Origin of the sequence: Frischella perrara (genome assembly GCF_000807275.1) — a bacterium.
Lineage (GTDB): Bacteria > Pseudomonadota > Gammaproteobacteria > Enterobacterales > Orbaceae > Frischella > Frischella perrara.
Window position 1 is genome coordinate 2306861 of sequence record NZ_CP009056.1, and the last position, 57671, is coordinate 2364531.

A 57671-nucleotide genomic window follows, 5' to 3' on the forward strand; every position below is an offset into this window, starting at 1 on the left:
TGCGATACCAGCAGATAGTCGAATATCTGTTGCCGAACCATAATCAGGTATATTTCGATTTTTCAAATCCCATTCTGTATCCCACACAGTACCGGCGTCCAGAAATACAGATGTTCGTATGCTATTAGCATATTTTTCACTAGCAAACGGTGTTGGTACAATTAGTTCTATACTAGCAAAAGCAAGCGCATTGCCACCCACTGCATCAGAGGATGCTTCACAGCCTGACGTATCTCCCAAATTACATGAAGATGATGGTGATAAATTATATTTAACTGCTTTAGGTCCAACTGTATTTGATTTAAAACCTCTTAGTACGGTTGAACCACCAGCAAAGAAGTTTTCATAAAATGGTAATTCTTTACCACCAAAACCTTTACCAATACCGAACCGCCCACGTATTAGGGTAACCCAATTATGATCGTAATCAATTGGATAGTAATAAGAACCATCTGCTATGAATTTAACATAACGATTATCAAATATTGGTGCTGTTACTTTTGCATTTGCTGTTAATTTTAAACCTTCTGTTGGGAAAAATCCTCTATCCAAAGAATTATATCCCCAATAGGCATTCAATAATAAATCATTAGTACTGAAGGTTATGTTTGATTTATTGATATTTTTTCCCATTGATTTAAAATAACGCCACATCCCATACTGAGCATTCATATCATCAAGTCGATGATTAGCATATTCTGCACCGATGCGGACAAAATTTTTCTCACTAATAGGAAAACCTAAATTCGCTGTTGTGCCCCATGTTTTACTGGAATATTCTGAAACATCACCGCTATCTTTGTCTGCCTCATAAGTATTGTAATAAACACTTCCACCAAGACTAACGCCATCAATAGTAAAATATGGATTTGTTACTGAAATTGAAGCCGTCTTGTCAGAATCAGTTGTATTTACATCAAATGAGACACTATTTCCTGTTCCTAACCAGTTTTCCTGAGAAATACCAGCATTAAAGCTCAATCCACTATCTGTACCCACACCAATACCAAATTTGATACTACCCGTATTACGTTCGGTAACTTTATAAGTAACATCAACTTGATCATCATAACCCGGTACTTTTTCTGTTTCTGTTTCGACACTATCGAAAAAACCGAGTCGATTAAGTCGTGTTTTGCCCAATTCAATTAGGTCATTACTTAACCAAGCTCCTTCCATTTGTCGAAGTTCTCGGCGGACAACTTTTTCACTAGTAATAGTATTACCAATTATATTAATATTACGCACATAATAACGAGAGCCGACATCAACAAAAATAATCAACTTGGCCGTATGGTTAGTGTCATTCAAATCTGGATGTGTCATCACACGAGGGTAAGCATAACCATAATTCGCTAACATCTTTTTAATTTTATCTTCAATTTGAGTGATTTTCTTGCCGTTATAAAGCTCCCCAGGTTTAAGCACTTCTGAAGTTATTTCTTCTATTTTAGATTTGTAACCGGCTAAATTACCTTTTAACTCAATATCTGAAAAATTATATTGTTCCCCTTCTGTAAGATTTATCGTGACATAGATACCTTTTTTATCAGGGGTTAAGCTTACTTGGGTAGAGTTGATACTAAAACGAGCATAACCATGATCGAGATAAAAACTCTGCAATTCATCTAAATCAGCTGCTAATTTTTGTTTTTGATATTTTCGATCACCTAACATATTCCACCATGGCACTTCATCACGAAGTGAAAAACGAGAAATTAGCTCATCAGATGAATATGCCTTAGCGCCAACTACATTAATTTGTTCAATAAGTGCCGATACACCTTCGGATATTTCCAGTTTTAAATCGACACGATTACGCGATAATGGAGTAACAACAGCTTTTACTTTTGCGTTATATTTACCAATACTATAATAGAAATCTTCTAACCCTTTTTCGATGGCTGATATCGTTGTACGATCTAACGCTTCGCCGACTCGAACACCAGAACCATCAAGATTGGTTTTTAACATATCATCTTTTACTGATTTATTACCAGTAAAAGTAATATTTGCTATTGTTGGTCTTTCTTTAACATTAATAATCAAAACATCACCATTACGCATGACATTAATGTTTTCAAAGTTACCTGTGGAATAGAGTGATCTAACAATATCACCAAGTTCTGACTCGTTTACGTAGTCACCTACCTGTACTGGCATTTTTAATAATGCTGCACCAACAGTTACACGTTGTAAACCTTCAAACTGAATATCTTTAACTACAAAATCACTAGCACCTAATGCTAATGGCATATAAACAGTAGAACTGAACAACAAAGATGCTATGAGCAATTTCTTAATTTTCATTTGCGTGGCTCACCTATAATTATATAACTCCATTTCATCTCTACAATAACCTTATAAAATCATTAAATAAAGCAATACCCAATAATATAATTAAAAATAAAAAACCAATTCGATAAAATACATTTTGTTGAGCATCAGTTAAAGGACTACCTTTTAATTTTTCAATTAACAAAAATAATAAATGTCCGCCATCTAATATTGGTAATGGTAAAAGGTTCATTATACCTAAACTAATACTAATAAATGCTAAAAAGTATAGATAGGATATTATTCCATTATGCGCCGACTGCCCAGCACTTTGGGCAATGCCAACGGGACCAGATAAGCTTTTTATACTTAATGCACCACTCATTAACTGATAAAAGGAACGCATTACAATTCTCATCATTGATATTGTTTGTTCGCATCCTTTCCAAAATGCTCTTACTATATCATACTGTTTAACAGTTGTGTTATTACTTGGATAAATTCCTGCAATTCCAATCAATTGTCCATTATGATCTAATTCTTGTTTTGGTTCTAAATCAATAAATAAAAGTTGATTATCGCGCTTGATACCTAAATTTATCGGCTTAGCTGTTCTAATCTGCGCAGAAAAATTATCCCAATTATCAAATTGGATATTATTATAAGTTACGATTTCGTCACCGACTTTTAGTCCTGCTAATTCAGCAGCTGAATCAGATATTATTTTGCTAATAGTTGGATAAAATATTACCTTAGCTGGGTGAAAACCAAATGAGATAATAGCTGATTCCTTTTCTATATCAAAATGCCAATCAACAATATTGATTGATTGCTGATAGATATCCTTATTTTGGGTTTGATATTCAATATTAACAATATCATTCCCTAGTGCGGCTATTAATGCCGAATTAACGTCACTCCAACTCTCTATTTTAAAATCATTTATGGCTTTTAATTCTGATTGAGGAGGAATATTTATCGTTGCGGCAGGAGTATTTGGCAATATCTTGTCAATAACTACAGGATAACGAACAACTCCAATTTGAAAAATAATCCAATATATAATTAAAGCTAATAAAAAGTTTGCAATAGGCCCAGCTAAGATTATTGCAGCACGTTTTGCTATAGATTTATGATTAAATGCAAAGTTTATATCTGTGTCAGACAAGGGATGAGCACTGTTGCGTCCATCCAACATTTTGACATATCCACCTAATGGAATGAGTGAGATTGAAAATTTAGTACCACTTTTTTTTGAAATATACGACCATAAATTTCTACCGAAACCAATAGAAAATTGCTCAACGCGAACCCCACATAAACGGGCAATTATAAAATGCCCATATTCATGAAAAGTGACTAAAATAGTAATTGTAATTAAAAATATAATTGTTGACCAAATCACATATTAGCCCCAAATATATATAGTATAAACGCTGCAAAAATTGGCATTGCTGCAGTTAAACTATCGATGCGATCTAATATTCCACCATGACCGGGGATTAAATGCCCACTATCTTTTATATTAGCCTCACGTTTAAACATACTTTCGGTCAAATCCCCTAACACTGAGGCAAATATTGCCACAACTGAACTGATCATAAATGGGTAAAAAGGTGCATTAAAGAAATGACTATAATAAACCAAAAGCCCAATAATGATTGATGAAGCAACTCCACCCATTAAGCCTTCTATTGTTTTACCTGGTGAAACAGAAGGTGCTAATTTATGTTTTCCCCATAAACGACCAGCAAAATATGCACCAGAGTCCGTAGCCCATACTAAAACTAGAATATATAACAGCCAGTAAGCACCTTCATAGGAATTAAGTCCATAATTAATTTGACGTAACTGAATCATGGCAATAAAAAATGGCATCAGAGTAAAAAATGCAAATAATAATTTATTAAAGAAACTTGTTCCCCATAATTTTACTGACTTTGGATAGCTTAAAACCAGAACTAATGCAACACTCCACCAAGCTATAGATGATAGCAATATGATTTCAAATATATTAATAGGTAAATATACATAACTAGGCAGGTAGTAAATTATTGCAGCTAATGTAGTCAATAAGATAGTGAAAATTGATTTAGATCTTTTTGTTGTAAAATGTAAAAATTGTGCCCATTCCCATGATGATAGAGCAAAAATAACTAGCATTACAATCGCGAAATTTGATATCGATAAGAAAAACAACCCCGCAATAACGATTGGAATTAATACCAAAGCTGCCAACAAACGTTGAATTAACATTCTCTTTCCTTAATATTATTTAAGAGTCCAATACTTGACCAAAACGCCTTTCTCTTTTACTAAATTCAGATATAGCATCATCTAAAGTATGTTTATTAAAGTCTGGCCATAAAACATCTGTAAAATATAATTCAGAATACGCTATTTGCCATAATAGAAAATTACTTATCCTATATTCACCACCAGTTCTAATAACTAAATCAATCGGTGGTAATTCACATAATGAAATTTCTTGATTAATCACATCTTCATTAATATCGTCTAATTTAATGTTATTTTCTTCAAATTTATGGATAACTTTTTTAACTGCATTAACAATATCCCATCTGCCACCGTAATTGGCAGCGATGTTTAAGACTAAACCTGTATTATTCTTCGTTCTTTCTTGTGCTTGAAGAATCATTTTCTGTAGCTGAAATGAAAAACGAGAAATATCACCGATTATATTTATGCGCATATTATTTTCATGAAGTTGTTTCACTTCTTTATTCAATGCATACACAAATAATGCCATTAATCCAGACACTTCTTGCTCAGGTCGCTTCCAATTTTCACTACTGAAAGCATAAAGAGTTAATACTTTAACTCCTAACTCATGCGCATATTTTACTGTCCTTCTAACAGCTTTTAAACCTTCTCGGTGACCAACAATTCTTAATTGTTTGCGATTTTTAGCCCATCTCCCATTTCCATCCATAATAATAGCAATATGTTTCGGAATGAGTGTTTGCTGAATCATGCCAATCCTAAGTTATTCAATTTATTATCTTAATATGTTAACATAACCTATATAGCTGTGATATTAATTTTCCTAAATTTTTATTGAATAAGTGCTCTATTTATAATTTGTTTTATAAAATCTATTTAACAAATATAAAAAATAAATCAACAATGTTTATCGAGTCCCATATACTACAATTGTTTTACCATGAGCAGAAATAAGATGTTGTTCCTCTAACATTTTTAATATTCTTCCCACAGTTTCTCGCGAACAACCAACAATTTGTCCGATTTCTTGTCGTGTAATCTTGATTTGCATGCCATCAGGATGAGTCATTGCATCAGGTTGTTTCGCTAAATTAAGTAGAGTTTGCGCAATTCTTCCCGCTACATCTAAAAAAGCTAAATTACTTACTTTTTCGGAGGTAATCTGTAATCGATTAGCCATTTGTGCAGCTAGTTTCATTAAAATATCGGGATTAACTTGAATTAATTGTTTAAATTTTTTATAAGATATTTCAGCAATTTCGCAATTCTTTCTCGCTTTGACCCAAGCACTGCGCTCAATACCCTCCTCAAAAAGTCCTAATTCGCCAATAAATTCTCCTTGACTTAGGTATGAAAGTATCATTTCTTTACCTTCATCATCTTTTATTAACACGGCAACAGCACCTTTTACAATATAATACAAGGTCTCCGCTTTTTCACCTTGATGAATTAAAATACTTTTTGCTGGGTATTTATGAATATGACAATGTGATAAAAACCAATCTAAAGTTGTATCGGACTGTTGTTTACTAATAATCATTAGGCTCTTCCTCGTTTATTCAATATCTAGAAGATGTCTAGTTATTTTTGCTAGCAACTATACCAAAGTTACCTAATGAATAACATAGGTTAAAAAAGATTTTCCCTTATATTAAAATGCTTGTCGCAAAATTACTTTAAATCTCTAATATGTTTTAGATTAATTGTCTCATGTAATTCAGACCAAACAATAACAATTTCACCTTGTTGAAGTTGCATTTTCACATCAGCAACTTTTTCAGAAAGTGTCTTTTCTACTAAACCATAATCGGTACCTTCACGTAAAACAAATGATTCAATAATATTTGTTAATGTATCTTCTTCAAGTTCTTGCCATGGAATAATCATATGTAATTATCATCCTTTAGAGTTCTAACACTTTATTTTAGTCTAGTATAATAAAACTTCAATTTTTGACTTAATTATTCATTCTATTTAATTAACGATAGTATTAGTTTCCCCTGATATAAAAAAACCACTCATTAAGAGTGGTTTTGTATATTAAATAAGAAAACGATTATATTTCATCGGTTGAATTTAATAATTCCGCCAGATTTGCCGTCGCTTCTTCCGCTGTGATAGTTGATTCAACTTCACTAGAATCAATGACCAGAGAACGTTTACGTAAACGCTCTTTATGGTAAGCATAACCTGTTCCCGCAGGAATAAGTCGACCAACAATAACGTTCTCTTTAAGTCCACGCAATTCATCATTTTTACCGGCTACTGCTGCTTCCGTTAACACACGGGTTGTTTCTTGGAATGATGCAGCCGAGATAAATGACTCAGTTGTTAACGACGCTTTAGTGATACCTAATAGATCATGTAAGTAAGTCGCTGGCTCTTTACCTTGTGCCTCAAGCTCACGATTAATAATTTTAATGCGTGACACCTCAAGTTGTTCGCCTTCAAGTAAAGTTGAATTACCTGGGTTGATAATAGTCGCTTTACGTAACATTTGACGAACGATAACTTCAATATGCTTATCGTTAATCTTAACGCCTTGTAAACGGTAAACTTCCTGAACCTCATTGACAATATAACGTGTTACGGCATTAACACCACGTAAACGTAAAATATCATGCGGTGATTCAGGTCCATCAGAAATAACATCACCTCGTTGAACATGTTCACCTTCAAACACATTAAGTTGACGCCATTTAGGAATCATCTCTTCATATGGCTCACTACCATCAGCAGGTGAAATCACCAGACGACGTTTACCTTTGGTTTCTTTACCAAATGAAATCACACCATCAACTTCTGCTAAAATAGCAGGTTCTTTAGGTTTACGTGCTTCAAATAGATCAGCAACTCGTGGTAAACCACCGGTAATATCTTTAGTACCAACAGATGCTTGAGGAATACGCGCTAATACATCACCAATATTAATTTCAGCACCATCTTCTAATTGAACTAACGCCTTACCTGGTAAGAAGTATTGTGCAGGCATTTCTGAACCAGAAACAAATACTTCGTTATCTTGTTTATCAACAATCTTAATTGCTGGGCGTAAGTCTTTACCAAGTGATGTTCTTTCCGCAACATCAAGCACTACAATTGAAGATAGACCCGTTAATTCATCGGTCTGACGTGTGATAGATTGTCCATCAATCATGTCAACGAATTTCACGAAGCCTTGTACTTCAGAAACAACAGGCATGGTATGTGGATCCCAGTTAGCTACTGTTTCACCCGCTTTTACTGTACTACCATTACCTTTAGTTAAAATCGCACCATAAGGAACTTTATAAGTTTCCTTCATACGACCTAATTCGTCTACAACCGTCAATTCCGCATTACGTGAAGTAATAACCAATTTCTTTTCTGGGTTAATAACGAATTTAGCATTACTTAATTTAACGTTACCGTTATTTTTCACCTGTACGCTAGATTCAGCTGCCGCACGAGATGCTGCACCACCGATATGGAACGTACGCATTGTTAACTGTGTTCCTGGCTCACCGATTGATTGTGCTGCAATAACACCAATAGCTTCACCTTTATTAACAATATGACCTCGTGCAAGATCACGACCATAACATTTTGCACAAACACCGAAATCAGTATTACAAGATACAACTGAGCGTACTTTCACGCTATCAATTGATTCTGCTTCAAGTAAATCACAGAAGCTTTCATCTAATAATGTATTACGAGGGATAAGAATATCCGCAGAACCTGGTTTTAATACATCTTCTGCTGTTACACGACCAAGTACACGTTCCCGTAATGGTTCTTTAACATCACCACCTTCAATAACTGGTGTCATTACTACGCCTTCGTGTGTACCACAATCATCTTCAATAACAACCAGATCTTGGGCTACATCAACTAAACGACGAGTTAAATAACCAGAGTTCGCTGTTTTTAATGCGGTATCGGCAAGACCTTTACGCGCACCATGCGTAGAAATAAAGTATTGAAGAACGTTTAATCCTTCACGGAAGTTTGCAGTAATTGGTGTTTCGATGATTGAACCATCTGGTTTTGCCATCAAACCACGCATACCTGCTAACTGACGTATCTGTGCTGCCGAACCACGAGCACCTGAGTCAGCCATCATATAGATACTATTGAATGAAGATTGTGTTTCTTCTTGACCTTCTCTATTAATGACTTTCTCAGTTGATAAGTTATCGATCATCGCTTTCGCAACTCGCTCATTAGCAGCTGCCCAAATATCGATAACTTTATTGTAACGTTCACCAGCCGTAACTAGACCAGATTGGAACTGCTCTTGAATTTCAGCCACTTCAATTTCCGCCTCGCGGATAATCTCAGCTTTTTTGGTTGGGATTTCCATATCGTCTATACCGACAGATACCCCAGAACGCGCTGCATACGCGAAACCTGTATACATCACCTGATCGGCTAATATAACAGTCTCTTTCATGCCTAACTGACGATAGCAAATATTCAATATCTTAGAAATTGCTTTTTTACCTAACGGTTGATTTACAACAGAGAATGGTAAACCTTTTGGCATAATTAACCATAAAATCGCTCGTCCAATCGTTGTATCAACTAATGATGTGGTTGCTTCCCATTCACCAGCACTATTACGTTGATGTTCAACTATGCGAACTTTAACACGTGCATGAAGTTCTGCTTCCCCCAAACGATAAAGTTTTTCTGCTTCTTTTGGTCCGGTTAATAACATACCTTCACCTTTAGCATTTACTTTATCACGCGTCATATAGTAAAGACCCAATACAACGTCTTGAGATGGAACAATAATCGGCTCACCACTCGCAGGTGATAAGATATTATTAGTTGACATCATTAACGCACGTGCTTCAATTTGGGCTTCAAGTGTTAATGGCACGTGTACAGCCATTTGGTCACCATCGAAGTCAGCATTGAATGCCGCACAAACTAATGGATGCAACTGAATAGCTTTACCTTCGATCAGGATCGGTTCAAAGGCTTGGATACCTAAACGGTGAAGAGTAGGTGCACGGTTTAATAATACCGGATGTTCGCGGATTACTTCATCTAAAATATCCCAAACAATAGCATCTTCACGTTCTACCATTTTCTTCGCAGCTTTAATGGTCGTTGCATAACCACGTCGCTCTAATTTACCATAAATGAATGGTTTGAATAATTCAAGAGCCATCTTCTTAGGTAAACCACATTGATGTAATCGTAGGTAAGGACCCACAGTAATAACAGAACGACCAGAGTAGTCAACACGTTTACCAAGTAAGTTTTGACGGAAACGACCTTGCTTACCTTTAATCATATCAGCAAGTGATTTTAATGGACGTTTGTTTGAACCGGTAATCGCACGACCACGACGACCATTATCTAATAATGCATCAACAGATTCTTGTAACATACGTTTTTCGTTACGTACGATAATATCTGGTGCAGCTAGATCTAGTAAACGTTTTAAACGATTATTACGGTTAATAACTCGACGATATAAATCATTTAAATCTGAAGTCGCAAATCGACCACCATCTAACGGTACTAATGGACGTAAATCAGGTGGTAAAACAGGTAATACATTTAGAATCATCCACTCTGGTTTATTTTCCGATTGGATAAATGCTTCTAAAATTTTAATACGCTTCGTTAATTTCTTGCGTTTAGTTTCAGAATTGGTAGTCGATAACTCATCACGTAATAATTCACATTCAGCATTCAAATCTAAATTACGTAATAGCTCTTGAATTGCCTCTGCCCCCATACGTGCATCAAATTCATCACCGAATTCTTCAAGCGCATCAAGGTACTGCTCTTCAGTTAATATTTGACCTCTTTCAAGATTGGTCATACCACCATCTAATATCATAAATGATTCGAAATAAAGTACACGTTCGATGTCGCGTAATGGCATATCTAACAATAAACCAATACGAGATGGTAGTGATTTCAGAAACCAAATATGTGCAGTTGGTGAAGCTAATTCAATATGCCCCATACGTTCACGACGTACTTTAGCTTGAGTAACTTCAACACCACATTTTTCACAGATTACACCGCGGTGTTTTAAACGTTTGTATTTACCACACAAACATTCATAATCTTTTACTGGACCAAAAATTCTGGCACAGAATAAACCATCACGCTCCGGTTTAAAGGTACGATAATTAATGGTTTCTGGTTTTTTAACTTCACCAAATGACCATGAACGAATCATATCTGGTGAGGCTAATCCAATTTTAATAGCATCAAACTCTTCAGTTTTTGTCTGCGCTTTTAGAAACTTTAATAAGTCTTTCACGAATTGGCTCCTATGGAGTTAAACCAACTGGGTGATAGCTTTATTGCGTATCACCCGTATAAATAGCAATCTTTAAATTAGATATAATTACTCTTCATCTAATTCAATGTTGATACCAAGCGAACGAATTTCTTTTAACAATACGTTAAATGATTCTGGAATCGCTGGTTCCATACGATGATCACCATCTACAATATTTTTATACATCTTAGTACGACCGTTCACATCATCCGATTTAACAGTCAGCATTTCCTGTAATGTGTAAGCGGCACCATAAGCTTCTAGTGCCCATACTTCCATCTCACCGAAACGTTGACCACCGAATTGCGCTTTACCACCTAACGGTTGCTGTGTCACCAGACTATATGAACCTGTTGAACGAGCATGCATCTTATCATCAACAAGGTGATTCAATTTCAACATGTACATGTAACCTACAGTTACAGGTCGTTCAAATTTCTCACCTGTACGTCCATCAAATAATGTAATTTGACCCGACGTTGGTAAATCACCTAATTGTAATAATGATTTAATTTCTGCCTCTTTAGCTCCATCAAATACAGGTGTAGCTAATGGCATACCATTACGTAGATTTTGTGCTAATGTCATTACTTCTTGGTCCGTAAATTCAGCTACATTAACTTCTTGTGCAGCACCTAAACCAAGATCATAAGCTTTTTGGATAAATTCACGTAATTTAGCCAATTCTTGTTGTTCTTTCAGCATTGCATCGATCTTTTGACCAATACCTTTTGCTGCCATACCTAAATGGGTTTCAAGAATCTGACCAATGTTCATACGTGATGGTACCCCAAGTGGGTTCAACACGATATCAACTGGACGACCTTGATCATCATATGGCATATCTTCAATTGGGTTGATTTTAGAAATTACCCCTTTGTTACCATGACGACCTGCCATCTTATCACCCGGTTGAATTTGACGTTTAACAGCTAGGTATACTTTAACAATTTTTAGTACACCTGGTTGTAGATCGTCACCTTGAGTGATCTTCATGCGTTTAGCTTCAAGTTTCTTATCAAAATCAGCTTTGATTTCATCATACTGTGCAGCTAATTGTTCTAGTTGCTCTTGTTTATCTTCATCTGCTAAACCAATTGTTAACCATTTATCATGTGATAACATTTCTAGCTTAGCTGATTCAATACCACCAGCAATTAATACATCTTTGATACGCGCAAACAATGCAGCTTCAAGGATCTTAAATTCTTCGGTTAAGTCCTTTCTTGCTTGCTTCAATTGCATATCTTCAATTTGTAATGCACGCTTATCTTTTTGTACACCATCACGAGTGAAGACCTGCACATCAATAACTGTACCTGAAACCCCATTAGGTACACGTAATGAAGTATCTTTAACATCAGATGCTTTTTCACCAAAAATTGCACGAAGTAATTTTTCTTCTGGTGTTAATTGTGTTTCACCTTTAGGTGTTACTTTACCAACCAGAATGTCGCCACCCTTCACTTCTGCACCGATATATACAATACCGGATTCATCAAGTTTAGATAGCGCAGCCTCACCTACATTTGGAATATCAGCAGTAATTTCTTCCGCACCTAATTTGGTATCGCGAGATACACAAGATAGTTCCTGAATATGAATTGATGTGAAACGATCATCTTGAACTACTTTTTCAGAAACTAAGATGGAATCCTCAAAGTTATAACCATTCCATGGCATAAATGCCACGCGCATATTTTGACCAAGTGCTAATTCACCTAAGTCAGTAGATGGACCATCAGCAAGAACATCTCCACGTTCTACTTTTTCACCAAGTTCGACGCATGGAATTTGATTAATACACGTATTTTGGTTAGAACGGGTATATTTAGTTAAATTGTAAATATCAATCCCCGCTTCGCCTGCGTACATCTCATCAGAATTTACATTCACAACAATACGCGACGCATCGACGTATTGGATAGTACCACCGCGTTTAGCAACAACAGTTACCCCTGAATCAACAGCTACAGCGCGTTCCATACCTGTACCTACAAAAGGTTTTTCCGCTTTTAAGGTAGGTACTGCTTGACGTTGCATGTTCGCACCCATCAAAGCACGGTTAGCATCGTCATGTTCCAAGAATGGAATTAAAGATGCACCAACAGAAACGATCTGCTGAGTCGAAACGTCCATATAATTAATCTGTTCTGGGCTATATAAACCTGACTCACCATTTAAACGACAAGTTACAAGCTCTTCTTTAAAACGACCTGCGTCATCTAGGTTTGAGTTAGCCTGTGCAATAACATAACTGCTTTCATCTATAGCAGATAAATAATCAATATCATCTGTTACTACACCATCAACTACTTTACGATAAGGTGTTTCTAAGAAACCATATTCGTTAGTACGAGCATAAACCGCTAAAGAGTTGATCAAACCGATATTTGGACCTTCTGGTGTTTCAATTGGACATACCCGACCATAGTGTGTTGGATGTACGTCACGAACCTCAAACCCAGCACGTTCACGAGTTAAACCACCCGGACCTAATGCAGAAATTCGGCGCTTATGCGTAATTTCTGATAATGGGTTATTTTGATCCATAAACTGAGATAGCTGACTTGATCCGAAGAATTCACGTATCGCAGCTGAAATTGGTTTAGCGTTAATCATATCTTGAGGCATTAGAGCATCAAGATCACCAAGAGACAATCGCTCTTTTACTGCTCTTTCTACACGAACTAAACCAATACGGAATTGGTTTTCTGCCATTTCACCAACACTACGGATTCGACGATTACCAAGGTGATCGATATCATCGACATCACCATGACCATTACGGATAGCGATAAGTTTTTTCATCACTTCAATAATGTCTTCTTTGGTTAATACACTACTACCTTCAATATCATCTCGATTTAATGATCGATTGAATTTCATACGACCAACAGCAGATAGATCATAACGCTCTTCAGTGAAGAATAGGTTTTCGAATAGTGATTCTGCCGCTTCTTTTGTTGGTGGTTCACCAGGTCGCATCATGCGATAAATTTCAACTAAAGCACTTAATTGATCATTGGTTGGATCGACGTTTAGCGTTTCAGAAATAAATGCACCATGATCTAAATCATTCGTAAATAATGTTTCAACTTTCTTATAACCGGCAATACTCAACTCAGCTAATAGTTCTAATGAAATTGGTGTATTAGCTAGAGCAATAACTTTTCCAGTTGTTTCATTTACATAATCTTTTGCCAGAACTTTACCAATAATATATTCGACAGGTACATCAATTTTAGTTACATTGTCTTTTTCTAACTGACGAATATGTCTTGCGGTAATACGACGACCTTTTTCAACGTAAACTTGACCTTTTGATTCAATATCAAATACTGCAGTATCACCACGTAAACGTTCTGGAACAAGTTCCATTTTTAATTTTGATTTTGCGATTTCAAATACTGTTTTATCGAAGAAAATATCTAAAATTTCTTGAGTAGTAAAACCTAACGCTCTTAAAATAATCGTTGCAGGAAGTTTACGACGACGGTCAATACGGGCAAATAAATTATCTTTAGGATCGAATTCAAAATCTAACCATGAACCACGATAAGGAATAATTCGTGCATTATATAACACTTTACCTGATGAATGAGTTTTACCTTTATCGCTATCGAAGAACACACCTGGACTACGATGTAACTGAGAAACAATTACTCGTTCAGTTCCATTAATAACAAAAGTCCCATTATCAGTCATCAATGGGATTTCACCCATGTAAACATCTTGTTCTTTAATATCTTTAACCGTGCCTTCAGGTGCATCTTTGTCAAAAATAACTAAACGTAATTTAACGCGTAATGGTGCAGAATAGGTAATTCCCCTAATTTGACACTCTTTTACATCAAAAACAGGTTCACCCATTTTAAAAGAGACGTATTGAAGTTCTGCATTACCACTATAACTCTTTATAGGAAAGATTGAACGAAAAGCGGCTTCTAAACCATATTGACCTTCTGGATCTTGGTCAATAAACTTCTGGAACGAATCAAGTTGAATAGAAAGAAGATAGGGTATATCCAACACTTGTGGACGTTTACCAAAATTCTTACGAATTCGTTTTTTCTCGGTATAGGAGTAAACCATTAGTTCCTCAACTTGCTGATCGGCCGTTGATAACAATTTGCTATACAAAATGTTGCTATGTAAAAACGGCTTTATTAAATATTCATCAGACCCTAATTATCTATTAATTAAATCTGACACCTGCTCGAAATATTTATAAATATCAATTGATTAGGTTCTTAACTATACATTATCAAATCTATAGCTATATAAAATTTCTTTTTTTATGCCTTTACAGCGCAAAAAGGCTGGAGGTATAAAACCACCAGCCATCAGCCTTTTTAGGCTGCGTACTTAATATCAAACTTATTTAAGTTCGACAACTGCACCAGATTCTTCAAGTGCTTTCTTAAGAGCTTCAGCATCATCTTTGCTAGCCGCTTCTTTAACAGTTGCAGGAGCTGATTCAACAAGATCTTTAGCTTCTTTTAAGCCTAAGCCAGTTGCACCACGAACTGCTTTGATTACTGCTACTTTGTTACCGCCAACATCTTTTAAGATAACGTCGAATTCAGTTTTTTCTTCAGCTGCTTCTGCTGGACCAGTTGCAGCAACTGCTACTGCTGCTGCTGCAGAAACGCCGAATTTTTCTTCCATCATTGATACAAGTTCAACAACGTCCATTACAGACATTTCAGCAACTGCATCTAAAATTTGTTCTTTAGTGATAGACATAATATAGTTCCTAAATTTAGAATTTTTAAATTAGTGATTGTTCCCAACTAAAACTAGCCGTAATTTTATCAATAAAATTATGCAGCTTGTTTTTGATCGCGAACTGCTGCAAGTGTACGAGCCAATTTGCCTGCTGCGGCTTCTTTCATGGTCGACATCAAGCGAGCTAATGCTTCTTCGTAAGTTGGTAAAGTTGCTAAGCGGTCGATATTAGCCGCAGTAATTAACTCACCTTCAAAGGCTGCTGCTTTAATCTCAAATTTATCATTTTCTTTTGCAAACGCTTTGAAAAGACGTGCTGCAGCACCTGGGTGCTCATTTGAAAATGCAATAAGAGTAGGACCAACAAACGTATCTTTTAAGCACTCATAAGGAGTACCTTCAACTACGCGACGTAATAAGGTGTTACGAACAACACGCATATAAACGCCAGCTTCACGAGCTGATTTACGTAATGCAGTCATTTTTTCTACAGTTACGCCACGAGAATCCGCAACGACTGCAGAAAGCGCACCTTTGGCAATTTCGTTAACTTCAGCAACAATTGCTTGCTTATCTTGAAGATTTAATGCCATTAGTTTTGCTCCTGAATTAAACTAGGTTTACACCTAGACTCACTGTACTAACTATTAATATCATATTAAACAGCTAGCGTTGTTACGGTGAGCAGAGTCCTGTTAATTCAACTATATTTATCTAATCAAAATAACGTTTAGGTTCTGTCACCGTCTACGTAGGATATTAAGCAATTATTGCTAATTACACCTACGGTCTTGGACGGGGTCTGGATTAGGCCAGACACCAACCGATTCTTATAATATTAAGAAATATTAAACTGATGCACTTAAGCTAGTTTGATCGATAGCCACACCTGCACCCATAGTAGTAGATAGGCTAACTTTCTTAATAAATACACCTTTAGATGATGCTGGTTTAGCTTTTTTCAATGCTACAATCAATGCTTCAAGATTGCCTTTTAGTTGTTCAGCATTAAAGTCAACTTTACCAATAGTAGTATGAATAATACCATTTTTATCGTTACGGTAACGTACTTGACCTGCTTTAGCATTTTTCACTGCTTCAGCAACGTTTGGTGTTACAGTACCAACTTTTGGATTTGGCATTAAACCACGAGGACCTAAGATTTGACCTAATTGACCAACGATACGCATTGCATCAGGTGAAGCGATAACAACATCAAAGTTCATTTCACCTTTTTTGATTTGCTCAGCAAGATCTTCCATACCAACAAGTTCAGCGCCTGCTGCTTTAGCAGCTTCAGCGTTTGCACCTTGAGTAAATACCGCTACGCGAACACTACGACCAGTACCATTAGGTAACACAATTGCACCACGTACATTTTGATCTGATTTACGAGCATCAATACCAAGATTAACTGACACATCAACGCTTTCGGTGAATTTAGCAGTTGCTAACTCTTTTAATAAAGCGATTGCTTCATTAATTTCATATTGTTTGGTTGCATTAACTTTTTCGCGGATAAGTTTAGCCTTTTTAGATAATTTAGCCATTGATTAACCCTCCACTTCCAGACCCATTGAGCGAGCAGTTCCTTCGATAGAACGCATCATAGACTCAATTGTTGCACCATTCATATCCGCAGCTTTCATTTCAGCGATCTCACGAATCTGCGCACTTGTTACTTTACCTACTTTTTTCTTGTTAGGCTCGCCTGAACCAGATTTGATTTTGGCTGCTTTCTTTAATAATACAGCGGCTGGTGGCGTTTTAGTAACAAAAGTAAAAGAACGGTCAGAATATACTGTGATAACAACTGGAGTAGGAAGACCTTTCTCTAAACTCTCAGTTTTTGCATTGAATGCTTTACAGAATTCCATGATGTTAACACCATGTTGACCAAGCGCTGGACCAACTGGCGGACTAGGATTTGCTGCACCAGCTGCAACTTGCAGTTTGATGTAGGCTTGAACTTTCTTTGCCATTTTCTGTTCCTTTTACGGGTACAATCGCCTCTGTTAAACCGATAACAGATAGCTCCCCTAAGTTAAATAAGTGCAGTATTCTGCTACAAATAGCAGAAAAATGCAACAATTATTTTAACTTTATATAAGTAACATAGCAAACATGGAAATTTTAAAATTCAATATTTAACACATGATATGTAAGCTTCATTAGGTTCCATAATCACATTACCTTCTACCATACCAACACTGTAATATTTGTTTGGGTTCGGAGAAATTTCACTAGTAAAATAGTAATCATAATTAAATATTTGTTTCATATCACTATCAGGCACATCTTTCATCATATCGAATTTGTCACCACTATTTTTCGGAGCATAAAAGTATACTTTGCCCCATTCGCCTGTTAAACCACCACCAATAGCTCTTTTAGCAGAATCGGTAGCTGGCCACAAATTACCTTCATCACTAAAACTAAGATCTTTTGTCGCATAAGGAGAGTTAGTCAGTTCGGCTCGCACGGGGAAACGATCACCATTTGCCGAACACATTTGCTTAGCCACGTCAAAACTCACCCCCCAAGAGTTTACTGGAATAAAATAAATCCACTTATTAAGCGAAAAGCGGTAAATAAATTTAGCTTTGGTATTTATATTGGTAACCAAAATAACAAAATCTTGACCTTTTGGTGGTACATTACCGTTAAATTTAAATTCACTTTTTGAATCAGGATTAATGCTTCTAACTGTACTTACAAGTGCTGAATTCGGGTTTTTAACCAGTTCATAAGTATATTGAGATATTGGGTTTTTAGGAACGATTCTAAACCGCCCCTCTGGAAAACCAAATGTTGGAAAAGGTTGACCATTTTGATCCGTTGCCCATGCATAATAACCTGCACGTGGCTTAAATTGGTTAGGGTCATAGGGGTCCGGTCTTGCTGTCATTTCACTACCCCACGGAGCAGGATCACTAGGAGCATCAGGCCATCCACCTTTGGTGTTTAATGCTAATACACCTGGTCTAATATAACAAATACCGTCATCCGCTATTAATTTAAATGTTGTAGATGCTTCTCGTATTTCTGAAGTTCTCGGATCACCGTATTCTGTATTAATATGGTAACTAAGTGTTACTTTTACAGAAGAATCTCCTCTATAGGATTCCGCATTACATACATTACTACCTAACCAAGTTTTTGAATTTGGATCAATGACGTTATCACTAGCATCACGCCACTCAGACGTAATATTATCAATAACTAAATTATTTGTATTAGCTAAATAATCACCATCATTATCCAAAATATCATCATTCGATAATGTTGGCAGATTAACACCAAAAGAATAATCACTTGGTGAGGTATTATAGGCAATATTTAATATTCTATTTTGGTTTGGAGTGATCGCTAAATTTTTATCATCTGATAATTTTAAATTGAAATAAATACCTTGCAAAACTTTTGCATCGGTTGTATCAAGAATTTGTGGTGCTTCACCTTGAATTGTATTGATAGTCGCTATTGATAAACTTGCACGACTATAAGAACATAAGAAAGCGCCGGTAGAAAAAATTAATGCTAAAATTAATAATAATTTCCGACATGAAGAAGTATATTCTAGATGATGCTGCATATTACTCATAACCAACCTGTTACCTGTGCGCTTAATATTCACCGCACCTCTTCTTTTCATAATTTTCCCCGCTAAACCAATCAAGACTAATGCCTAATAGATTAAGTAACCAAAAAACATAACTAACATACTGAAATGAAAAGAATTCTTATTAGAATAGAGCATCAATACTGCTAATTTTTGATATAGATCACATTATAAATGATTAATAAAAAATATCAATAAAAATAACAACTTAGGTTGTTTTATGATTTGTGTAACATAAAATGCTATTTATTAATTTTGAAATTAATATAACAACACATAAAAAAGATCAAAGTCATCACTTTGATCCTTTGTTTATAGTATTATTTAATATTAATTATTGGATTGAAATTAAAGACCTAACTCATGCCAAATGGTATCAATGTGCTCAACAACTTTTGCATCTTTTTTGATTACATTTCCCCATTCTCTTGTAGTTTCACCTGCCCATTTATTTGTCGCATCTAATCCCATTTTTGACCCTAATCCAGAAATAGGCGAGGCAAAGTCGAGGTAATCTATCGGTGTATTTTCAATAAAGGTAACATCTCGTTTCGGATCCATACGAGTAGAAATTGCCCACATCACATCTTTCCAATCGCGTGCATTAATATCATCATCACAGACAATTACAAACTTCGTATACATAAATTGCCGTAAATAAGACCACACTCCCATCATAATTCGTTTAGCATGTCCAGCATATTGTTTCTTGATAGTGACGACCGCAATACGGTAAGAGCATCCTTCTGGTGGTAAATAAAAATCAATGATTTCAGGAAATTGCTTTTGTAAAATCGGAATAAACACTTCATTAAGTGCTAAACCCATTACGGCTGGTTCATCAGGTGGACGACCAGTATAAGTTGAGTGATAAATAGCATCTTTGCGACGTGTGATGTGAGTAACGGTAAAAACGGGGAAACGCTCAACTTCATTATAATATCCGGTATGATCACCGTATGGACCTTCTAATGCTGTCTCTTGCGGATCAATATAACCTTCTAATACAATTTCTGCACTAGCGGGGACAAGTAAATCACATGATAAAGCGCTAACCACTTCACTTCGATGCCCCCGTAGTAATCCGGCAAACGCAAATTCTGACAAGGTATCGGGTACAGGTGTGACTGCGGCTAAAATAGTGGCCGGGTCTGCCCCTAATGCAATAGCAACCGGGAACTTTTCACCCGGTTTTGCAGTCTTCCATTCTTGAAAATCCAATGCACCACCACGATGAGCCAACCAGCGCATAATTAACTTATTTTTAGCCAGTCGTTGCAAACGATATACCCCTAGATTTTGCCGATCTTTATTAGGACCTTTTGTAATTGTTAATCCCCATGTTATTAATGGTGCAACATCATCTGGCCAGCAGTGCATGATAGGAATTTGTGTTAAATCAACGTCATCATTTTGTATAATGATTTCCTGACACGGTGCTGAAGAACGCTGCTTAACCGGCATATTTAAAACTTGTTTATATTTTGGCAATTCAGAGAAAAAACCTCGAATTCCTTTTGGCGGCTCTGGTTCACGTAAAAAAGCCAATAAATGACCGACTTCACGCAAAGCTGAAATATCATCTCTCCCCATCCCCATTGCGACTCGTTTGGGCGTTCCAAATAAGTTACACAATACAGGCATATTATAACCAATTGGATTTTCAAATAACAAAGCTGGACCGCCTTGCCGTAGAACACGATCAGCAATTTCCGTCATTTCTAAATGCGGATTGATTGGATAGCTTATACGTTTTAATTCACCCTGTTTTTCGAGTTGGGCAATATAATCTCTTAAATCTGTATATTTCATGAGCATCTCAAACATTGACATCTAGGGATGATTATAACGTGATTATTATAATTCACCATCAGGTATTTAAGACCAGACAATATAGCGTATATCCAGTGTTTACGGATAACGCTTTCTTAATTAGCACTTTACTGTTTAATTTAATATGTTTTAATACAGACAATTGCAAAATATTACCACCAACGGTAGAAATGATGAGTAGGTCCAATACCTTTACCTATGTGCAAAGTATCTGCTTGTTTAATTGCGCCATTTAAATAATCTTTTGCTTGTCTAATCGCATCAACTAACGACATTTTAGGTAACAATGCTGATATCGCTGCTGATAGTGTACAGCCTGTACCATGTGTATTTTTTGTATTCACTCTTATACTTGAAAAACGAACTATTTCATCATGAGTAATTAAATAGTCCGTGCTCTCTCTGCCATGTAAATGCCCACCTTTAATCAGTACTGCTTGACAACCAAATTGTAATAACGCCTGTCCTTGATGTTGCATTTGTTCTTCATTCGTTGCTTCCGGGCAATTTAATAATGCTGCTGCTTCCGGTAAATTAGGTGTAATTAAGGTGGCATAAGGTAGGAGTTTCTCACGAATCGCCTTAATTGCTTTTTGATTTAATAAAGCGTGTCCACTTTTTGCTACCATCACGGTATCTAATACAATGTAAGGAATAGGTTTTTGAGCTAATATTTCAGCTACCGCGGTAACGATTGCATTGTTCATCAACATACCAATTTTTAGGCTGTCAATCTGGCTATCTTCTATAAGTACATTGAATTGTTGTTTAACAAAATTTGCAGGTATAGCAAAAACGTCTGCAACACCTTGAGTACTTTGAGCCGTAAGAGCCGTTATCACTGACATACCGTATGCGCCTAATGCCGAAAACGTTTTTAAATCAGCCTGTATTCCTGCGCCACCACTAGGATCAGAACCGGCAATTGTTAATGCGATCGTCATCTGTTTATTCCTTGTTGAATTTGATTAATCTTATGAGCAAGTTGTTTTGTTGATCGAGCTATATCCGGCTGACCACAGATTGCCGACACGACAGCAACTCCCTCAATTCCCATTTCTAAAATTGGTGTGAGGTTTTGTAAGTTAATACCACCAATAGCAACAGCGGGACAACGCTTTAGGTGATTTAGTTTAGCTAATTCTGCTAATTCTATGGCTGGGGCAGCATCTTGCTTAGTTGTGGTAGGGAAAACCGGACCTATACCTAAATAATCGACGTATTGCCAATTTACCCTTTCAAGTTGTTGTTGATTTGAAATAGATAATCCCAGAAATTTATCGACACCAATAAGTTTACGGGCAACATCGACGGGTAAATCCCGTTGTCCAACATGTACACCATCAGCATCAACCGCTAAAGCAATATCGACATGATCATTAATTATTAATGGAACCGGCGTATCTTGAAGAACTGTTTTTAAGGCTAATGCAGCACGATACCAATCTAATCGATCGAATTCATGCTCTGATCTTAATTGCACAACGGTCACCCCATTATCCACTGCAATCTTGACTGTATTAACCATCCCATCGATTCCGCCACATAAATCTGGGTCTAAAACTAAATACAAAGATAAATCGAGTTTCTTTTGCATATTATTTCTCTTTTACAACGATATTTTCCATCAAAGATAATTGATCTAAAAGTGAAACGGCAAAACTGCCTAAACCTTGTTGTTTATCAGCTAATTCGGCAGCCTTCTTCATCATATAACACGCTGAGGCTGCGGCACATAAACGATCGGATGAATTAGCAATGAAAGCTGCAACCATCGCTGACAGCGAGCAACCCGTTCCGGTTACTTTTGTTAACGCTACATCTCCTCCTGCGATAGAATATACCTGCTTTCCATCAGTAACATAATCTGTAGCACCAGTAACGGCGACAATGGTTTGATATTGATCTGCTAGTGTCTTAGCTGCTGTCAATGCTGATTCAGTAGATTCTTGACTATCAACACCTTTTGATTGAGCTTTGTGCCCAATTAGTGCCATAATCTCGGCAGCATTACCTCGAATGACCGTGGGATGATAAGATAATAATGAGTGCACAACCTGCGTACGAAATTTTAATACCGAACCTACAGCAACCGGATCCAATACCCAAGGTTTATCAACTAACATAGCTGTACGAGCTGCAAGAAGCATGCTCTGGGCTGAAGACTTTTCAATAGTTCCAACATTAATTAATAAACTATCCGTAACTTTAACAAAGTCTGCCACCTCCTCCTGAGCAACGACCATAGCAGGTGAAGCTCCAATAGCTAATAAAATATTTGCAGTGAAATTTTGCACAACATCATTAGTTATACAATGAACCAACGGGTTACTTGAACGAACATGTTTTATAAATGGGCTAACTTGTTCAGCTAGTAATAATGTAGTAGTTAAAGACATCCCTTCTCCTTACTTAAAATGGTAGAGAAGGTGCTATCTAACTAGAAAGCGGAGACTTCCCTACGCTGGTATGAGCCCAGATCAGGTTCAACGGGTAAATTCTCAGCCATTAGCAAAACCAAATTGCAAATGACACCCCGAGTCAAATCAGTGAATGGTTATTATGCATGCAATTTACATAACAAGCAAATAGACCATAAAATCACTTATAACTTATACTTACAATCTTTTTTATTAATAAAATAAAATAACTACAAATACCAGTTTAATCGTTTATTTACTTTTAAATGATTATTGATAGACTAATTACATTTCAATAGTTAAATATCAATAAACATATGAATTCATCTAGGCAAGCGCAATTATTACAATATGGACGTGAACTAATTGAATCTGAACTGAGTGAAGCTCAAAAACTATTACATCGACTTGATCATAATTTTATTCAAGCCTGTGAACTTATTTTGGCAACAAAAGGCAAAGTGGTGGTATCTGGTGTTGGCAAATCAGGTCATATAGGAAAAAAAATTGCCGCATCCTTAGCAAGTACTGGCACACCATCATTTTTCATGCATTTATCAGAAGCATTGCATGGCGATTTAGGTATGGTCAACAGCACTGATACAATCATTCTCATATCTTATTCAGGTAGAGCAAATGAATTTAATTTTATTTTACCTATATTAAAAGATCTGAACGTACCGATAATTGCCATAACTGGTGGTAAAACATCGCCATTAGCTAAAGCAGCCAATACAGTTTTAGACGTTAGCATTGAGAAAGAAGCTTGCCCTATGGGATTAGCCCCAACTTCCAGTTCAACTAACACTTTATTAATAGGCGATGCACTTGCTATTGCTGTCATGAGAGCGAGAGGATTTAATGAAGAAGATTTTGCCCGTTCTCACCCTGCCGGTAGCTTAGGTGCAAAATTACTTAACCGAGTTAAAGACGTTATGCGTACCGGAGAGCGAATACCTAAAATCGCTGAAAGTGCAACGGTATTTGATGCAATGCTTGAACTAAGTCGCACAGGATTAGGTTTAATTGCAGTGTGTGATGCAAATAATCATATTAAGGGAGTCTTTACCGATGGCGATTTGCGTCGTTTATTATTAAATAATGGTACATTACATGATCCGATAAACCAAGTAATGACATCACCGGGTTATCGTCTTCCTGAAAACAAGAAAGCCATTGAAGCGTTAAAAGTATTTAACGATTATAATATTACCGCTGCACCCGTCGTCGATCAGAATGATTGCTTAGTCGGCGCAATTAATATACATGATTTACATCAAGCTGGTATTTCCTAGGATGAAAACTGTATTCATTTGGAGAAAGCTGATATTATTTATAACTGAAATAAATAATCAGAAATTTTTTATTGCAAAATAGCTATATCTCCTGCGATAATTGTCGCCCTAAATTTTGTCTTTAGACGGAGACTAAGAGTATTGCGGTTTGTTTTATAATCACAGACAATGTCTATAAAACGAATCGTCAGCATGTTTAACCAAACACAGATGATGAAATTATAATGGCAGAGAAGCGGAATATCTTTTTGATTGGCCCAATGGGGGCAGGTAAAAGTACTATTGGTAGGCAGATCGCACAACAGTTAGGTATGGATTTTTTTGATTCCGATCAAGAAATTGAAAGACGTACCGGAGCTGATATTGCATGGATCTTTGATTTAGAAGGTGAAGACGGTTTTCGTGCTAGAGAAGAGAAGGTGATCAATGAATTGACTGAGAAGCAAGGCGTTGTATTAGCCACAGGTGGTGGTTCAATCTTATCTAAAGAAACACGCAATCGCCTATCAGCAAGAGGTATTGTAGTTTATTTACAAACTACAATAGAAAAACAAATGGCCCGGACGCAGAAAGATAAACGTCGACCATTATTACAGGGTGGCAACACACTCCGTGAACGTTATGAAGAACTTGAAGAAGAACGTGTCCCATTGTATGAAGAGATAGCAGATATAACAATAAAAACGGATGAACAAAGTGCTAAAGGTGTAGCTAGTTATATCATAGAGCAAATCGAACAAATATAATTGCCTGCTTGGCAATTATATTGTTGTAAAAACTATGTATTGTAAGTAACAGGAGGCGCTGTGAATAATCCAATTCGTACCAATAAAGAAGATCGCTATTTCTCTGAAGAATCTCAGAGTGCATCTAATTTAAGTCAGTCCTTTTTAATGAATAAAAAGTTACTAACAATCATGGTTACATCCATTATCATTGTTTTATTACTGATTATTATCTACTTACTATTTAATCGCCCGATACAATATGTTGATGTGAGTAATAATCACTTAACTAATTCAGATAGTATAGAAAGATATAGTCAAGGTTATCAAACATTAACACCGCCGAGTATATCGTCAAATTCGATCTCAACAAGTTCTGAAAATGCTTATACGGGTAAAGAGCGTATTGAGATTTCTGATGATGTTGCCGAGCGTATGTCTCAAATGTACAATTCCAATAATACACTTATTGAATTTAACAGCCAAAATACATATCTTGATATTGAGCATAATGAATTGCCATTAGGTAAAACGCTTCCGAATGATCACTATACTATCCAACTTATTGCAACATCATCATTGGAAAGTATTATGGCATTTGCAAAATCACATAAACTGACTAATTACCAAATCTATGAAACTCGTCGCGAAAACAAACCTTGGTTTGTACTTATTAAAGGTAGTTTTACCAATATCAAAGATGCGAAAACAGTTATTCAAAATTTACCGTCAGAGTTACAACGTAATTCGCCTTGGGTTAAATCAGGTACAGTAGTTAATAGAGAAAAGCTAGTTTTACAATGATCTATCAGTATTTTCAGAGAGTTTACAGGAGTCTCTTTTGAAAAAGCAGCGTGCTTTTCTTAAATGGGCAGGTGGGAAGTATTCACTTGTAGATAAAATAGTTAAACACTTACCTGAAGGTGATTTATTGATTGAACCCTTTGTTGGGGCGGGTTCTGTATTTCTAAATACCAATTATGAAAGGTATATTTTAGCCGATATTAATGAAGATTTAATATCGCTATTTAATATTATCAAAAATAAACCGAATAAATTTATTGAAGATGCGAAGTTATTATTTACTGAACAAAATAACCAAGCAGGCGCTTTTTATGAATTAAGGGAGCATTTTAATAATAGCCAAAATCCTTATCAAAGAGCCTTATTATTTTTATATCTAAATCGCCATTGTTATAATGGGTTATGCCGTTATAACAACAGTGGCGAATTTAATGTACCATTTGGTCAATATCAAAATATCTATTTCCCAGAAAATGAATTATTTGCTTTTTCCGAAAAAGCGCAACGGGCAGAGTTTATTTGTTCACCCTATGATAAAGTGATGAAAAAAGCCCAAAAAGGTGCTGTCATCTATTGTGATCCACCTTATATGCCATTATCGCAAAGCGCAAATTTTACCGCTTATTATTCGATCAACTTTACTGTTCGTGATCAAAAACGTTTAGCGCTTATAGCATTAAAATTATCTAAACAGGAAATACCCGTACTGATTTCCAACCATGATACTATTCATACTCGAAATTGGTATAAAGATGCACAATTGCATCTTGTAGAAACGCGTCGCTCAATAAGTTGTGATGGACAAGGTCGAAAAAAGATAGATGAACTTTTAGCTCTCTATTCCCATTAATTTCTTTTTATATCGTTTTTTGTCAAGATAATTAGACCATAATAATTGTTACTCATTGCCCATTTTATTTTTATAAAATGGGCAATGACTATTAATAATCGAATGCAACTCTAATGGCTAAACCGAGCAAAATAAAACCTAATAACTTATCCACCAAAAATTGTATTTTAAAATAACGTCGTTGAATAAGTTCTGATTGAAATATAGCTGTAACAATTGGCCACCAGATTATTGCTTCAACCAAAATGATGAACGCAACAATCAATTTATCCATTAAAGATGAATCTAATGCTAACACTTGAGTGAATATAGCAAGAAAGAATAAAGTGGCTTTTGGATTGAGTAAATTACATAAATAGCCTTGTATGAAAGCTTTACGATAGGTAACATTCATTATCTTAGCTGATTGATTTACATAGCTTACCCCGCTATTTTTTGCAAGTAATGCTTTAAAACCAATCCAAGCTAAATAAGCAGCGCCCGCATAACGTAAGAAGGTAAATAGCCAAGGTGTAGTTTTAATTAATACCGCAATACCTGCTATACAATAACTCATATGGGTAAAGATTCCCATAATAACTCCCAAACAAGTCATTAATGCATACTTGCGTTGGTAGTTTAAACTATTTTTAACAACCATAAAAAAATCTGGTCCAGGCGAAACCATACCTAATAAACTAATGGTTGCTACAACGATAAATAAATCATAATTCATCATAAACTCAATTTCAAAACCTCTTAATATTTAATAAAGAGTGCACCTAACTCGTCTTTAATATTAAATGAATGATCATGTTTTCATACAGCTATTAAGGTAAGGCTGCTGAACGATTTAATGTGGCTAGATTTGTTAAAACTTGTTCAACGTACTCAGCACGATTATTACCTTTTTCAATATGGAGATAATCTGTCCAGAATTTTGCATTAGATTTGACATCGGCGCCATTAAGAATAATCCGTGGCATATCTAATTGATAAATATTATTTGGCATGGCAGCATATTGACCAAGATCTGACTTACTTGCATTAGTGATCAAATAAAGAGAACGCGGTTTTTCAGATAGCTTGGCAATTGTTGGTGTTCCTGCTCCCATCATCAAATGATCAGGAAAAATATAAAATACGGTATTTTCTAATAGCCCTTTTTCCTCAAGATAATTCATAAATTGCCCCAGATTATAATCTAACGAAGCGGCAACAAATTCCATATTGTCATCGCGTTTGTCAATGACCTTTTCCATGCGCTGATCATAAAATCCGCTCGGTGCATGGGTTGAAATCGTGGAAATAAATAAAGCAAATGGTTTGTCACTATCTGATAATTCATTAATTTGTCTTTTAGCAATAGCAAAAATATCTTTATCATATAATCCAAAAGGAGCCTGAGGGTACTGTCCCTGATAATTAGCTTCGCTGATAATATCAACATCAAACATTGAGATAACATGACCTATTCCAGCAAACGTTGGACCACCAATAATATAGCGCGTTTGATAATCAGCCTTGTGTAACACATCTGGAAGAGTGACTAATTGTGTTTGTGAATAAGGCGCAAATGGCATAGTCCGTATTCCACCCACCAAAAATGGTATACCTGTCATATAAGTATACATTGATGCCGTAGTCCATGAGCTCCCCTTACCCATTGGAATATCACCATAAAAGTCATATTTTTGACGTAATTGATTTAAATTCGGGGTCAGCTGATTAAAATCTAGAAAGCCCTGTTCAAAAGACTCCAATGAAATAACAATGATATTTTTACCTTTGCTAGCCGATAATTGATCTTTATGCGGATAATCTTGCATTTTAAGCGTTGCTAATGCTTGCGAAAAATCTTGCTTAGGTGCACTAGTAACTTGATATAATTCAGTTAATTTATCAAAAGGTCCATGATGATAATTTAGTGACATTGCCATAATGACCAATATCATTAACCGAATTTGAACATTAATTTTATTTTGGCAAATTACTGATAACTTGGTTAATAGAAATATAAAACTAAAAAATACAACAACAGTTAGTAAAGCTTGCAATTTAAAAATTAACAAACCTTCCCAAATATCATTTATATTCAAATTAACAAAAAACTGATAATCAATAAAACCGCCACTAAAATAGATCGAAATTATTTCCATCACTATAAAAACAGTCATTATCACAATACAGATTAATTTTGCTTTTTTAGCCTTAACTAAGGAAGCTAACATAAGGGTGATAATCACCAATGGCATAACAATCCAAACATTAATTGGGAAAAACATCATTCTTTTTATAAACCATTAATTAAAATGGCAAATAGTATATACTTAAAGCTATATTTTTTCAGTTTTATATCAGAGTAATTATAAATATAAAATGCTCTTTTTTATCTACAAAAAAGCTTAACGAATTGAATTATGGCGATTTTTCACCCCGTTTTATCATAATAATTATGGTTATTTCGCATTTTTTATGCTCGTTTCTTTAGATTCTGATATGATACATAATTAGTTATTTGAAACATATTGAAACGATAAGGAAATAAAATGAAAATCCTTTTTGGCGTTCAAGGAACAGGCAATGGTCATATAAGCCGTTGTCGAACTCTAGCTAAAGCCTTGAAAGCTGCTGGAGCCGAAGTTGATTATATTTTTAGTGGTCGAGATGCTAAAGACTATTTTGATATGAACGATTTTGGTAATTATAAAACCTACAAAGGAATGAGTTTTGTCACACAAAATGGAAAAATCAATATTCGTAAAACTGTCAGTCGAATTAGAGCATTCCGTTTAATAAAAGATGTCCGTGAATTAAACTTGGATGAGTATGATACTATTATTAGTGATTTCGAACCCGTTAGTGCTTGGGCAGCTTATCATCAAGAACGCCAGTGTTTGGGAATCAGCAATCAAGTAATTTGCCAATATCTAAAACCCAAAGAGTATGGGCTTATCGCCAATGCGATTATGAAATTTTATGCGCCAGTAACTGATCCAGTAGGTTTACACTGGTTTCACTTTGGTCATTCATTAATACCGCCAATTATTGACCCGATGACAAAGCATGAAGAAAATGGAAGAATTGTCGTTTATTTACCATTCGAATCGTTGGAAAATATTATCAATTTACTTGAACCGTTCAGTCAACAATATGCTTTTGACTGCTTTCATCCTAGCATAGAACAACCATTGGTAGAAAGTAACATTAATCTTTACCCATTAAGCCGAGATATGTTTACGCAAGCTATCGCATCATGTTCCGGAGTAATCAGCAATACTGGTTTTGCTCTCATTTCTGAAGCACTCGTTCTGGGTAAAAAAATACTCACTAAACCAGTATTAGGTCAATTTGAGCAAATCTATAATGGCCACTGTCTTGAAAAATTAGAACTTGCAACCGTAATGCAAACACTTAATAAGTCATTATTAGAATATTGGTTGAATCAATCATCACCTGAACCGGTTATTTATCCAGAAGTTGCACCGCAACTAGCGGAATGGATTGTATCAGGGCAAAAGGAGCCTTTATCAGAGTTAAGTCGCCATTTATGGCAACAAACAACTTTTCCTAACCACGTTCAACAAAAAATTATTGAATTGGGTTATGGACTTTAGTTTAAAATTTGATTTAGAAAATATTAACAACAGATTTCAAAGAGCAATTTTATGATTTTAAGTATTATTGTGGCGATGGCCAAAGATCGAGTTATTGGTTTAAATAACCAAATGCCTTGGCACCTACCGGCTGATTTAGCTTGGTTTAAAAAAAACACAATAAATAAACCTGTTATTATGGGTAGAAAAACATTCGAATCAATTGGGCGTCCACTACCAAATCGACATAATATTATTATCAGTCGAACCCCTCAAACGAGTGATAATCCTAATATCACTTGGGTAACCTCACTATCTGACGCACTGGCTGTAGAAAAAGACAGTTCGGAGATTTTTATCATTGGTGGCGGAAATATCTATCAACAAGCATTACCGCTCGTCAACCGCTTATACCTAACTCATATAGATACAGCCCCAATTGGTGATACCTATTTTCCTGACTATCAACGTGAGCACTGGCATCAGATTTATGTAGAAGATCATCAAATTGATGAAAAGAATCCCTATAATTATCGATTTGAAATATTAGAGAAAAATTAGTTTCTTAATAAATCGACGAACAATATCGCAAACCGAATTTGATATAGCATGAAATACCAATATAGTGCCTCTTTCCTGACTTGTCGCGACCATTGGATTTACCGGACAAAGTGTATATAATGATTGGCTATGCTTAGTGATCGATTTTTTTGCTGATATCAAAAAATAAAAGGTTAATATCATGAAAAATTATCTTATTGCACCGTCAATTTTATCTGCCAATTTTGCTAAACTTGGAGAAGACACGCAAAAGGTACTTAATGCAGGCGCAGATGTTATACATTTTGATGTGATGGATAATCACTATGTGCCCAATTTAACGATGGGACCGATGTTTTGTAAAGCATTACGTGATTACGGTATTATGGCGCCAATTGACGTTCATTTAATGGTTTCTCCTGTTGATGAATTAATCCCAACTTTTGCCAAAGCCGGTGCCAGTAATATTTCGATTCACCCAGAAGCAACTCTACATTTGGATCGTTCCTTACAATTAATTAAAGATCATGGTTGCACTGCCGGTATTGTTTTAAACCCTGCGACTCCCCTTAATTGCTTAGATTATGTATTAGATAAAGTTGATATTATTTTGTTAATGGGAGTAAATCCAGGTTTCGGGGGGCAATCATTTATTCCACATACATTATCCAAAATAAAACAAGTTCGTGAACGAATTGATCAGATTGGTCGCGATATTCGTCTCGAAATTGATGGTGGTGTAAAAGTAGATAACATTGCTGAAATTGCACGAGCGGGAGCCAATATGTTCGTAGCAGGATCAGCTATTTTTGGTGCACCAGATTATAAAACAGTCATTGATGCAATGAGACTACAACTTGCGATGGTAAAAGAATGATGAATAAACCTAATGATATTCAGGCTATTGCCTTTGATTTGGACGGTACCTTAGTCGATAGCGTTCCCGGACTTACTCTTGCAGCACAAAGAATGTTAACCGATTTATCTCTTCCAAGTGTCACTTGTGATCAAGTTAAAAATTGGGTCGGTAATGGTATTGATGTAATGATACAGCGAATTCTTAAAGCTGTGGGTGGTGAACAAACACAATTATCCCAGGCGAAGAGTGCCTTTAATCACCATTATGATCAAGTGATTGAAGAGGGAACAAAATTGTTTCCCGGTGTACTTAGTACATTGCAAACGCTTAAAGAAAATAATTATGCTATCGCTTTAGTGACGAATAAACCTCGTGAGTTTTTACCTTCGTTATTGAAATCCCTCGGTTTAGCGCCCTTTTTTGATTTAGTTTTAGGTGGCGGTGACGTTATTAAACTTAAACCACATCCAGCCCCTCTTTATCAAGTTATGGCTAGTTTTGGACTGTACAATGATCAATTGTTATTTGTGGGTGATTCCAAAAATGATATTACAGCGGCTAAAAATGCACAGTGTATAACTGTGGGGCTAACTTATGGTTATAACTATGGTGAACCAATAGCAAATAGTCACCCTGACTATGTATTCGATCACTTTGCCGATATTTTGACATTATTACCATGTCCTAAGATCGCTCCGACCAAATAGCGAATAATTTAAATAATAGGAATATATTATGAGTAAACCGATTGTTTTTAGCGGTGCCCAACCTTCTGGCGAGTTATCTTTAGGTAACTATCTAGGTGCACTACGCAACTGGGTAAAATTACAAGATGAATATGATTGTATATATTGCATTGTCAATCAACACGCGATTACCGTTAGACAAGATCCGGAAAAACTAAAAAAAGCCACACTTGATACACTTGCGCTATATTTGGCTTGCGGTATCGATCCTAACAAAAGTACCATTTTTGTTCAATCGCAAGTACCTACTCATGCAGAATTAGCTTGGGTATTAAACTGTTATACTTATTTTGGTGAATTAAGTCGCATGACACAGTTTAAAGATAAATCGGCTCGACATGCTGAAAATATTAATGCCGGCTTATTTGATTACCCCGTATTAATGGCTGCCGATATTCTTCTTTATCAAGCCAATCTAGTTCCAGTAGGCGATGATCAGAAACAGCATCTTGAATTAACACGTGATATTGCCAGTCGTTTTAATGCGTTATATGGTGAAATCTTTAAGGTACCTGAACCATTTATTGCTCAAGCTGGAGCAAGAGTCATGTCTTTACAAGATCCGAGTAAGAAAATGTCTAAATCCGATGAAAATCGGAACAATGTGATAGGCTTATTAGAAAATCCTAAAGATGTCGAGAAAAAAATTAAACGTGCTGTCACTGATTCTGATGATCCACCAATAGTGCGTTATGATGTAAAAAATAAAGCAGGAGTATCCAACCTATTAGATATCTTGACGGGAATTACAGGAACGCCAATTGCTGAACTTGAGCAGCAATTTGAAGGTAAAATGTATGGACACTTGAAAACTGAAGTTGCAACGCAAGTTTCCGCAATGCTAGCACAATTACAAGAACGTTATTATCAATATCGCAATGATGAAGATATTCTGTTCGATATTATGCATGATGGTGCGAAAAAAGCGACTGCTAGATCTCAAGCTACCTTAAATCAAGTCTATGATGCCATTGGTTTTATCAGATAATAGGTGACATATTGTCACCTTATTAGGATTAGTTCAAAAGAGCTTAGCCAATATCCATTTTTATACCATATAAAGATAGCGTTATATGGTATGATGTCGATATGAACACGGTATATTATTTTCAATATCGTGTTCAGATTGTATTTAATTTATTCATGTTTAGGTTTTACTATGAAAATCATTATCCTTGGTGCAGGTCAAACTGGTAGCGCGCTGGCTGAATATTTGGTAACTGAACACTCAAATGATGTAACTGTCATCGATGAAGCAACAGAAAAACTGCAATCCCTGCAAGAACGATTTGATCTTCAAGTTATCCATGGTAAAGTTTGTTATCCTCAAGTATTACAAAGTGCCGGCGCAGAAGATGCGGATATGCTTGTTGCGGTAACTAATTCAGATGAAGCTAATATGCTAGCTTGTCAAATTGCACATTCAGTATTTAATATTCCACAAAAAGTTGCCCGTATACGAGCCTCCGAATACAGCGATGATGATTATCCTCTTTTCTCAATTGATAATGGTATTCCTATTAATCATATCATTTCTCCTGAAAAATTGATTACCCAGCATATCAGTCAATTAGTTCAATATCCAGGGGCGCTACAAATCGCATCATTTTATGATAATAAAGTCTATTTAGTTATGGTAACGGCTTATTATGGTGGAGCATTAGTAGGAAGTGAATTATCAGAAATTAAAGAACATTTACCTCATGTAGAGGTTAAAGTCGTCGCGATTTATCGCCAACACCGATTTATCCGCCCCATTGCGACTACAATTATTGAAGCGGGAGACCTCGTTTACTTCATCACAACGCCACAAAATATTAAAGCGGTAACGAGTGAGCTACAACGCTTAGAAAAACCATTTAAACGGATTATGATTAGTGGTGGCGGAAGTGTCGCTGTTACTCTAGCTAAACAATTAGAAGAAGATTATCAAGTTAAGCTAATTGAACAAAATATACAAAATGCCGAACTTATTGCTGAACAATTAGCAAATACCACAGTCTTGCATGGTGAATCAGCCGATCAAGAATTACTTTCTCAAGAACAGGTTGAATTGACAGACTTATTTATTGCTGTCACGGGCGATGATGAATCTAATATTATGTCCGCTATGCTAGCCAAAAGAATGGGCGCTAAAAAGGTTATAGTACTGATTCAACGACAAGCCTATTTAGAACTGATTAATGAAAGTGTCATTGATATTGCAATCTCACCACAGTTAACCACAATTTCAGCGCTGTTAAGCCATATCCGCCAGTCGGGAATTGTTAAAGTCGTATCACTAAGACAAGGTAATTCCGAAGTAATTGAAGTAATCGCTCATGGTGATCGTCAAACATCAAAATTAGTCGGACGAACAATTAATGAAATTCGTTTACCATCGGGCGCAACCATTGGCGCTATTGTTCGTGGTGATGATGTACTTATTGATAGAGAAGATATTGTCATCGAAGATAATGATCATCTCATTATTTTTTTATCAGATCGTAAAAGTATCAATGATATTGAAAAATTACTTTAAATACCCCATTTCAGATTAATTAGTCATTAATACAGTTTCAGATCAATCTTATCGTGATTATTCATTTTGTCTGTATTTTGGAATTAAATGTATATAAATCAAAATGAGCAACAATCTCAATATTATTATGATTAGTTTGGTAAGATGAATAAAAACGATAGTAGTAACAACAAAGATATTAGTAGCAGGTAATTTATGATTATATTCTCGTCCATTCAAATCCGTCGTGGTGTCAATCTTTTATTGGATAAGGCATCCGCAAAAATTAATCCCGGACAGAAAGTGGGTTTAGTGGGTAAAAATGGTTCCGGAAAATCAACCTTGTTTTCTTTAATTAAAGGTGAAATTATCACCGATGCAGGTGAAGTATCTCTCCCATCTCAATGGCAGTTATCATGGGTAGATCAAGAAACACCTGCTCTTGATATTTCCGCTATTGATTATGTTATTGATGGTGATCGTGAGTATCGAAGCTTAGAAAAACAATTAGCTATTGCCAATGAAAAAAACGATGGTAATGAAATTGCATTATTACATAGTAAATTAGAGGATATTGATGGCTGGAGTATTCAGGCTCGGGCAGCCACTCTATTAGACGGGCTAGGCTTTAGTCAAGAACAGATATATTTACCGGTTAAGTCATTTTCTGGTGGCTGGCGTATGCGGTTGAACCTAGCACAAGCTTTAATGTGCCGTTCTGATTTATTATTACTTGATGAACCAACTAACCATCTTGATCTTGATGCTGTTATGTGGTTAGAAAAATGGCTTAAGAATTATAACGGTACATTAATTTTAATCTCACATGATAGAGATTTCCTCGACCCACTGGTCAATAAAATTATTCATATTGAACAGCAAAAATTATTTGAATATACCGGTAACTACTCTTCATTCGAAAACCAACGTACGGTCAAATTGGCACAGCAACAGTCGCTATATGAAAATCAGCAACATAAAATTGCCCACTTGCAAAGCTATATTGATCGCTTTAGAGTTAAAGCTACCAAAGCAAGACAAGCTCAAAGTCGCCTAAAAATGTTAGAAAGAATGGAAAAAATTGCTCCGGCTCATGTTGATAATCCATTTCAATTTTCATTTCGGCCGGCTGAAGCTTTACCAAGTCCGCTCATTACAATGGAAAACGTAGTCGCGGGTTATGGTGATAAAATTGTATTGAATAATATTAAATTAAATTTAGTTCCTGGTTCACGAATTGGTTTACTTGGACGAAACGGAGCGGGTAAATCAACATTAATTAAAGTGTTAGCAGGTGAATTACAGCCAAAATCAGGTCATATTCTTCTAGCTAAAGATGTTCAATTAGGCTATTTTGCACAGCATCAATTAGAATACCTTCGTGCTGATGAATCACCATTATGGCATTTAAGTCAAATTGCTGATCCTAAACATACCGAACAGGAATTGCGTAATTATTTAGGTGGTTTTGATTTTCGCGGTGATAAAGTAAAAGAAGCGGTTAAGACCTTCTCAGGCGGAGAAAAAGCCCGACTAGTATTAGCATTGATTGTCTGGCAACGCCCTAATCTGCTCTTGCTTGATGAACCGACTAACCATTTAGATTTGGATATGCGACAAGCCTTAACCGAAGCGCTAATTGATTTTGAAGGGGCAATTGTGGTGGTATCCCATGATCGCCATTTACTACGTTCAACCACAGATGAATTTTATTTAGTACATGATCAATTAGTGGAACCATTTAATGGCGATTTAGAAGATTATCAAAAATGGCTCAATAATGATCAAAAAGATAATAAGAAGCAAGAGACTGAAATCATTACACCACCAATTGAAAATCTTTCAGCGCAAGAAAAAAAAGAGTTAAAACGAAAAGAAGCGGAATTCAGAGCACAAATGCAACCACTAAAAAAAGCGTTACAACAAACTGAAAACCGTATTGAACAGATCAGATCATCTTTAGATGCCGTTGAGCAACAACTCGTTGATCCACAACTTTATGATTCACAAAATAAAACTAAATTGACAGATTTGCTATTAAAACAAAATCAATTAAAAATTGACTTAGATACACAAGAAAAAAATTGGTTAGATATTCAAGAACAATTGGATAATTTTGTTCTAATTACATAATTTCCTATTTCCTTTCTACTCAATAGTATCCCCATTAACAAATTTGTTTTTGGGGATTATTCACACTTTTTTATCATCAATCCAACACTAATTAATTGGTAACTTTAAAATAGTAAGCTATATATTTGATGAGATAGATATGTGGCGTAAAATAGTATGCTCTAGATTAGATCAAATTATTTAGGATTAAAGAAAAATGAAAAAACTAATTAAAACACTTCCAATTTTAATGGCCTGTACCGGAATTATGGCATCCGCAATAGCTGGCCCTCATTGGGGTTATGAAGGGAAAGAAACACCGGAAAATTGGGGTAAGTTGTCACCAGAATATCAAATGTGCGATCTTGGTAAAAACCAATCACCCGTTAATATTACTGGGCCTATTCATGCAGAAGTAAATAATCTAGACATTCATTATGATTTGATTTCAGGTACAATTATTAATAATGGTCACACTGTGCAAATCAATGACAAAAATGCCAATGATTACCTAACTGTAGATGGTGAACAATTCAAATTAACACAATTCCATTTCCATGCCCCAAGTGAAAATCAAATCAATGGTAAAACTTATCCTATGGAAGCGCATTTTGTTAATCAAAATAAAGACGGTGAGTTATTAGTAATGGCTGTTATGTTAGAGGAAGGAAAAAGTAATCCAATTGCTGCGCAGTTATTAAGCTTATTGAATGATAAAGAAAATACCCCAACTAATATTAATGGTATCGATATTCGTACTTTTTTACCTGAAGTTAGTGATTACTATCGTTTTTCTGGTTCATTAACTACGCCACCGTGTTCTGAAGGGGTCACATGGATAGTGCTAAAACAACCAATCACATTATCAAAATCAGAAATTACAAAATTTAAATCCGTATTCAAACATCATAATAACCGCCCGGTCCAACCATTACATGGGCGTCTTATCATTTCAAATTAACTCTTTGAAAAAGAGTTCTTTTTTAGATAAATGGTCTATTAGTTGATAGACCATTTTCTGTAGATTATGTTATATTTACTAAACTTTTACCTACATTTTTTGTATACTGCACACTCAATTTAACTTCAAAGCTCATTTGGAGAACTACAGTGCAACAAAATCGTATAATTCGACGCGCCCTGTTAAGCGTGTCAGACAAAACTGGTATTGTTGAATTTGCAAGAGCCCTTTCCCAACGTAATGTTGAAATTCTATCCACTGGCGGAACTGCCAAACTCCTATTAGAAAACCATATACCTGTTATTGAAGTTTCTGATTATACTGGTTTCCCAGAGATGATGGATGGGCGTGTAAAAACGCTACATCCCAAAATTCATGGTGGAATATTAGGACGTCGTGATGTTGATTCACAAATAATGCAAGAACATAATATTGCACCTATTGATATGGTAGTTGTTAACCTTTATCCGTTTGCTAAAACTGTGGCGCAACCAGATTGCCGTTTCGAAGATGCGGTTGAAAATATCGATATTGGTGGACCGACAATGGTAAGAGCAGCGGCCAAAAACCACCAAGATGTCGCTATCGTCGTAAATAATCAAGATTATGATATTATCATCAAAATGATGGATAATCAGCAGAATGCATTAACCTTTGAATTTCGTTTTAACTTGGCAGTCAAAGCATTTGAACATACTGCACACTATGACGGTATGATTGCAAACTATTTCGGACAATTTGTAACCCCTTATTTTAATGAATCTAAACAGCTTTCAGGACAGTTCCCGCGTACACTTAATTTACAGTTCACTAAAAAACAAGATATGCGTTACGGGGAAAATAGTCATCAAAAAGCAGCATTTTATATTGAAAATAACTTATCTGAAGCCAGTGTATCTACAGCAACACAATTACAGGGAAAAGAATTATCTTATAATAACATAGCTGATACTGATGCAGCCCTTGAATGTGTCAAAGAGTTTTCTCAACCTGCTTGCGTCATAGTAAAACATGCTAACCCTTGTGGTGTGGCTGTAGCTGATTCAATTTATGATGCTTATCTGCGTGCTTATCAAACTGATCCAACCTCGGCTTTCGGTGGTATCATCGCCTTTAACCAACCGCTTAACCTAAAAACCGCTCAAGCTATTATTGAGAAGCAATTTGTAGAAGTCATTATTGCCCCATCCATTGAAGAGGAGGCATTAAACATATTATCTACCAAAAAGAACATACGAGTTTTAGTTTGTGGTAAATGGGATCAACGACAAAGTGGTTGGGATTTTAAGCGTGTAAATGGCGGATTATTAGTACAAGATCGTGATCTAGCAATGGTCAATGAAACCGATTTTCACATCGTAACACAGCGTAAACCTAGCGCAGATGAAATAGCTGACTGTTTATTTTGTTGGAAAGTAGCCAAGTTTGTTAAATCCAATGCCATCGTTTATGCCAAAGATCATGCCACTATTGGAATTGGAGCAGGACAAATGAGTCGAGTTTATTCAGCGAAAATCGCCGGAATTAAAGCGCAAGATGAAAATCTATCGATTGCTGGTTCCGTCATGGCTTCAGATGCTTTTTTCCCATTTCGAGATGGAATTGATGCTGCGGCAAAAGTTGGAGTCACATGCGTTATTCAGCCCGGTGGTTCAATTCGCGATGATGAAGTCATTCAAGCCGCTAATGAACATAATATGGCAATGATCTTCACTCAAATGCGACATTTCCGTCATTAATAATATTAATCACAGATAACGCTAGCAAAAAGTAGAAAATCAATTCTAACTAAAGGAAAAATTAATGAAAGTACTTATTATTGGTAGTGGTGGTCGTGAGCATGCATTGGGTTGGAAAGTGGCACAATCACCATTAGTCAGTCAAATCTTTGTTGCACCAGGTAATGCAGGTACAGCACTGGAAACTAAGCTACAGAATATAGATATAGCGGTTACTGATATTAAAGGATTAGTTACTTTTGCGAAACAACAGTCCATTGATTTAACGATAGTAGGTCCTGAAGCACCATTAGTTATTGGTGTCGTAGATGCCTTTCGTCGGGAAGGTTTAGCAATTTTTGGTCCAACACAAGCTGCTGCTCAACTGGAAGGCTCAAAAGCCTTTACCAAAGATTTTCTAGCTCGTCATAAAATCCCAACGGCTGAATATCAAAATTTCACTGAAATTGAACCGGCTATTGCTTATCTTAGAGAAAAAGGCGCCCCCATTGTCATAAAAGCCGATGGTCTTGCTGCCGGTAAAGGCGTAATCGTTGCTATGACACTTAAAGAAGCGGAAGATGCAGTACGAGATATGCTAGCTGGGAATATTTTTGGTGAAGCAGGTCATAGAGTTGTAATTGAAGAATTTCTTGATGGTGAAGAAGCTAGTTTTATTGTAATGGTCGATGGAAAAAATGTTGAACCAATGGCAACCAGTCAAGACCATAAACGCGTGGGTGACCATGATACAGGTCTAAATACCGGAGGTATGGGCGCATACTCACCTGCTCCGGTAGTGACTTCTGCAATATTTAATCGAGTAATGGAGCAAATTATCTACCCAACTGTAAATGGTATGGCGTCGGAAGGAAATACTTATACTGGATTTTTATACGCAGGATTAATGATTGATCAACAAGGCAATCCTAAGGTCATTGAATTTAACTGTCGTTTTGGTGATCCTGAAACTCAGCCAATTATGATGCGATTGCAATCTGATTTAGTAGAATTATGCTTAGCCGCAGTGAATGGCAAGCTAGATTCTATACAATCAAAATGGGATCCTAGACCTGCATTAGGGGTTGTAATGGCAGCCAATGGTTACCCGGGCAAATATACTACGCATGATGAAATCCATGGCTTACCGCTTAACTCAACGCCTGATAGCAAAGTTTTCCACGCGGGTACCGTGTTAGAAAATGGCAAAGTTTATACCCATGGTGGACGAGTATTGTGTGTAACCGCTTTAGGCAATAGTGTTTTACAAGCTCAACAACATGCCTATGCCTTACTTAAGCCAATCCACTGGCGTGGTTGTTTTTACCGACATGATATTGGCTACCGTGCTATTGAACGTGAAATAACATAATTGGTTTTAATCATTTAATCCAACACTAATTTTGCTGCCGATTATTCTGTCAATACAAAATAATCGGCATTTTTATATTTATCAAAAAAAAAACCTAACACAGATTGTGTGTTAGGTTTTTGTTACCCGATTAATTACATCGGGAATCACGTTAAGCGTTAGCTAATTTAATCTATCAGTGATTAAGCTTTAGCTGCACCCTTTGCAGCAGTTTTGATTGCTACGTCTTCGCTGATATCGCCTTTATCTTGATATGGACGTCCATAATATGTATCAAGAAGAATTTGTTTTAATTCAGCAATTAACGGATAACGTGGATTTGCACCCGTACATTGGTCATCAAATGCATCAACTGCAAGTTGATCAACTTGTGATAAGAATAATTTCTCATCAATACCAAACTCTTTAATAGAGAAAGGAATATCAAGATCTTTTCTTAATTGATCTAACCAACCAATTAATTTTTCAACTTTCTTATCATCTTTATCAGATGCAGACGTTAAACCTAAATGATCTGCAATTTCCGCATAACGGCTAACCGCTTTAGGATGACCATATTGGCTGAACGTACCTTGCTTAGTTGGTTTATCTGTTGCATTAAAGCGTACAACATTGCTAATTAACATCGCATTTGCCACACCGTGTGGAATATGGAATGCTGCACCAATTTTATGCGCCATAGAGTGACAAACACCTAAGAATGCTTGAGCAAATGCTACACCTGCTAATGTTGCTGCACTATGTACTTTTTCTCGAGCAATTGGGTTGTTAGCACCTTCTTTATAACTGGCTGGTAAGTAAGCTTTTAATAAACTTAATGCTTGTAATGCTTGCCCATCGGAGAATTCACTTGCCATAATTGATACATAAGCTTCTAATGCATGAGTAACGGCATCATAACCACCAGCAGCACATAATGATTTTGGCATAGTCATCACTAAATTTGCATCAACAATCGCCATATTTGGTGTAATTGCATAATCCGCTAATGGGTATTTTTGACCTGTAGCATCATCAGTTACTACCGCAAATGGTGTTACTTCAGAACCTGTACCAGAAGTAGTTGTTACACAAATGAGTTTTGCTTTTTCACCCATATTAGGGAAGTGACAAGTACGTTTACGGATATCCATGAAACGTAATGCTAATTCATCAAATTTAGTTTCTGGATGTTCATAAAGTACCCACATGATTTTTGCCGCATCCATTGGTGAACCACCACCTAATGCAATAATTGTATCAGGTTTGAACGCACTCATTGATTCAGTACCTTTACGAACCACACTTAAAGTTGGATCAGCTTCAACATCAAAGAAAGTTTCGCAAATTACACCTTGTGCTTCTAATTGATCAGTAATTTGTTTTGAGTAACCATTGTTGAACAAGAACTTATCAGTTACAACAAAAACGCGTTTTGCACCTTGTTCAATAACTTCACTTAAAGCAACTGGGAGTGAACCACGTTTGAAATAAATAGAACTTGGTAATTTATGCCATAACATATTTTCTGCTCTCTTAGCGATAACTTTCTTGTTGATAAGATGTTTTGGACCCACATTTTCTGAAACTGAGTTTCCTCCCCATGATCCACAACCTAATGTTAAAGAAGGTGCTAAATCAAAGTTATATAAATCGCCGATACCACCATGAGCAGCAGGTTGGTTGATTAAAATACGGCAAGTTTTCATTTTGCTGCCAAAATAAGTAATACGTTCACGATTCCTATCTTGATCAGTGTATAAAACTGAAGTATGTCCTAAACCACCCATTTCAACTAATTTTTCAGCTTTATCAACGGCATCTTCAAAGCTTTTTGCTTTAAACATAGCTAAAGTTGGTGATAGTTTTTCATGAGCAAATGGTTCAGATAAATCAACTTTAGATACTTCTCCAACTAATACTTTAGAACCTGCTGGAACTTTGATACCAGCTAGCTCAGCAATTTTAGTTGCAGGCTGACCAACAATATTAGCATTTAAAGCACCTTTATCATTTAAAATGATGCCTTGAACCGCTTTAGTTTCTTTTGCATTAAGAACATAAGCACCGTAGTGAGTTAGTAAACGACGTACTTCATCATATACTGAATCAACAACTACAATTGCTTGTTCTGATGCACAGATCATACCGTTATCGAAAGTTTTAGACATTAATACAGAAGCAACTGCACGTTTTAAATCCGCGGTTTCATCAATAATTACTGGCGTATTACCTGCTCCTACACCTAGTGCTGGTTTACCTGAACTATAAGCAGCTTTCACCATACCAGGACCACCCGTTGCAAGAATAGCTGCGATATCATCATGATGCATTAATGCATTTGATAATTCGATAGATGGCTCATCAATCCAACCAATAATATCTTTTGGTGCCCCCGCTTTGATCGCTGCATCCAATACAATACGAGCTGCTTCAATAGTTGATTTTTTAGCACGCGGGTGAGGTGAAAAAACAATCGCATTACGAGTTTTTAAGCTGATGAGAGATTTAAAAATTGCAGTGGAAGTTGGATTAGTTGTTGGAACAATACCACAAATAATACCAAGTGGTTCTGCGATAGTTATGGTTCCAAACGGATCATTTTCAGCAACAATACCACAAGTCTTATCATTACGGTATTTATTTAGAATATACTCTGCTGCAAATAGATTTTTAATTACTTTATCTTCTACAATACCCATTCCTGATTCGGCAACAGCTTGTTGCGCTAAAGGAATTCGGGCTGCTGCTGCTGCTGTTGCTGCTGCAACGAAGATTTTATCAACTTGCTCTTGAGTGAAGGTTGCATAAACTTGTTGTGCTTGTTTAACGCGCACGAGAAGTTCATCTAACTCTTTTAAGCTAGTTACTGCCATACTACTATCTCCTAATTTTAAATTTAAGTTTAAGTTTAAATCTGGCCGTCTCTATTTTTTATGGGCATCCTTGCCACTTAGTATTTCTAATTGTTAGATTTTCCTTTAGACGAATGACGCTATCCTAAATCAGTTTGTACATCTATTCAATACTAAATTACGATAACAGGCACAATTTGTTGGAGTAAAAATCACATAAATATTTTTTGTTAAATAAAACAATAAGTTAGGAAATTCAACGAAGTAAATGATTAAAAAGATGAACGTAACAAAATGTCACGTTCAGAACAATTTTTCTTTTAAAAATAATAAGTTAAGAGGCTAATTTAGCTAATATATAGCTAACAGCAACGAAACCAAATGTCGCTGTTACGGTGGTTATTGCACCAAATCCTGACGAACAATCCATCTTTTTTACGCCTTGTGCCTCACTTTTAATTTGACAGGTCAACCCATTTACAGTGGGATAAGTCAATTGTTCGGTCGAAAATACGCAAGTAATACCATATTTACCTTTACTGTCTTTAGTTAATTTATAATTATTTTTTAAACGCTCGCGCAATTTAGCTAACAGTGGATCTTGTATTGTCTTGGCTAAATCTGCAATTTGAATTTTAGTTGGATCTTTTTGTCCACCTGCACCACCAATGGTAATAACTTTAAGCTTATTTCTTCGACAATAGGCTAATACTGCCGCTTTATCCCGTACTGAATCAATCGCATCGACGATAAATTGAAATCTAGGTGAAGTTCGTTCCCCTAAATATTCACTTACATTATCTTGATTAATAAAATCATCGATACAATGAACACGGCATTGTGGGTTAATTTGTTTTAATCGCTCAGCCATAACTTCTGTTTTAGCTCGACCGATATTGCTTTTAAGTGCATGAATTTGCCGATTGGTATTAGTAATACATACATCATCCATATCAATTAATGTAATTTCACCAATACCACTACGCACAAGAGATTCCGCCACCCATGAACCGACGCCACCAATACCAATCACACAAATATGTGCGCGTGAAAATGTCGCAAGTGCCGACTCACCGTATAAACGAGCTATGCCACTAAAGCGTTGATAATAATCGTCAGAAAATGTGTTAGACATATTTATCTCATATTAAAAAAAATGGCGTAATACTAACAGTGCTGCGAATTTCGTGCAATATGTGAGGAATTTTTATCATTAACATAATTATTTAAGTTAGTTTAAGTAACCATCTAATAAAAATGTTTAGGTTATTAGTCTTTTTTTCACCTAAATCGATTTTCCTAAAGATGATAGCTTATAGATACAGTTACAAGTTTCGACCAAAATGAAGTAATTCATCGACTAATTGTGTTTCTTTTACACTGTTTGCAATTAAAAAGAAATCGCGATTTTTGGGTTTCTTTTGATACATTAATGAACGTATCATAGCGCGTTTGGTAGCTTTATTATAATCTAGCACAATAATGTAACGACCATTCATTTTCATGTCGGTTCCTTCGATATATTGTACATCTTTATATTGCTTGACTTGTGGTTTGTAATTTCCGCGAGCTGTTGCTTGTTGTAATAAAATCTTCATTGCTGTACTTTCGCTACTAATCTTTTCATCCATAATGAAAATCCGTGCATTATCATAATTATTAGCATAAAGATATACGCGTTGCACATGGTTATTTGAAGTAGATGATTGTGGTACTGCTACTTTCCGAAAAGCAATATGAAAAAAATTACTTTTTTCAGGCATATCCAGCGCTGTTTTGGGTTGTACCGCTTTGTTACCCGAGGCACTATCATTATTTCGTGGATTGGATACAGCATAATTAATTTGGAAACTCAATAAGACCCAAGCGAGTAATAATAACAGTAATTTTTTCATTTTCTTCCACCCAATATTTACCAAGTTAATACAATAATTAACATGATTATAGGCATATTGACGGGAATATTACCAATCGGTAATTCTGATTAACATATTGATATGATTAAATAAATTTCAAACCTTAACTTAATATCATATGCTCAGATAAATAAAAAAAACCGCCGTAATGGCGGTTTAAATATGCTTAGCTTTGTTATTATTCATTCCAACTATCGCGTAAACCGACAGTACGATTAAAGACCAATTTATCGTCACTTGAGTATTTACTATCTAAACAGAAATATCCTTCGCGTTCAAATTAATAGGCTACTGCTGGCTCACTATTACGTAGGCTAGGTTCAACTAACCCCTGTTTTATAATTAATGAGTTAGGATTTATTGTTGTTAAAAAGTCATCAGCCGCCCCTGGATTTGGTGTGTTGAATAAACGATCATAGAGACGGATTTCAGCAGGTAAAGCAAATTTAGCTGATACCCAATGAATGACACCCTTAACTTAATTTTTTCATTCTCTTCCACCCAATATTTACCAAGTTAATACAATAATTAACATGATTATAGGCATATTGACGGGAATATTACCAATCGGTAATTCTGATTAACATATTGATATGATTAAATAAATTTCAAATCTTAACTTAATATCATATGCTCAGATAAATAAAAAAAACCGCCCTAATGGCGGTTTAAATATGCTTAGCTTTGTTATTATTCATTCCAACTATCGCGTAAACCGACAGTACGATTAAAGACCAATTTATCGTCACTTGAGTATTTACTATCTAAACAGAAATATCCTTCGCGTTCAAATTGATAGGCTACTGCTGGCTCACTATTTCGTAGGCTAGGTTCAACTAACCCTTGTTTTATAATTAATGAGTTAGGATTTATTGTTGTTAAAAAGTCATCAGCCGACCCTGGATTTGGTGTGTTGAATAAACGATCATAGAGACGGATTTCAGCAGGTAAAGCAAATTTAGCTGATACCCAATGAATGACACCCTTAACTTTGCGACCATCTTCTGGGTTTTTATTTAATGTTGCTGGGTCATAACTACAATAGATAGTTGTTATCTCGCCATTCTCATCTTTTTCAACACGATCCGCTCTAATGACATAAGCATTACGTAAACGAACTTCTTTACCTAAAACCAAGCGTTTATAATTCTTGTTTGCTTCCTCGCGGAAATCGGCACGATCAATAAATAATTCTCGTGTAAATACAACTTCACGATTTCCTAATTCTGGTCGGTTTGGATGATTTGGCATATTCAGAACCTCATCTAAATGATCTGAATAGTTTTCAATAACGACTTTAACTGGATCAATAACAGCCATCGCACGTGGAGCATTTTGATTCAGGTCTTCACGCACACAGAATTCTAACGTGCTCATTTCAACCGTATTCTCTTGTTTCGTCACACCTATACGTTGACAAAAATCACGGATTGCAGCCGGTGTATATCCCCTACGTCGCATTCCTGATACTGTTGGCATACGAGGATCATCCCAACCATCAACAATTTTTTCAGACACTAATAGATTAAGCTTACGTTTTGAAGTGATAGCATATTCTAAATTCAGTCGAGAAAATTCATATTGATGCGGTCTAGCGCTAATCGTAATGTTGTCTAACACCCAATCATATAGACGACGATTATCTTGAAACTCTAAGGTACATAATGAATGAGTGATGTTCTCAATAGCATCTGAAATACAATGGGTAAAATCATACATTGGATAAATGCACCATTTATCGCCTGTTTGATGGTGGCTGGCAAATTTAATTCGGTATAACACCGGGTCACGCATGACAATAAATGGAGAAGCCATATCAATTTTGGCTCGTAAACAGGCTTTACCTTCTGCAAAATCACCATTTTTCATTTTATTGAATAATGACAGATTTTCATCTATTGAACGATCACGATAAGGACTATTTTTGCCCGGTTGGGTTAAAGTGCCACGATATTCACGGATCTCATCAGGTGTCAATTCATCGACATAAGCTAGACCTTTCTCAATCAACTCGATTGCATAGTGATAAAGCTGATCAAAATAATCTGATGAATAACGAACTTCGCCATCCCATTTAAAACCTAACCATTGCACATCATATTTGATTGACTCCACATATTCGACATCTTCTTTTGCTGGATTGGTATCATCAAATCGAAGATTACATTTACCACGATAGTCTTGAGCGATGCCAAAATTTAAACAAATCGATTTAGCATGACCAATATGCAAATAACCATTAGGTTCTGGTGGGAAACGGGTTTGGATAGTTTTATATTTAGCCTCAGCTAAATCGTTATCAATAATTTGACGTATAAAGTTAGTTGGACGAGCCTCAACCCCACTCATGACATTATCCTCTAATTCTTAATATGTATTGCCAATATGCAATAAGCTAAAATAAATTGTTAGTGAATATAACAAATTTTTCTAAGTTCGGGAATGTTCTTAAATCAGAATTATATTTTATATAATTAAGCCAATGCGATATTGATTAGCATAATGAATAAAGCACATAAAAATAGCAGCAACTAAATTATCCCGTTCTTTCATCAAAAGTGATTAATGTAATTGTAAAATCAAAGCAATAGATAAGAAATTGATTTATAATGATGAAAAATTTGTTTTTCAGGTAATTGAGCTTTATTGTGAATAGGTATACTGCCTCTTTAGCGATCGTGACAATGTTTATCTTTACTTCATTTTCATTACGCGCAGAGCCTCCATCATTTGGATTAGGTGTTAGTGCCAGTGATTCTCCTTATAAAGGTTATGGGAGTCAATACGATCCACTACCCCATATTGATTATGATAATGGTAAATTTTTTATCGATGACACAAGTGTTGGTGCTTATCTTTATAATCATCATCAACAAGAACTTTCAATTGGGTTTAATTATTTATCTTCAGAATTCAAACCAAGTAATAGTGATGATAGACGGCTAAAAAAATTAAATAAACGCCACTCTACTTTAGCATCAGAATTGTTATATGAAATAACGACACTAATTGGCGTTTTTTCTACCGGACTTTCTGTTGATTTATTAAATCAAAGTCACAGTGTTTTAATTGATACTAATTATACTTTTCCGATTTTTTATAAAAACTGGACCTTTATTCAAACAGGCGGTATAAATTGGGCAAATACTCAGCATAATAATTATTATTATGGTGTTTCGCATCGTGAAGCAAATCGTTCAGGTTTAGCTTATCATCATGCTAAAAGCACTCTTTCACCTTATCTTTCTTTTACGGCTAATTATCATTTAACTGGACATATCAATACATTTGCTGGAGTTAGAATAGATAAACTAACAGGAGATGTTAAAAATAGTCCTATGATTGCTAATAGTACGATTCCCAATCTCTATGTTGGTATAAATTACCAATTTTAAGGCATTATAGTTGGATTTAATTTGTACAAATATAAATTTGTGTCAAAATTGTTAAATCATATTATGCTGAATTTTTAATTCATTTATTCGTTAGGAAAAAACTATAACTATGCTTTGGTTTAAAAACGCGATTATTTATCAGTTAAATAAAGATAATCTTTTAGATAAACAAGCCATTGAACAAGCGGTTAACGCTTGCCCATTTATACCATGTAGTAATATAGAAAGCACTCGTTCTGGATGGGTTTCACCTTATGGTGAAGGTGAAAATAATCCTTTATTAGTTGAAATTGATGGTCAAATATTATTACGACTAAAAAAAGAGATAAAAATACTCCCAGCATCGGTCATCAAGCAAGCTTTAAACGACAAAGCAGCTCAGCAAGAACAATCATTAAACCGTAAGTTAAAAAAATCAGAAAAGCTAGCGCTAAAAGATGAAGTATATATAGATTTGTTACCGCGTGCATTTAGTAAGTATCAATTTGTCTGGTTATGGATTGATACCAAACAAAAACAAGTCATTATTGATAGCAGTAGCTTTAAACAGGCAGAAGACATACTAGCTTTACTGCGTAAAGAGATGGGTTCTTTAGCATTAATACCTTACTCCACAGAAATTCCATTAGAAAAAAGCCTAACCACATGGGTTAAACAATCATTACATTTTCCATCTATATTATTGGGTGATGAAATTGAATTAAAAGATGCTATTGAAGAAAACATCATCGTGAAATGTAAGAATCAAGATGTGGAGAGTCAAGAAATCTTTGTTCATATTGATTCAGGTAAACAAGTTAGCAAAATAAAATTGATTGATGAAAGTGGCGTTAGTTTTATCTTAAATCGAGATTGGACTCTCAAACGAATTAAGTTTGATAATGTTATCTTGGATAAGAATGAAGAATTTCTACCAGAAGAAAAAAATCTTAAATTAGATGCTGACTTCATATTAATGTCGAATACTCTGTTAAAAACATTCGAAACGTTGAAAAATATTATAAACAAGTTATAACTATTTAAATATATTGGAATTTCCTATTGTAAAAAGAAGATAAACCATTTAATTATAAAATTGTTGTGATATACTATATCATAGTATTTATGTATGAATTACGATATAAGAAAGAGGTTAGCTGAACTCTCTGTAATTTATATAAAATACGGGGATAATGTTTTCAACAACAAATTAGTTGAGGGATAAAATGAAAAAAACAACTTTAGCACTAGCAGTGGCAATTGCTAGTATGTCATGTGTAGCAAATGCTGCAATACCTGAAGATACATTCTATGTCGGCGGTAAAGTCGGTTGGTCTAAATTCTTTAATACAAAGTCTCAAAAAGTAGACGATGCTAGAAAAGTAACGAACAACCGTGTTGGTGGTGGAGCTTTCATTGGTTTCCAAGCTACTCCATACTTAGCTGCTGAATTAGGATATGACTGGCTTGGTCAATTAGAATATAAAGGTCACCACAAAAGTAAAGTGGGCAAATTAACTGCTCATGGTGTATCTCTTACTGGTAAAGCTAGCTACCCATTAGCATTCATTTCTGATGATTTAGATATTTACGCTCGTGCGGGTGCTTTCGTTCATATTACCAAATGGAAACAACCACATCATAGTGGAAGCAGTGAAACTAATGTTTCTCCTGTATTTGCATTAGGTCTTGATTATCGTCTAAACGATGACTTTTCAACTCGTTTAGAATATCAATGGGTTAACCAAATGCACAATGATGGACCAACTAAACCAGATAATGGTCTTTTAGCATTTGGTGTTACTTATAACTTTGGTTCACCACAAGCACCTAAAGCCTCTGAACTTCTTGAAGTACGTGAAAATCGTTTCGTACTAAATGAAGATGTTTTGTTTAACTATAACAAAGCGGAATTAAAATTTGAAGGTCAAGAAGCTTTGAATAAACTAGTTCGTGATTTAGTTAAAATTAACCCATCTGAAAGTGCAATTATCGTTATTGGTCACACCGATCGCATCGGTTCTGCAAGCTATAACCAAAGACTTTCCGAACGTCGTGCTCAATCAGTTAGTAACTACCTAGTTTCTCAAGGTGTTCCAGCTGGCTTGATCGCTGTTCGTGGTGCGGGTAAAACTCAACCTATTACAGGTAATAAATGTAATGCACTTAAAGGTGCCGATCTTAAAGCATGTTTAGCACCAGATCGTCGTGTTGAGATCGAAGTTAAAGCTAAAACAGTTGAAGAAGTTGTTATTGACGAGCGCAAAGACAACACTAAATAATTGTATAGTAGTTAAAACTACTATCAACAAAAAACCCGGCTTACCGGGTTTTTTTGTTGATTATTTAGTTACATTGATTAAAATAGCAAGACTAAATTTGTTTCTCAAAATTATATAAATATATATCAAGATTATTCATTCGTAACTTTTTGTTATTTACATTTTTTCTAATTCACGACCCTTATCTGTGAATAATTAGTACAATCAAACATATTGGAGTTATTGTGTCTACGACTGTCTGGCAAGAATGCCTATCGCAACTTCAAGAAGAATTAACTTCCACTGAATTTAATCTGTGGATAAGACCATTACAAATTGAAGCTGATGATGATAATCTTTATCTTTATGCTCCAAATCGCTTTGTATTAGATTGGGTTAAAAATAAATATTTACCTACTATATCTGCTATAATAAATCAATTAATGAATGGTCAACCACCACGGTTATCAATTGAAGTAGGTTCATTACGTCAATCTCATAGTGATCAGAAAAACACTGATCAAAATGTAAAACCAAAGCCTACAATGCCTTCTATTAAAAGTCAGCCAGTAAAAAAAACAGAGGAGATTGTTTACCGTTCTGGCATTAATCCTAAACATACATTTGCTAGTTTTGTGGAAGGTAAATCTAATCAATTGGCAAATGCCGCTGCCAAACAAGTAGCAGAAAACCCTGGTAAAGCCTATAATCCATTATTCGTATACGGTTCAACAGGTTTAGGTAAGACTCATTTATTACATGCAGTAGGTAATCAAATTATTCAAAACAAGTCCAATGCTAAAGTTATTTATATGCATTCTGAACGTTTTGTACAAGATATGGTTAAAGCATTACAGAATAATGCCATTGAGGATTTTAAACAATATTACCGTTCCGTTGATGCATTATTAATAGATGATATTCAATTTTTTGCTAATAAAGAGCGTTCTCAAGAAGAGTTTTTCCATACTTTTAATGCCTTACTCGAAGGAAATCAACAAATTATATTGACATCAGATCGTTATCCAAAAGAAATTGATGGTGTTGAAGACCGATTAAAATCTCGTTTCGGTTGGGGGTTAACTATTGCAATCGAACCACCTGAACTGGAAACACGGGTAGCAATTTTAATGAAAAAAGCAGAAGAAAATCATATTAAACTTCCAGAAGAAGTGGCTTTTTTTATTGCTAAACGATTACGTTCTAATGTACGAGAATTAGAAGGTGCTTTAAACCGAGTCATTGCAAATGCCAATTTTACCGGCAAGGCGATTAACATAGATTTTGTTAAAGATGCATTAAAAGATCTATTAGCACTACAAGAAAAACTAGTTACTATTGAAAATATCCAAAAAACGGTTGCGGAATATTATAAAATTAAGGTATCTGATCTCTTATCTAAACGCCGATCCCGTTCCGTTGCCAGACCAAGACAAGTTGCTATGGCTTTAGCAAAAGAGTTAACCAATAAGAGCCTACCTGAAATTGGTGATGGCTTTGGTGGTCGAGATCACACAACGGTATTACATGCATGCCGTAAAATTGCAGAATTAAGAGAAGAAAGCAACGATATTAAAGAAGATTACTCTAATTTAGTTCGTACACTTTCAACATAACTATTTTTAAATAAAGAAACCATTATGAAATTCATTATTGATCGAGAAAAACTTATCAAACCATTACAACTGGTCAGTGCGCCATTAAGTAGTAGGCCAACATTGCCAATTCTTGGTAATCTCCTATTACAAGTTGATGATAATGTACTATCAATGACGGGTACAGATTTAGAAATAGAGATGATCACCCGATTACCACTTTATGAAATCAGTGAATCGGGAGCCACCACGGTCCCTGCACGGAAATTCTTAGATATTTGTCGTAGCTTACCGGCTAATTCACAAATTGCCATTAAACTAGAAGATAATCGTTTAACCATTCAATCTGGTCGAAGCAAATTTGCATTATCAACTCTACCAGCAAGTGATTTTCCTAATTTAGAAAATTGGCAATGTGATGTCGATTTTTGTATTCCACAAAAAACGTTAAAACAGCTAATTGATTCGGTTCAATTTTCCATGGCTAGTCAGGATGTCCGCTATTACCTTAACGGAATGTTATTTGAAACTGAAAATAATCTATTAAAAACTGTTGCTACTGATGGACATCGATTGGCCGTTTGTGCATTACCTATTGGACAAACAATCCCAACTAGCTGTTCTGTTATTATGCCGAGAAAAGGTGTATTGGAATTAGCTAAGTTAGTAAGTGATAATGATGAATTGATTAATATTCAAATTGGTAGTAATAATTTGAGAGTCAATTTATCAGACATAACGTTCACATCTAAACTTATTGATGGACGTTTTCCTGACTATCGAAAAGTGTTGCCACGTAATCCTGATAAAATCCTTGAAGCTCCGTGTGAAGTACTAAGAAGTGCATTATCACGAGCTGCTATTTTATCTAACGAGAAATTCCGTGGAATACGTCTTTATATTCATGATAATCGAATTAAAATTACGGCTAATAACCCCGATCAAGAAGAAGCTGAAGAAATTATTGATGTTAAATATAATGCTGAACCACTAGAAATTGGTTTTAACGTTACCTATTTGTTAGACGTTCTTAACGTCTTAAAATGTGAAACAGTTCGTATGCTATTAACTGACTCAACATCAAGCGTACAAATTGAAAACATCAATAATCAATCTGCGACGTATGTTGTTATGCCTATGCGTTTGTAAATTTACTATCCGTATATTGCTCTACTTTGTATTCAATATACGGTGTCTATTCTTACATTATGACCATTGCTCAAATCAAAATTCATCATTTCCGCAATATTGATTTTGCTGATATTACGCCTTCGCCTGAATTTAACTTTATCATCGGGAATAATGGTAGTGGTAAAACTAGTTTTCTTGAAGCCATTTACATGCTAGGACATGGTCGAGCTTTTAGACATCAAGTATCAAGTCGCATTATTCAACATCATCAGTCTGAGCTGATTTTATTTAGTAAGCTGATTAATGCCAACCTGCAATCCCATAGTATTGGACTTTCTAAAACTCGCGATGGTAAAAATAAAATTAGGATTGATAATGATGATGGGTATAGATTAACTGATTTAGCAAAATTGCTACCTTTACAATTAATTACTCCCGAAGGATTTGATCTGTTAACCGGTGGTCCAAAATATCGGCGAGCATTTATTGATTGGGGATGTTTCCACCATTATCCTGAGTTTATTGGTCTTTGGAATAACTTGCGTCGACTACTTAAACAACGTAATGCACTTTTAAAACAAGCTTCATCATATCAACAATTATTACCATGGGATAAAGAGCTCATTCCCATTGCGCATCGCGTTAGCGAAATCCGAGCCGATTATTTAGCCCAAATTAAACCTGACATTATCAATACTTGTGCGGAATTTTTACCCGAATATCAACTTGATTGCCAATTTTATCAGGGTTGGAATTCCGAACAAAATTATGGGGAATTATTAGCTGAGCAATTTATTCGTGATCATACCGTAAATTATACAACTATTGGACCACACAAAGCTGAACTTAGGTTAAAAGTTAACAATATACCAGTAGAAGATCTTTTTTCACGTGGGCAGTTAAAATTATTGTTATGTGCCTTACGGTTAGCTCAAGGTGAATTCTATGCTAGGCATAAACAACAACCCTGCTTATATCTGATCGATGATTTTGCTTCTGAGCTTGATTCTATTAAACGCAATCTCTTTGCTAAACGATTAAAATCAATGCATTCTCAAGTGTTTATTACCGCGGTTGATCGGGCGCAAATCAACGAAATGATCAGTGAAAATGACAAGATTTTTTATGTAAAATCTGGTACAATTAGCCTATAAAATACTCTTATTTATAAATAAAATTTTCTAGCGAGAAATACATGTCTAATTCTTATGACTCCTCGAGTATAAAAGTACTTAAAGGACTTGATGCTGTTCGTAAACGTCCGGGTATGTATATCGGTGATACCGATGATGGTACCGGTTTACATCATATGGTTTTTGAAGTTGTTGACAATGCAATTGATGAAGCACTTGCCGGTTATTGTAATCATATTGAAGTCATTATTCACACCGACAATTCAGTTTCTGTGCGCGATGACGGGCGTGGTATCCCAACAGGTATTCATGAAGAAGAAGGTGTGTCAGCAGCCGAAGTTATCATGACGGTATTACATGCTGGCGGAAAATTTGATGATAACTCTTATAAAGTTTCAGGTGGTTTACATGGTGTTGGTGTTTCTGTAGTTAATGCCTTATCTGACAAATTAGAATTGATTATTTATCGAGAAGGTAAAAAACATCATCAATTATATAATTTAGGAGTACCTCAAGCACCTTTAAAAGTCATCGCCGATACCTCTGAAAGTGGGACTTATGTTCGTTTTTGGCCTAGTCCAGAAACTTTTACCAATATTGAATTTGAATACGAAATCCTAGCAAAACGATTAAGAGAATTATCTTTCCTTAATTCTGGGGTATCAATTAAATTAATTGATGAACGCACAGGCAAGAGTGAGCATTACCATTATGAAGGTGGTATTCGTGCCTTTGTTGAATACCTTAACAAAAATAAAAACCCGATTCATCCAAAAGTGTTTTATTTTAGCGCCGAAAAAGACGGCATCGGTGTTGAGGTTGCTTTACAGTGGAATGATGGTTACCAAGAAAATATTTATTGCTTTACCAACAATATTCCACAACGTGATGGTGGTACACATTTAGCGGGTTTCCGTGGTGCTATGACTCGTACGTTAAATACCTATATGGAAAACGAAGGTTATAGTAAAAAAGCAAAAGTAAGCGCAACCGGTGATGATGCACGAGAAGGTCTTATTGCGGTTGTTTCGGTAAAAGTGCCTGATCCAAAATTTTCATCACAGACAAAAGATAAACTAGTTTCGTCTGAAGTTAAATCCGTTGTTGAATCAATCATGGCGGAGAAGCTGTCTGAATATCTTCTAGAAAATCCATCTGATGCGAAAATTGTTGTCGGCAAAATTATTGACGCTGCACGTGCACGTGAAGCAGCACGTAAAGCACGTGAAATGACACGCCGAAAAGGTGCGCTTGATCTAGGTGGTTTACCCGGTAAGCTTGCCGATTGTCAGGAAAAAGATCCTGCATTATCTGAACTCTACTTAGTGGAAGGGGATTCGGCAGGCGGTTCTGCTAAACAAGGTCGTAATCGTAAAAATCAAGCGATATTACCGTTAAAAGGTAAAATTCTAAATGTTGAAAAAGCTCGCTTTGATAAAATGCTCTCTTCACAAGAAGTAGCAACTTTAATCACAGCCTTAGGTTGTGGTATTGGTCGCGACGAATATAATCCTGACAAAATGCGTTATCACAGCATTATAATTATGACCGATGCTGATGTTGATGGTTCACATATTCGCACATTGCTATTGACGTTCTTTTATCGCCAAATGCCTGAAATCATCGAAAGAGGTTATGTTTATATTGCACAACCACCACTATATAAAGTGAAAAAAGGTAAACAAGAACAATACATTAAAGATGATGATGCGATGACGGAGTTCCAAATTACTCTAGCATTAGAAGGCGCATCTTTACATGTTAATCCACATGCACCAGCATTAGCTGGAGAGCCTTTAGAACGATTAATTGCCGAATATCAAAAAGTTGAAAAACTGATTGTAAAAATGGAACGTCGTTATCCAAAAGCTCTTCTTGCAGAATTGATTTATCATCCTGTTCTAACTGAAGCAATACTTCAAAATGAGCAACAGGCTGAAAGTTGGGT

General features: G+C 35.6%; 44 protein-coding genes, 1 pseudogene and 1 riboswitch (2 of these 46 running past the window's edge). Of the genes and pseudogenes, 21 read left to right on the forward strand and 24 right to left on the reverse strand.

The window, feature by feature from the left end:
• From bamA to thiM, 17 genes are all read right to left on the reverse strand, one after another.
• Positions 1-2310, reverse strand: the 5' portion of a protein-coding gene (gene bamA / locus FPB0191_RS09995; protein WP_039105769.1) for an outer membrane protein assembly factor BamA. The gene continues 114 nt to the left of window position 1, outside the view; only the first 2310 of its 2424 coding nucleotides appear in the window; its start codon is at positions 2308-2310; its stop codon lies beyond the left edge, outside the window.
• Between the two features lie 40 nt (positions 2311-2350).
• Complete coding sequence (rseP, locus tag FPB0191_RS10000; RefSeq protein ID WP_039105771.1) at positions 2351-3682, reverse strand: RIP metalloprotease RseP; 1332 nt, start codon at positions 3680-3682, stop codon at positions 2351-2353.
• Positions 3679-4533: a phosphatidate cytidylyltransferase gene (locus FPB0191_RS10005; protein WP_039105773.1), complete on the reverse strand. Its 855-nt coding sequence runs from the start codon at positions 4531-4533 to the stop codon at positions 3679-3681. The genes rseP and FPB0191_RS10005 overlap by 4 nt, the downstream gene beginning before the upstream one ends.
• A gap of 19 nt (positions 4534-4552) precedes the next feature.
• A complete protein-coding gene (locus FPB0191_RS10010; RefSeq protein WP_039105776.1) occupies positions 4553-5272 on the reverse strand; it encodes an isoprenyl transferase in 720 nt (239 codons plus the stop codon).
• A 156-nt stretch (positions 5273-5428) separates the two neighbouring features.
• Positions 5429-6061 carry a cAMP-activated global transcriptional regulator CRP gene (gene crp / locus FPB0191_RS10015; protein WP_039105778.1) on the reverse strand — a complete coding sequence of 211 codons (633 nt, stop codon included), beginning with the start codon at positions 6059-6061 and terminating at the stop codon, positions 5429-5431.
• A 131-nt stretch (positions 6062-6192) separates the two neighbouring features.
• Complete coding sequence (locus FPB0191_RS10020) at positions 6193-6408, reverse strand: YheU family protein (RefSeq protein WP_039105780.1); 216 nt, start codon at positions 6406-6408, stop codon at positions 6193-6195.
• A gap of 169 nt (positions 6409-6577) precedes the next feature.
• Positions 6578-10795, reverse strand: a complete 4218-nt coding sequence (gene rpoC, locus FPB0191_RS10025; RefSeq protein WP_039105782.1) for a DNA-directed RNA polymerase subunit beta' — start codon at positions 10793-10795, stop codon at positions 6578-6580.
• Between the two features lie 87 nt (positions 10796-10882).
• Positions 10883-14911, reverse strand: coding sequence for a DNA-directed RNA polymerase subunit beta (gene rpoB, locus FPB0191_RS10030; RefSeq protein WP_039105784.1), 4029 nt, complete (start codon positions 14909-14911; stop codon positions 10883-10885).
• A gap of 285 nt (positions 14912-15196) precedes the next feature.
• Positions 15197-15565 (reverse strand): 50S ribosomal protein L7/L12, encoded by a 369-nt coding sequence (rplL, locus tag FPB0191_RS10035; protein ID WP_039105786.1) that lies wholly within the window; start codon positions 15563-15565, stop codon positions 15197-15199.
• Positions 15566-15642: 77 nt separating this feature from the next.
• Entirely contained in the window at positions 15643-16140 is a 498-nt protein-coding gene (gene rplJ, locus FPB0191_RS10040; protein WP_039105788.1) for a 50S ribosomal protein L10, read from the reverse strand.
• A gap of 255 nt (positions 16141-16395) precedes the next feature.
• Entirely contained in the window at positions 16396-17097 is a 702-nt protein-coding gene (rplA, locus tag FPB0191_RS10045) for a 50S ribosomal protein L1 (protein ID WP_039105790.1), read from the reverse strand.
• Between the two features lie 3 nt (positions 17098-17100).
• On the reverse strand, positions 17101-17529 hold the full coding sequence (rplK, locus tag FPB0191_RS10050) for a 50S ribosomal protein L11 (protein WP_039105792.1): 429 nt from the start codon (positions 17527-17529) through the stop codon (positions 17101-17103).
• A 158-nt stretch (positions 17530-17687) separates the two neighbouring features.
• Entirely contained in the window at positions 17688-19202 is a 1515-nt protein-coding gene (locus FPB0191_RS10055) for a hypothetical protein (RefSeq protein ID WP_110021818.1), read from the reverse strand.
• Positions 19203-19517: 315 nt separating this feature from the next.
• Positions 19518-20981, reverse strand: coding sequence for a 4-hydroxy-3-polyprenylbenzoate decarboxylase (ubiD, locus tag FPB0191_RS10060; protein WP_039105795.1), 1464 nt, complete (start codon positions 20979-20981; stop codon positions 19518-19520).
• 173 nt (positions 20982-21154) lie between these two features.
• Complete coding sequence (gene thiD / locus FPB0191_RS10065) at positions 21155-21946, reverse strand: bifunctional hydroxymethylpyrimidine kinase/phosphomethylpyrimidine kinase (protein WP_039105797.1); 792 nt, start codon at positions 21944-21946, stop codon at positions 21155-21157.
• Entirely contained in the window at positions 21943-22599 is a 657-nt protein-coding gene (gene thiE, locus FPB0191_RS10070; RefSeq protein WP_039105800.1) for a thiamine phosphate synthase, read from the reverse strand. Before thiE ends, thiD begins: the two co-directional genes overlap by 4 nt.
• A gap of 1 nt (position 22600) precedes the next feature.
• A complete protein-coding gene (gene thiM, locus FPB0191_RS10075) occupies positions 22601-23401 on the reverse strand; it encodes a hydroxyethylthiazole kinase (RefSeq protein ID WP_039105802.1) in 801 nt (266 codons plus the stop codon).
• 40 nt (positions 23402-23441) lie between these two features.
• Positions 23442-23551: riboswitch (TPP riboswitch) on the reverse strand.
• A gap of 188 nt (positions 23552-23739) precedes the next feature.
• On the opposite strand from thiM, the gene gutQ reads away from it, so the two are divergent.
• The 4 genes from gutQ (at position 23740) to dam (ending at position 27096) form a co-directional block, all read left to right on the forward strand.
• Complete coding sequence (gene gutQ, locus FPB0191_RS10080) at positions 23740-24717, forward strand: arabinose-5-phosphate isomerase GutQ (RefSeq protein ID WP_039105804.1); 978 nt, start codon at positions 23740-23742, stop codon at positions 24715-24717.
• Between the two features lie 224 nt (positions 24718-24941).
• Positions 24942-25463 carry a shikimate kinase AroK gene (gene aroK, locus FPB0191_RS10085; protein ID WP_039105807.1) on the forward strand — a complete coding sequence of 174 codons (522 nt, stop codon included), beginning with the start codon at positions 24942-24944 and terminating at the stop codon, positions 25461-25463.
• Positions 25464-25523: 60 nt separating this feature from the next.
• Positions 25524-26246 (forward strand): SPOR domain-containing protein, encoded by a 723-nt coding sequence (locus FPB0191_RS11800; RefSeq protein WP_052236933.1) that lies wholly within the window; start codon positions 25524-25526, stop codon positions 26244-26246.
• A gap of 37 nt (positions 26247-26283) precedes the next feature.
• A complete protein-coding gene (dam, locus tag FPB0191_RS10095) occupies positions 26284-27096 on the forward strand; it encodes an adenine-specific DNA-methyltransferase (RefSeq protein ID WP_039105808.1) in 813 nt (270 codons plus the stop codon).
• A 91-nt stretch (positions 27097-27187) separates the two neighbouring features.
• On the opposite strand, the gene FPB0191_RS10100 is transcribed toward dam, so the two are convergent.
• Both FPB0191_RS10100 and FPB0191_RS10105 read right to left on the reverse strand, forming a co-directional pair.
• Positions 27188-27814, reverse strand: coding sequence for a LysE family translocator (locus tag FPB0191_RS10100; RefSeq protein ID WP_039105810.1), 627 nt, complete (start codon positions 27812-27814; stop codon positions 27188-27190).
• A gap of 91 nt (positions 27815-27905) precedes the next feature.
• Positions 27906-29363: an LTA synthase family protein gene (locus FPB0191_RS10105; protein ID WP_039105811.1), complete on the reverse strand. Its 1458-nt coding sequence runs from the start codon at positions 29361-29363 to the stop codon at positions 27906-27908.
• Positions 29364-29624: 261 nt separating this feature from the next.
• Here FPB0191_RS10105 and FPB0191_RS10110 point away from each other — a divergent pair, with 261 nt between their 5' ends.
• The 10 genes from FPB0191_RS10110 (at position 29625) to purD (ending at position 41479) form a co-directional block, all read left to right on the forward strand.
• On the forward strand, positions 29625-30692 hold the full coding sequence (locus FPB0191_RS10110) for an MJ1255/VC2487 family glycosyltransferase (RefSeq protein ID WP_039105813.1): 1068 nt from the start codon (positions 29625-29627) through the stop codon (positions 30690-30692).
• Positions 30693-30743: 51 nt separating this feature from the next.
• Positions 30744-31232: a type 3 dihydrofolate reductase gene (gene folA / locus FPB0191_RS10115; RefSeq protein ID WP_039105816.1), complete on the forward strand. Its 489-nt coding sequence runs from the start codon at positions 30744-30746 to the stop codon at positions 31230-31232.
• 181 nt (positions 31233-31413) lie between these two features.
• Positions 31414-32088 carry a ribulose-phosphate 3-epimerase gene (rpe, locus tag FPB0191_RS10120; RefSeq protein ID WP_039105818.1) on the forward strand — a complete coding sequence of 225 codons (675 nt, stop codon included), beginning with the start codon at positions 31414-31416 and terminating at the stop codon, positions 32086-32088.
• On the forward strand, positions 32085-32777 hold the full coding sequence (locus FPB0191_RS10125) for a phosphoglycolate phosphatase (RefSeq protein ID WP_202965339.1): 693 nt from the start codon (positions 32085-32087) through the stop codon (positions 32775-32777). The genes rpe and FPB0191_RS10125 overlap by 4 nt, the downstream gene beginning before the upstream one ends.
• Positions 32778-32805: 28 nt before the next feature.
• Positions 32806-33804, forward strand: coding sequence for a tryptophan--tRNA ligase (trpS, locus tag FPB0191_RS10130; RefSeq protein ID WP_039105820.1), 999 nt, complete (start codon positions 32806-32808; stop codon positions 33802-33804).
• A 171-nt stretch (positions 33805-33975) separates the two neighbouring features.
• Complete coding sequence (gene trkA / locus FPB0191_RS10135) at positions 33976-35337, forward strand: Trk system potassium transporter TrkA (RefSeq protein WP_039105821.1); 1362 nt, start codon at positions 33976-33978, stop codon at positions 35335-35337.
• Positions 35338-35532: 195 nt separating this feature from the next.
• The gene (locus FPB0191_RS10140) at positions 35533-37449 is read left to right on the forward strand and encodes an ABC transporter ATP-binding protein (RefSeq protein ID WP_039105824.1); all 1917 of its coding nucleotides are present in this window, start codon (positions 35533-35535) and stop codon (positions 37447-37449) included.
• Positions 37450-37645: 196 nt separating this feature from the next.
• A complete protein-coding gene (locus FPB0191_RS10145; protein ID WP_052236934.1) occupies positions 37646-38389 on the forward strand; it encodes a carbonic anhydrase in 744 nt (247 codons plus the stop codon).
• A gap of 149 nt (positions 38390-38538) precedes the next feature.
• Positions 38539-40128 (forward strand): bifunctional phosphoribosylaminoimidazolecarboxamide formyltransferase/IMP cyclohydrolase, encoded by a 1590-nt coding sequence (gene purH / locus FPB0191_RS10150; RefSeq protein WP_039105827.1) that lies wholly within the window; start codon positions 38539-38541, stop codon positions 40126-40128.
• Positions 40129-40192: 64 nt separating this feature from the next.
• Positions 40193-41479 carry a phosphoribosylamine--glycine ligase gene (gene purD / locus FPB0191_RS10155; RefSeq protein WP_039105830.1) on the forward strand — a complete coding sequence of 429 codons (1287 nt, stop codon included), beginning with the start codon at positions 40193-40195 and terminating at the stop codon, positions 41477-41479.
• Positions 41480-41661: 182 nt separating this feature from the next.
• On the opposite strand, the gene adhE is transcribed toward purD, so the two are convergent.
• The 5 genes and pseudogenes from adhE to glnS all read right to left on the reverse strand — a co-directional run bounded on the left by adhE (position 41662) and on the right by glnS (position 48578).
• On the reverse strand, positions 41662-44334 hold the full coding sequence (gene adhE, locus FPB0191_RS10160; protein WP_039105833.1) for a bifunctional acetaldehyde-CoA/alcohol dehydrogenase: 2673 nt from the start codon (positions 44332-44334) through the stop codon (positions 41662-41664).
• Between the two features lie 313 nt (positions 44335-44647).
• Positions 44648-45448: a tRNA cyclic N6-threonylcarbamoyladenosine(37) synthase TcdA gene (tcdA, locus tag FPB0191_RS10165; RefSeq protein ID WP_039105835.1), complete on the reverse strand. Its 801-nt coding sequence runs from the start codon at positions 45446-45448 to the stop codon at positions 44648-44650.
• A 190-nt stretch (positions 45449-45638) separates the two neighbouring features.
• Positions 45639-46208, reverse strand: coding sequence for a hypothetical protein (locus FPB0191_RS10170; RefSeq protein WP_039105837.1), 570 nt, complete (start codon positions 46206-46208; stop codon positions 45639-45641).
• 199 nt (positions 46209-46407) lie between these two features.
• Positions 46408-46707 (reverse strand): annotated as a pseudogene (locus FPB0191_RS12615) (glutamine--tRNA ligase); the annotation flags it as partial.
• 212 nt (positions 46708-46919) lie between these two features.
• Positions 46920-48578 carry a glutamine--tRNA ligase gene (glnS, locus tag FPB0191_RS10175; protein ID WP_039105839.1) on the reverse strand — a complete coding sequence of 553 codons (1659 nt, stop codon included), beginning with the start codon at positions 48576-48578 and terminating at the stop codon, positions 46920-46922.
• A gap of 299 nt (positions 48579-48877) precedes the next feature.
• On the opposite strand from glnS, the gene FPB0191_RS10180 reads away from it, so the two are divergent.
• The 7 genes from FPB0191_RS10180 to gyrB form a co-directional block, all read left to right on the forward strand.
• The gene (locus tag FPB0191_RS10180) at positions 48878-49624 is read left to right on the forward strand and encodes a MipA/OmpV family protein (RefSeq protein ID WP_146202378.1); all 747 of its coding nucleotides are present in this window, start codon (positions 48878-48880) and stop codon (positions 49622-49624) included.
• Positions 49625-49733: 109 nt separating this feature from the next.
• Complete coding sequence (locus FPB0191_RS10185; RefSeq protein WP_039105844.1) at positions 49734-50639, forward strand: recombination-associated protein RdgC; 906 nt, start codon at positions 49734-49736, stop codon at positions 50637-50639.
• 190 nt (positions 50640-50829) lie between these two features.
• Entirely contained in the window at positions 50830-51885 is a 1056-nt protein-coding gene (gene ompA / locus FPB0191_RS10190) for a porin OmpA (RefSeq protein WP_039105847.1), read from the forward strand.
• Positions 51886-52109: 224 nt separating this feature from the next.
• Complete coding sequence (gene dnaA, locus FPB0191_RS10195) at positions 52110-53480, forward strand: chromosomal replication initiator protein DnaA (protein ID WP_039105849.1); 1371 nt, start codon at positions 52110-52112, stop codon at positions 53478-53480.
• Positions 53481-53504: 24 nt separating this feature from the next.
• Positions 53505-54608: a DNA polymerase III subunit beta gene (dnaN, locus tag FPB0191_RS10200; RefSeq protein WP_039105852.1), complete on the forward strand. Its 1104-nt coding sequence runs from the start codon at positions 53505-53507 to the stop codon at positions 54606-54608.
• 59 nt (positions 54609-54667) lie between these two features.
• Positions 54668-55744, forward strand: a complete 1077-nt coding sequence (gene recF / locus FPB0191_RS10205) for a DNA replication/repair protein RecF (protein WP_039105855.1) — start codon at positions 54668-54670, stop codon at positions 55742-55744.
• A gap of 41 nt (positions 55745-55785) precedes the next feature.
• Positions 55786-57671 carry the 5' portion of a DNA topoisomerase (ATP-hydrolyzing) subunit B gene (gene gyrB, locus FPB0191_RS10210; RefSeq protein WP_039105857.1) on the forward strand. It continues 526 nt past the right edge of the window, so only the first 1886 of its 2412 coding nucleotides appear in the window; it begins with the start codon at positions 55786-55788; its stop codon lies beyond the right edge, outside the window.

Bases quoted from the DNA above. Each gene is read 5' to 3' on its own strand.
- FPB0191_RS10005 (WP_039105773.1), bottom strand. From the start codon at position 4,533: ATGTTAATTCAACGTTTGTTGGCAGCTTTGGTATTAATTCCAATCGTT.
- FPB0191_RS10010 (WP_039105776.1), bottom strand. From the start codon at position 5,272: ATGATTCAGCAAACACTCATTCCGAAACATATTGCTATTATTATGGAT.
- crp (WP_039105778.1), bottom strand. From the start codon at position 6,061: ATGATTATTAGTAAACAACAGTCCGATACAACTTTAGATTGGTTTTTA.
- FPB0191_RS10020 (WP_039105780.1), bottom strand. From the start codon at position 6,408: ATGATTATTCCATGGCAAGAACTTGAAGAAGATACATTAACAAATATT.
- rpoB (WP_039105784.1), bottom strand. From the start codon at position 14,911: ATGGTTTACTCCTATACCGAGAAAAAACGAATTCGTAAGAATTTTGGT.
- rplL (WP_039105786.1), bottom strand. From the start codon at position 15,565: ATGTCTATCACTAAAGAACAAATTTTAGATGCAGTTGCTGAAATGTCT.
- rplJ (WP_039105788.1), bottom strand. From the start codon at position 16,140: ATGGCATTAAATCTTCAAGATAAGCAAGCAATTGTTGCTGAAGTTAAC.
- rplA (WP_039105790.1), bottom strand. From the start codon at position 17,097: ATGGCTAAATTATCTAAAAAGGCTAAACTTATCCGCGAAAAAGTTAAT.
- rplK (WP_039105792.1), bottom strand. From the start codon at position 17,529: ATGGCAAAGAAAGTTCAAGCCTACATCAAACTGCAAGTTGCAGCTGGT.
- FPB0191_RS10055 (WP_110021818.1), bottom strand. From the start codon at position 19,202: ATGAAAAGAAGAGGTGCGGTGAATATTAAGCGCACAGGTAACAGGTTG.
- ubiD (WP_039105795.1), bottom strand. From the start codon at position 20,981: ATGAAATATACAGATTTAAGAGATTATATTGCCCAACTCGAAAAACAG.
- thiD (WP_039105797.1), bottom strand. From the start codon at position 21,946: ATGACGATCGCATTAACAATTGCCGGTTCTGATCCTAGTGGTGGCGCA.
- thiE (WP_039105800.1), bottom strand. From the start codon at position 22,599: ATGCAAAAGAAACTCGATTTATCTTTGTATTTAGTTTTAGACCCAGAT.
- thiM (WP_039105802.1), bottom strand. From the start codon at position 23,401: ATGTCTTTAACTACTACATTATTACTAGCTGAACAAGTTAGCCCATTT.
- gutQ (WP_039105804.1), top strand. From the start codon at position 23,740: ATGAATTCATCTAGGCAAGCGCAATTATTACAATATGGACGTGAACTA.
- aroK (WP_039105807.1), top strand. From the start codon at position 24,942: ATGGCAGAGAAGCGGAATATCTTTTTGATTGGCCCAATGGGGGCAGGT.
- FPB0191_RS10100 (WP_039105810.1), bottom strand. From the start codon at position 27,814: ATGATGAATTATGATTTATTTATCGTTGTAGCAACCATTAGTTTATTA.
- FPB0191_RS10105 (WP_039105811.1), bottom strand. From the start codon at position 29,363: ATGATGTTTTTCCCAATTAATGTTTGGATTGTTATGCCATTGGTGATT.
- FPB0191_RS10110 (WP_039105813.1), top strand. From the start codon at position 29,625: ATGAAAATCCTTTTTGGCGTTCAAGGAACAGGCAATGGTCATATAAGC.
- folA (WP_039105816.1), top strand. From the start codon at position 30,744: ATGATTTTAAGTATTATTGTGGCGATGGCCAAAGATCGAGTTATTGGT.
- rpe (WP_039105818.1), top strand. From the start codon at position 31,414: ATGAAAAATTATCTTATTGCACCGTCAATTTTATCTGCCAATTTTGCT.
- FPB0191_RS10125 (WP_202965339.1), top strand. From the start codon at position 32,085: ATGATGAATAAACCTAATGATATTCAGGCTATTGCCTTTGATTTGGAC.
- trpS (WP_039105820.1), top strand. From the start codon at position 32,806: ATGAGTAAACCGATTGTTTTTAGCGGTGCCCAACCTTCTGGCGAGTTA.
- trkA (WP_039105821.1), top strand. From the start codon at position 33,976: ATGAAAATCATTATCCTTGGTGCAGGTCAAACTGGTAGCGCGCTGGCT.
- FPB0191_RS10140 (WP_039105824.1), top strand. From the start codon at position 35,533: ATGATTATATTCTCGTCCATTCAAATCCGTCGTGGTGTCAATCTTTTA.
- FPB0191_RS10145 (WP_052236934.1), top strand. From the start codon at position 37,646: ATGAAAAAACTAATTAAAACACTTCCAATTTTAATGGCCTGTACCGGA.
- purD (WP_039105830.1), top strand. From the start codon at position 40,193: ATGAAAGTACTTATTATTGGTAGTGGTGGTCGTGAGCATGCATTGGGT.
- adhE (WP_039105833.1), bottom strand. From the start codon at position 44,334: ATGGCAGTAACTAGCTTAAAAGAGTTAGATGAACTTCTCGTGCGCGTT.
- tcdA (WP_039105835.1), bottom strand. From the start codon at position 45,448: ATGTCTAACACATTTTCTGACGATTATTATCAACGCTTTAGTGGCATA.
- FPB0191_RS10170 (WP_039105837.1), bottom strand. From the start codon at position 46,208: ATGAAAAAATTACTGTTATTATTACTCGCTTGGGTCTTATTGAGTTTC.
- glnS (WP_039105839.1), bottom strand. From the start codon at position 48,578: ATGAGTGGGGTTGAGGCTCGTCCAACTAACTTTATACGTCAAATTATT.
- FPB0191_RS10185 (WP_039105844.1), top strand. From the start codon at position 49,734: ATGCTTTGGTTTAAAAACGCGATTATTTATCAGTTAAATAAAGATAAT.
- ompA (WP_039105847.1), top strand. From the start codon at position 50,830: ATGAAAAAAACAACTTTAGCACTAGCAGTGGCAATTGCTAGTATGTCA.
- dnaN (WP_039105852.1), top strand. From the start codon at position 53,505: ATGAAATTCATTATTGATCGAGAAAAACTTATCAAACCATTACAACTG.
- recF (WP_039105855.1), top strand. From the start codon at position 54,668: ATGACCATTGCTCAAATCAAAATTCATCATTTCCGCAATATTGATTTT.